Annotated in this window: 48 protein-coding genes and 2 pseudogenes (2 of these 50 running past the window's edge); 18 read left to right on the top strand and 32 right to left on the bottom strand. The window is 72.0% G+C overall.

The window, feature by feature from the left end; genetic code table 11:
- Positions 1 to 1780: the 3' portion of a tetratricopeptide repeat protein gene (locus tag ACIRP7_RS01385; RefSeq protein ID WP_403652304.1), read on the top strand. 770 nt of this gene lie to the left of the window's left edge; 1780 of the gene's 2550 nt are visible here — the last part of the coding sequence; its start codon lies beyond the left edge, outside the window; it ends in the stop codon at positions 1778 to 1780.
- A 41-nt stretch (positions 1781 to 1821) separates the two neighbouring features.
- Here the strand turns inward: ACIRP7_RS01385 and ACIRP7_RS01380 are convergent, their stop codons facing one another.
- From ACIRP7_RS01380 to ACIRP7_RS01365, 4 genes are all read right to left on the bottom strand, one after another.
- Positions 1822 to 2415, bottom strand: a complete 594-nt coding sequence (locus ACIRP7_RS01380) for a hypothetical protein (RefSeq protein WP_403652301.1) — start codon at positions 2413 to 2415, stop codon at positions 1822 to 1824.
- A complete protein-coding gene (locus tag ACIRP7_RS01375) occupies positions 2412 to 3665 on the bottom strand; it encodes a hypothetical protein (protein ID WP_403652299.1) in 1254 nt (417 codons plus the stop codon). The genes ACIRP7_RS01380 and ACIRP7_RS01375 overlap by 4 nt, the downstream gene beginning before the upstream one ends.
- A gap of 101 nt (positions 3666 to 3766) precedes the next feature.
- Entirely contained in the window at positions 3767 to 4270 is a 504-nt protein-coding gene (locus ACIRP7_RS01370; protein WP_403652296.1) for an RDD family protein, read from the bottom strand.
- Between the two features lie 190 nt (positions 4271 to 4460).
- A complete protein-coding gene (locus ACIRP7_RS01365) occupies positions 4461 to 4994 on the bottom strand; it encodes a hypothetical protein (protein ID WP_403652294.1) in 534 nt (177 codons plus the stop codon).
- A gap of 1504 nt (positions 4995 to 6498) precedes the next feature.
- Between ACIRP7_RS01365 and ettA the strand changes: the two genes are divergently transcribed.
- The 3 genes from ettA to ACIRP7_RS01350 are packed head-to-tail and all read left to right on the top strand — an operon-like array spanning position 6499 to position 9244.
- Entirely contained in the window at positions 6499 to 8163 is a 1665-nt protein-coding gene (gene ettA, locus ACIRP7_RS01360) for an energy-dependent translational throttle protein EttA (RefSeq protein ID WP_391052593.1), read from the top strand.
- 2 nt (positions 8164 to 8165) lie between these two features.
- Positions 8166 to 8579, top strand: coding sequence for a thioesterase family protein (locus tag ACIRP7_RS01355; protein WP_057609559.1), 414 nt, complete (start codon positions 8166 to 8168; stop codon positions 8577 to 8579).
- On the top strand, positions 8576 to 9244 hold the full coding sequence (locus tag ACIRP7_RS01350; protein ID WP_403652289.1) for a hypothetical protein: 669 nt from the start codon (positions 8576 to 8578) through the stop codon (positions 9242 to 9244). The genes ACIRP7_RS01355 and ACIRP7_RS01350 overlap by 4 nt, the downstream gene beginning before the upstream one ends.
- A gap of 3 nt (positions 9245 to 9247) precedes the next feature.
- Here the strand turns inward: ACIRP7_RS01350 and ACIRP7_RS01345 are convergent, their stop codons facing one another.
- The 4 genes from ACIRP7_RS01345 to ACIRP7_RS01330 all read right to left on the bottom strand — a co-directional run bounded on the left by ACIRP7_RS01345 (position 9248) and on the right by ACIRP7_RS01330 (position 17637).
- Positions 9248 to 10207 (bottom strand): ABC transporter ATP-binding protein, encoded by a 960-nt coding sequence (locus tag ACIRP7_RS01345; protein WP_403652287.1) that lies wholly within the window; start codon positions 10205 to 10207, stop codon positions 9248 to 9250.
- Between the two features lie 874 nt (positions 10208 to 11081).
- Positions 11082 to 13853, bottom strand: coding sequence for an FtsX-like permease family protein (locus tag ACIRP7_RS01340; protein WP_403652284.1), 2772 nt, complete (start codon positions 13851 to 13853; stop codon positions 11082 to 11084).
- 1 nt (position 13854) lies between these two features.
- Positions 13855 to 17049, bottom strand: coding sequence for an FtsX-like permease family protein (locus tag ACIRP7_RS01335; RefSeq protein WP_403653016.1), 3195 nt, complete (start codon positions 17047 to 17049; stop codon positions 13855 to 13857).
- 174 nt (positions 17050 to 17223) lie between these two features.
- The gene (locus ACIRP7_RS01330) at positions 17224 to 17637 is read right to left on the bottom strand and encodes a globin (protein ID WP_403652281.1); all 414 of its coding nucleotides are present in this window, start codon (positions 17635 to 17637) and stop codon (positions 17224 to 17226) included.
- 68 nt (positions 17638 to 17705) lie between these two features.
- Between ACIRP7_RS01330 and ACIRP7_RS01325 the strand changes: the two genes are divergently transcribed.
- Positions 17706 to 18686: a methyltransferase domain-containing protein gene (locus tag ACIRP7_RS01325; RefSeq protein ID WP_403652278.1), complete on the top strand. Its 981-nt coding sequence runs from the start codon at positions 17706 to 17708 to the stop codon at positions 18684 to 18686.
- A 26-nt stretch (positions 18687 to 18712) separates the two neighbouring features.
- On the opposite strand, the gene ACIRP7_RS01320 is transcribed toward ACIRP7_RS01325, so the two are convergent.
- From ACIRP7_RS01320 to ACIRP7_RS01290, 7 genes are all read right to left on the bottom strand, one after another.
- On the bottom strand, positions 18713 to 20623 hold the full coding sequence (locus tag ACIRP7_RS01320; RefSeq protein ID WP_403652275.1) for an FHA domain-containing protein: 1911 nt from the start codon (positions 20621 to 20623) through the stop codon (positions 18713 to 18715).
- Positions 20624 to 20672: 49 nt separating this feature from the next.
- Positions 20673 to 22019, bottom strand: a complete 1347-nt coding sequence (locus tag ACIRP7_RS01315; protein ID WP_403652272.1) for a VWA domain-containing protein — start codon at positions 22017 to 22019, stop codon at positions 20673 to 20675.
- 111 nt (positions 22020 to 22130) lie between these two features.
- The gene (locus ACIRP7_RS01310) at positions 22131 to 23462 is read right to left on the bottom strand and encodes a protein phosphatase 2C domain-containing protein (protein WP_403652269.1); all 1332 of its coding nucleotides are present in this window, start codon (positions 23460 to 23462) and stop codon (positions 22131 to 22133) included.
- Positions 23463 to 26000: a tetratricopeptide repeat protein gene (locus ACIRP7_RS01305; RefSeq protein ID WP_403652266.1), complete on the bottom strand. Its 2538-nt coding sequence runs from the start codon at positions 25998 to 26000 to the stop codon at positions 23463 to 23465. It abuts the gene before it with no gap.
- Positions 25997 to 27316 carry a hypothetical protein gene (locus ACIRP7_RS01300; protein ID WP_403652264.1) on the bottom strand — a complete coding sequence of 440 codons (1320 nt, stop codon included), beginning with the start codon at positions 27314 to 27316 and terminating at the stop codon, positions 25997 to 25999. Before ACIRP7_RS01300 ends, ACIRP7_RS01305 begins: the two co-directional genes overlap by 4 nt.
- A gap of 56 nt (positions 27317 to 27372) precedes the next feature.
- Entirely contained in the window at positions 27373 to 28434 is a 1062-nt protein-coding gene (locus ACIRP7_RS01295) for a glutamate ABC transporter substrate-binding protein (protein ID WP_403652262.1), read from the bottom strand.
- Between the two features lie 14 nt (positions 28435 to 28448).
- Positions 28449 to 29873: a hypothetical protein gene (locus tag ACIRP7_RS01290; protein ID WP_403652259.1), complete on the bottom strand. Its 1425-nt coding sequence runs from the start codon at positions 29871 to 29873 to the stop codon at positions 28449 to 28451.
- A gap of 271 nt (positions 29874 to 30144) precedes the next feature.
- On the opposite strand from ACIRP7_RS01290, the gene ACIRP7_RS01285 reads away from it, so the two are divergent.
- Complete coding sequence (locus tag ACIRP7_RS01285; RefSeq protein ID WP_403653014.1) at positions 30145 to 30714, top strand: hypothetical protein; 570 nt, start codon at positions 30145 to 30147, stop codon at positions 30712 to 30714.
- On the opposite strand, the gene ACIRP7_RS01280 is transcribed toward ACIRP7_RS01285, so the two are convergent.
- From ACIRP7_RS01280 to ACIRP7_RS01245, 8 genes are all read right to left on the bottom strand, one after another.
- Positions 30702 to 31673, bottom strand: coding sequence for an N-acetylglucosamine kinase (locus tag ACIRP7_RS01280; RefSeq protein WP_403652256.1), 972 nt, complete (start codon positions 31671 to 31673; stop codon positions 30702 to 30704). The genes ACIRP7_RS01285 and ACIRP7_RS01280 overlap by 13 nt on opposite strands.
- Positions 31664 to 32929: a 6-phospho-beta-glucosidase gene (locus ACIRP7_RS01275; protein ID WP_403652253.1), complete on the bottom strand. Its 1266-nt coding sequence runs from the start codon at positions 32927 to 32929 to the stop codon at positions 31664 to 31666. Before ACIRP7_RS01275 ends, ACIRP7_RS01280 begins: the two co-directional genes overlap by 10 nt.
- A gap of 6 nt (positions 32930 to 32935) precedes the next feature.
- Positions 32936 to 33829 carry a carbohydrate ABC transporter permease gene (locus ACIRP7_RS01270; protein ID WP_403652250.1) on the bottom strand — a complete coding sequence of 298 codons (894 nt, stop codon included), beginning with the start codon at positions 33827 to 33829 and terminating at the stop codon, positions 32936 to 32938.
- A gap of 2 nt (positions 33830 to 33831) precedes the next feature.
- The gene (locus ACIRP7_RS01265; RefSeq protein WP_403652247.1) at positions 33832 to 34773 is read right to left on the bottom strand and encodes a carbohydrate ABC transporter permease; all 942 of its coding nucleotides are present in this window, start codon (positions 34771 to 34773) and stop codon (positions 33832 to 33834) included.
- Positions 34774 to 34775: 2 nt separating this feature from the next.
- The gene (locus ACIRP7_RS01260; RefSeq protein WP_403652244.1) at positions 34776 to 36119 is read right to left on the bottom strand and encodes an ABC transporter substrate-binding protein; all 1344 of its coding nucleotides are present in this window, start codon (positions 36117 to 36119) and stop codon (positions 34776 to 34778) included.
- Positions 36120 to 36164: 45 nt separating this feature from the next.
- Positions 36165 to 37358: an ROK family protein gene (locus tag ACIRP7_RS01255; protein ID WP_403652241.1), complete on the bottom strand. Its 1194-nt coding sequence runs from the start codon at positions 37356 to 37358 to the stop codon at positions 36165 to 36167.
- A gap of 182 nt (positions 37359 to 37540) precedes the next feature.
- Positions 37541 to 38380 carry a hypothetical protein gene (locus tag ACIRP7_RS01250; protein WP_403652239.1) on the bottom strand — a complete coding sequence of 280 codons (840 nt, stop codon included), beginning with the start codon at positions 38378 to 38380 and terminating at the stop codon, positions 37541 to 37543.
- A gap of 164 nt (positions 38381 to 38544) precedes the next feature.
- Entirely contained in the window at positions 38545 to 39651 is a 1107-nt protein-coding gene (locus ACIRP7_RS01245) for a mechanosensitive ion channel family protein (protein WP_403652236.1), read from the bottom strand.
- 282 nt (positions 39652 to 39933) lie between these two features.
- Between ACIRP7_RS01245 and ACIRP7_RS01240 the strand changes: the two genes are divergently transcribed.
- Entirely contained in the window at positions 39934 to 40470 is a 537-nt protein-coding gene (locus ACIRP7_RS01240) for an HNH endonuclease (RefSeq protein ID WP_403652234.1), read from the top strand.
- An 86-nt stretch (positions 40471 to 40556) separates the two neighbouring features.
- Here the strand turns inward: ACIRP7_RS01240 and ACIRP7_RS01235 are convergent, their stop codons facing one another.
- The 3 genes from ACIRP7_RS01235 to ACIRP7_RS01225 are packed head-to-tail and all read right to left on the bottom strand — an operon-like array spanning position 40557 to position 43164.
- A complete protein-coding gene (locus ACIRP7_RS01235; RefSeq protein WP_403652232.1) occupies positions 40557 to 41951 on the bottom strand; it encodes an FtsX-like permease family protein in 1395 nt (464 codons plus the stop codon).
- Positions 41948 to 42634 carry an ABC transporter ATP-binding protein gene (locus ACIRP7_RS01230; RefSeq protein WP_403652229.1) on the bottom strand — a complete coding sequence of 229 codons (687 nt, stop codon included), beginning with the start codon at positions 42632 to 42634 and terminating at the stop codon, positions 41948 to 41950. The genes ACIRP7_RS01235 and ACIRP7_RS01230 overlap by 4 nt, the downstream gene beginning before the upstream one ends.
- The gene (locus ACIRP7_RS01225) at positions 42631 to 43164 is read right to left on the bottom strand and encodes a PadR family transcriptional regulator (RefSeq protein ID WP_403652226.1); all 534 of its coding nucleotides are present in this window, start codon (positions 43162 to 43164) and stop codon (positions 42631 to 42633) included. The genes ACIRP7_RS01230 and ACIRP7_RS01225 overlap by 4 nt, the downstream gene beginning before the upstream one ends.
- 196 nt (positions 43165 to 43360) lie before the next feature.
- Here ACIRP7_RS01225 and ACIRP7_RS01220 point away from each other — a divergent pair, with 196 nt between their 5' ends.
- From ACIRP7_RS01220 to ACIRP7_RS01210, 3 genes are all read left to right on the top strand, one after another.
- Positions 43361 to 43573, top strand: a complete 213-nt coding sequence (locus ACIRP7_RS01220) for a hypothetical protein (RefSeq protein ID WP_403652224.1) — start codon at positions 43361 to 43363, stop codon at positions 43571 to 43573.
- On the top strand, positions 43574 to 45628 hold the full coding sequence (gene malQ / locus ACIRP7_RS01215) for a 4-alpha-glucanotransferase (protein WP_403652222.1): 2055 nt from the start codon (positions 43574 to 43576) through the stop codon (positions 45626 to 45628). It begins immediately after the preceding gene.
- A gap of 101 nt (positions 45629 to 45729) precedes the next feature.
- Positions 45730 to 46026 (top strand): hypothetical protein, encoded by a 297-nt coding sequence (locus ACIRP7_RS01210; protein WP_403652219.1) that lies wholly within the window; start codon positions 45730 to 45732, stop codon positions 46024 to 46026.
- Between the two features lie 78 nt (positions 46027 to 46104).
- On the opposite strand, the pseudogene ACIRP7_RS01205 reads toward ACIRP7_RS01210, so the two are convergent.
- Positions 46105 to 46621 (bottom strand): annotated as a pseudogene (locus tag ACIRP7_RS01205) (TetR family transcriptional regulator).
- Between ACIRP7_RS01205 and ACIRP7_RS01200 the strand changes: the two are divergent.
- The 3 genes and pseudogenes from ACIRP7_RS01200 to ACIRP7_RS01190 all read left to right on the top strand — a co-directional run.
- A pseudogene (locus ACIRP7_RS01200) lies at positions 46604 to 47009 on the top strand (FAD-dependent oxidoreductase); the annotation flags it as partial. The pseudogenes ACIRP7_RS01205 and ACIRP7_RS01200 sit on opposite strands and share 18 nt — an antisense overlap.
- A gap of 137 nt (positions 47010 to 47146) precedes the next feature.
- Positions 47147 to 48028 carry a radical SAM protein gene (locus tag ACIRP7_RS01195; protein WP_403652217.1) on the top strand — a complete coding sequence of 294 codons (882 nt, stop codon included), beginning with the start codon at positions 47147 to 47149 and terminating at the stop codon, positions 48026 to 48028.
- Positions 48025 to 48441: an NUDIX hydrolase gene (locus ACIRP7_RS01190; RefSeq protein ID WP_403652214.1), complete on the top strand. Its 417-nt coding sequence runs from the start codon at positions 48025 to 48027 to the stop codon at positions 48439 to 48441. The genes ACIRP7_RS01195 and ACIRP7_RS01190 overlap by 4 nt, the downstream gene beginning before the upstream one ends.
- On the opposite strand, the gene ACIRP7_RS01185 is transcribed toward ACIRP7_RS01190, so the two are convergent.
- The 4 genes from ACIRP7_RS01185 to ACIRP7_RS01170 all read right to left on the bottom strand — a co-directional run bounded on the left by ACIRP7_RS01185 (position 48413) and on the right by ACIRP7_RS01170 (position 52003).
- Positions 48413 to 50131, bottom strand: a complete 1719-nt coding sequence (locus tag ACIRP7_RS01185; protein WP_403652211.1) for a hypothetical protein — start codon at positions 50129 to 50131, stop codon at positions 48413 to 48415. The genes ACIRP7_RS01190 and ACIRP7_RS01185 overlap by 29 nt on opposite strands.
- Positions 50132 to 50134: 3 nt before the next feature.
- On the bottom strand, positions 50135 to 50833 hold the full coding sequence (locus ACIRP7_RS01180) for a hypothetical protein (RefSeq protein ID WP_403652208.1): 699 nt from the start codon (positions 50831 to 50833) through the stop codon (positions 50135 to 50137).
- Positions 50834 to 50893: 60 nt separating this feature from the next.
- Positions 50894 to 51424, bottom strand: a complete 531-nt coding sequence (locus ACIRP7_RS01175) for a hypothetical protein (protein WP_403652205.1) — start codon at positions 51422 to 51424, stop codon at positions 50894 to 50896.
- Positions 51425 to 51493: 69 nt separating this feature from the next.
- The gene (locus ACIRP7_RS01170; RefSeq protein WP_403652203.1) at positions 51494 to 52003 is read right to left on the bottom strand and encodes a MarR family winged helix-turn-helix transcriptional regulator; all 510 of its coding nucleotides are present in this window, start codon (positions 52001 to 52003) and stop codon (positions 51494 to 51496) included.
- Positions 52004 to 52107: 104 nt separating this feature from the next.
- Between ACIRP7_RS01170 and ACIRP7_RS01165 the strand changes: the two genes are divergently transcribed.
- The 5 genes from ACIRP7_RS01165 (at position 52108) to ACIRP7_RS01145 (ending at position 56256) form a co-directional block, all read left to right on the top strand.
- Entirely contained in the window at positions 52108 to 53058 is a 951-nt protein-coding gene (locus ACIRP7_RS01165; protein WP_403652200.1) for an EamA family transporter, read from the top strand.
- A 221-nt stretch (positions 53059 to 53279) separates the two neighbouring features.
- On the top strand, positions 53280 to 54608 hold the full coding sequence (locus tag ACIRP7_RS01160; protein WP_403652197.1) for a sigma-70 family RNA polymerase sigma factor: 1329 nt from the start codon (positions 53280 to 53282) through the stop codon (positions 54606 to 54608).
- 113 nt (positions 54609 to 54721) lie between these two features.
- A complete protein-coding gene (locus ACIRP7_RS01155; RefSeq protein WP_403652195.1) occupies positions 54722 to 55480 on the top strand; it encodes an SDR family NAD(P)-dependent oxidoreductase in 759 nt (252 codons plus the stop codon).
- Positions 55481 to 55525: 45 nt separating this feature from the next.
- The gene (locus ACIRP7_RS01150; RefSeq protein WP_403652191.1) at positions 55526 to 55876 is read left to right on the top strand and encodes a M14 family zinc carboxypeptidase; all 351 of its coding nucleotides are present in this window, start codon (positions 55526 to 55528) and stop codon (positions 55874 to 55876) included.
- Positions 55771 to 56256: a hypothetical protein gene (locus ACIRP7_RS01145; protein WP_403652188.1), complete on the top strand. Its 486-nt coding sequence runs from the start codon at positions 55771 to 55773 to the stop codon at positions 56254 to 56256. Before ACIRP7_RS01150 ends, ACIRP7_RS01145 begins: the two co-directional genes overlap by 106 nt.
- Here the strand turns inward: ACIRP7_RS01145 and ACIRP7_RS01140 are convergent.
- Positions 56253 to 56453, bottom strand: partial view of a hypothetical protein gene (locus ACIRP7_RS01140; RefSeq protein ID WP_403652185.1) — the final stretch only. The gene runs 495 nt beyond the window's last position; 201 of the gene's 696 nt are visible here — the last part of the coding sequence; the start codon falls outside the window, past its right edge — the gene reads right to left on this strand; it ends in the stop codon at positions 56253 to 56255. The two genes, ACIRP7_RS01145 and ACIRP7_RS01140, sit on opposite strands and share 4 nt — an antisense overlap.

The following is a 56453-nucleotide window of genomic DNA, read 5'->3' as shown; positions in this document are numbered from 1 at the left end:
CCTGATCGCACTCGGCGCGTCCTCGGTGCCGAGCGGGACCGCACAGCGAAGTGCGCTGTGGCGTTCTACGACCTCGGGCCTCCGGCTTGCGGTCCTGCTGGACAGCGCGTTCACCGCCGCCCAGGTCCGCCCGCTCCTGCTCGGCACACCGACCGGCCTCACCGTGGTGACCAGCAGAAACAACCTGACCGGGCTGCGCGTCGACGGCGCGTCCGTGCACCGGCTGGAGGGGCTCCCCGCCGCCTCGGCCGTCGAACTCCTCGCCGTCGGCGGCGGGACGCGCGTGGTCCGGGAGCCCGCCGCCGCGCGTGAGGTGGTCAGACTGTGCGGCCGCCTGCCCCTGGCCGTGGCCCTGGCCTCCGCCCAACTCGCCCTGCGCCCCCACCGCTCCGTGTCCGCCCTGGCCGACAGCCTCTCCCGGGGGCGGGGCGCGGTCGACACGCTGCGGGTGGACGGGGAGGCCGTGATGCGTACGGCGCTCGACATGTCGTACGACGTCCTCCCGGGCGGGAGCCGGGCCCTGTACCGCCGGATGGGACTGCTGCCCGCCGACCGCCACGACCTCTCGCTGCTGACCGCCCTCGCAGCCGACGTGGAGGAGCCGGGCGGGGAAGGGCCGGGGGAGGAAGGGGTCGACAGCGCGGAGGCCGCCGACATCGCCGTCGGCGCGCTCGTGGAGTCGAATCTGCTGGAGGAGACGGGTCCGGGCACCTATCGCTTGCATGACCTCGTCCAGCCGCACGCCCGGCGGCTCGGCGAGGAGCTGGAGGACCCCGGCCGACGCGAGCGCACCCTGCGGCGGTTCGTCGACTGGTGTCTGTCCACCGCGGCTTCGGCGGAGGGCATCCTCACCCCCAGCCACCGGCTGGCAGGGCACGACCTCCCCGCCGGGACAACGCCCGCGACACCGCTCGACGGCCCCGAGGAGGCGCTGACCTGGCTGGACACGCACCGCAACGGACTCATGGGCGCCGTACGGCTCTCGGCCCGGCTCGGCTGGCACTCCTCCTGCTGGCGTCTGACGGACCTCATGTGGCCCCTTTTCCTGCGGTTGCGCCCCTCGGAGATGTGGATCGAGGCGCACCGCCTCGGTCTCGAAGCGGCGCGCCGGAGCGGATCGAGGCAGGGGGAGGGCCGCATGCTCACCTCCGGCGCGATCGGCCTGCGCGACGCGGGCCGCCACCGGGAGGCCGCCGACTGGTACCGGCAGGCGCTGGAGGCGGCCACGGCCGACGGCGACGTACGCCAACAGGCCCAGGCCCTGAGCGGGTTGGGACACGTCGCACTCCTGGCGCACCGGCTCGACGAGGCCCGCGGCCACTTCGAGCACGCCCTGCGGCTGCGGGAGTCGATCGGCTACCGGCGCGGCGCCGCCCTGACCCGGCGGCGCCTCGGCGAGACCGCGCTGGCCGCCGGTGACCTGGCCACGGCCGCCGAGCAGCTGCGCCGGGCGGGCACCGTACTGGACGCGCTGGGAGAGACGTACGAGGCGACCCGCGTCCTGGCTCTGCTCGGCCATGTGCAGGACCGCGCAGGGGACCCCGACGGGGACCCGGGCGGTGGCGTGCGACGGCTGCGGGAGGCGCTCGCGCGCTTCCGGGCGGGCGAGGCCCGGTCCGAGCACTGGGAGGCACGCTGCCTGGAATGGCTCGGCCAGGCCGCCGAGACGCGTGGTGATCGAGAGGAATCGGTACGCCACTACGAGGCCGCCCGCGCTCTCCTCCGCCGCCTGAGCCCCGAGGACGCACAACGCCTGGACGACCGGCTGCGGCAGCGGTGAGCGCCGCGGCCGGTCGTCCTCCGCCGGTCCGGTCGGTGCCGCTACACCGGGGCGAGGCGGCGCAGCGCGTCCGGCGGTCTCCCGGCCACCGTCCAGGCGTGCACGACCGAGGCGACCGTGTGCGGCGGGAGCAGTGCATCGGACCTGCCGCCCCGTGACGGCCGTACGAACGACACGGTGCCCGACGCGTCCCGCACCCCGACGACACACGCGGTGGACGTGTCGGGTACGGCGGCCGCAAGGCAACCGGGGTGGGCGGTCAGCAGCTCGAGCACGCGTCGGCGGGCCGCGCCGGGCGGCAGTGGGGTACGGCTCACCAGGACGTCGGCGTGTGCCGCGAGCGCCGCCCGCTCCGGGCTGTCCGCGTTTACCCACAGGTGCACATCGCAGGGCAGCGGTCCCCCGGGCGGGTGCGGGCAGGGCGAGGGGTACGGATGTCCGCGTCCCCCGGTGGGCGAGGGCAGCGGATCGGACCGCACGAGCACCGGACCGTGCGCCGAGTCCGAACGCCAGACGGCGAGGGACGACCGCTCGTGCGAGCCGCCGGCGTGGAGCGCGGACGGACCGGAGCGCGCCGCGGGAAAACACACCGTGGCCCACGCGGCATCCGGGATGGGGCGCCGGTCGCTCCTCATGCCGCCCCGCTGCCGGCGGCGATCTCCCACCGGGTCAGCGCGGGCGGCGGCGGGGGCGGTGCGACGAGGGGCGGACGGGCCGGTTCGCCCAGCCCGAGCAGGCGGTAGAGGAGCGAGCGCATCCGCCCGTGGAACTGTCCCGGCGCCGACGTCAGCGAGGCGGCGACATGGTCGTACTGGCCCAGGCGGTGCAGCTGGGCCGCGTACTCAAGCTGCTCCGCGAGCGGATATCCCGGTACGACCACGGGTGCCACGGCCGACAGCAGGGCCGCCGGGGAGCAGGCCGACACCTCGCGCCGGGGACCGGCGGTCAGCAGCAGCGTCGCGTCCGTGAGGGTGCCGTACGCGGTCAGTGATCCGTGGTCCCCGATGATCCAGTCGGCCGCGATCAGCGGCGCCTGCCAGTCGGCCTCCGGCGGCACGACCGCGAGCCCCCGGCCCCGGAAGGAGGACAGCCAGCCGTGCACCTGCCGGGTTCCGTGGCCGGCGAACACATTGGGGTGGACCAGCATCGCCACGCGGTAGCCGTCGCCCGGCAACTGGCTCAGCAGTTGCGGCAGCAGGGCGTCGAGCCGCCCGAACGTCGACGCGGGCCCCCAGGTGGACGTGACGACCACGAGCCGCTGCCCGTCCTCGATTCCGAGCGCCCGGCGGTAGGCCTCGCGGCCGGGCCGGCCCGCCATGATCCGGTCGGCACACGGATCGCCCGCCACGTGGGCCACCGGAAGCGCCTCCGGGCAGGACCGGGAGAGTTCCTCCAGGTCCCGGTCATGGGCGTAGACGATCGCCGCCGGGACCAGCCGCCCCTCGTGCAGCAGATGCCGTCGGCTCAGCATCCCGGGCGGCCTCGGCTCTCCCGGGGCCAGTGCGGTGACGTCGGTGAGCAGTTTGATCTGGCCGGCCCCGTGCGAGATGCGTACGACCGGGGCCCGCAGTTCGTGCACTCCGCGGGAGCCCGCGGCGAGCGCGAGGTCGAAGTCGGCGCGCCGGGCCTCCTCCCAGGGCACGGTGCTGATGCCCAGGCTCCGCAGGAACTCGGTGGTCCCGTTGCCGAAGGCGTGCGGGGCGACCGTGAAGACCAGTTGGATGCGCAGGTCGGTCTCCAGGAGTTCGAAGACCTCGCGCAGCCGTTGGGCGAAGGTCACGGTGTGCACGACGACCAGGACCCTCTTGCAGTCCCGTACGGTCAGCCAGTGCCCCTGCTCGATCAGTGCTGATCTCGTCGTTCCGACAGACACGCGATCCCCCATCGCTCGTCGCGACGTACCACGGACGGCAGGGGGGTTCCCGGCGCACACGGCGCTTTCCTTGCACGTCTCTTGCAGCACCCTTGCGGCGGCGAAGCGGCCACTTACCTCTGCGGTGTCCCGGCACGACTGTCCGAGAGCTGTGGCTGCGGCTGTGGCCGAAGCAGATCTCGGGGGTCGCTGACGACCAGCGTAGTGGCCATTTTGTCCCACAGCTCCTGTCGATTCTTGTCCCACAGGAGCCAGAAATAGGGAATCAGAAGGGTGAAGCTGGCAAGGAATCCGATGAGCGTCTTCGCGATGACTTCCCGGAAGAACATTCTGAGCCATCCGGCGGTTCGAGCCTGCGGAATGCAGACGACTCTCATGTGGAGCAGCTGTTTGGCGGGGGTCTGGCCATATTGGAAGACTATGAGTGCCCAGATGGCCCAGCCGATCACCAACGTGCAGATCATGAGGACGAACTCCAGCAAGTACCCGCCGAAGCGGAGTCCAGCAGTGGAGAGCGTTATTCCTTGCGGCAGGAACAGGACTTGGTTGCAGAATTGGCAGGAGAGTTCCTCGCCGGCGGGTTTTCTGCAGGCCGGGCATTCGGTGGGCGATGTCAATGCCATCGACGTTGCCGGCGGTGTTGGCTGTGGAGTTGGCTGTGGTGTGAACGGCGGCGGGGTCGTCGGGGGGTGTTGGGGTCGCTGGTCCCATTGCCGGGGCTCGCCACGAGCCTCGGGCTGCACACTCGTTCCCCTGTGCTCATCAGGGTTCTCGGTCATTGTCGTCTCCACTTGCTGATGCGTAGGCTCAGTGACCAAAGGGGTCAAGGGCCTGGGAGGTCCCGTAGTCCTCCCACTGCAGTGAGACGCGATCGCCGATCCTGGGAACGTTGTGGAATACAGCCCAGGACATGATGATCCTGTGGTTGGGGCTCAGATTGGCGTTCCACTCCGGGTGATCGCTGCATAGGTCGTGCTCGGCCTTCACGTACCCAATACTCTTGCCTTGTCTGAATATGTTTTCCCTTATCTTTCCGGTGTCCCAACCCTGGCATGTCAAGTAAACGACATGATCCGACGTGTTGTTGTAGATGACGTTCACCTGCCAGCGTGTGGGTATGCCTCCCTCCCAGGGGAAAACTTGGCTCGCTATCCAGGAGGCCTGCACCTCTCCGTCGTCCGAGATGACATTGCTCCTGCCCTGGGTTGCGTATGCACCAGCCTCGGGGAATGAGCTGGCTGCCGTGACTACGGACGGCTGCTCTGCGGGGGCGGCACTCAGTCCGATTGCTGCGACCATCATCACTGGGCTACTCGCAGCCAAAGCCCTTCGGATGTTCATGGTGACCACATCCCAAGCGGGCGGACATGCATGATGTGCAGGTGCCACGGCAGGGCGATGCGTCGGAGCGATCCGAATGGTGCTCGGTGCATCTGCGGGTGCTTGACCGCTTCGAGCGGTAGCTGTCGCCTGCCGTGGGGCGAGAGTGTCCGCCAGGCATATGGCGGGTTCGCCTGCGGTACCGGCAGTACCTATGTCCAGGGGAGCACAGGTCGGAGGCAGCTGCATGTCGATCAAGGGCGTTGCGGGTACGGCGTCCTCGCCGACGGGCCCGGCATCCGGGACGCGAGCGGCATCGGGTCCTGCCGGTGTTCCAGGGCGTCCTGTTCGTGCCGGAACATCGGGATCGGCCGGGAGCACCTGCCGCAGGAGCTCGGCTTCGATTCGGGGACGACACGCGGGCGGCGCCCGGCCGGTGGACCGAGGCTGGGCCGGGTGTGGCCCGCTGCATGAGGTGCTCGTCGCCGAACTCTGCGGCGCGGGCATCCCGGCTTCGGCGCGGGCGGTGGTCGACGGCTCCCGCATCCGTGCGTTGAACGGGGCGCCAGGACGGGAGGAAGCTGCGTCGACCGGGGTGAGGACGGGCAGGGCGGCAAGCATCACCTGATCACCCACGCCACCGGCAGCTCGCTCGCTGTCACCCTGGCCGGCGGTAACCGCAACCGCAAGCGCGGCCGACCGCGTCGCCGCGCGGACGTCGTCCTACTCGGGAACCGCGGCACCGATCACGCCTCGGCCCGGGCGCCCAACGCCGGGTCGGATCCGCTGGGAGATCCGCCTGACATCCACGAAGCCTTCCTCACGCTCGGCCAGCTCGTCCGCTGGAGGCGCCTCATCGCCCGGCAGGCCGTCACTTGCGGCTGAGAGCCTCCCGTCCGACTCTGCGCGAGGGCCACGCGGCGCGGACCTGTGTGAGGCGCAGATGCTGGGTATCGCCCCGGTCAGTGTGAGTCGCAGATGCTGGGTATCGCCCCGGTCAGCGGGCAGGCGCGCCGAGCTGTTGCCGGACGTCGGGCCTGCCCGAGGACAGCGATGTTGTCGACGGCGAGCCCGGAGATCTCGCCCTGTCGCAGGCCCATCGGCGCCGACGTCGGCCGTGGCCTGGTAGCGGGAGTGAGGGGCCAGGGTGGTGCGGCCTGAGTCATGGCGGTGAGGAGGGGCACCTTCTTGGGCCGGCCCCTGGGCCGTCACCCGCGGCCAAGCGCCTCCTGGCCGACTCTGCGCGAGGGCCACGCGGCGCGGACCTGTGTGAGTCGCAGATGCTGGGTATCGCCCCGGTCAGCGGGCAGGCGCGCCAAGTTGTTGGCGGACGCAGAGCCTGCCGAGGTCACCGATCCTGTCGTTGGGACCGATGGTGACAAGCGGTGACAGGTCGGCTACCGGGCGGTCGGTGAACGGCCAGGTCACAGCCCCCCGACCAAACGGGTTACCACCCAAGGGTGGACGTCAGGCAAGATGGGGTGTATCTGCCCACTCCAGATCTCAAGTTGCCGGACGGTTTCTCTTGGCTGAGTACATCTACACCATGCGCAAGACGCGTAAGGCGCACGGAGACAAGGTCATCCTTGACGACGTGACGCTGAGCTTCCTGCCCGGCGCGAAGATCGGTGTGGTCGGGCCCAACGGTGCCGGTAAGTCCACCGTTCTCAAGATCATGGCGGGTCTGGAGCAGCCGTCCAACGGTGACGCGTTCCTGTCGCCCGGCTTCAGCGTCGGCATCCTCATGCAGGAGCCGAAGCTCGACGAGTCCAAGACGGTCCTGGAGAACGTCCAGGACGGCGCCGCCGAGATCATGGGCAAGCTCCAGCGCTTCAACGAGGTCGCCGAGCTCATGGCGACCGACTACTCGGACGCGCTGCTGGACGAGATGGGCAAGCTCCAGGAGGACCTGGACCACGCCAACGCCTGGGACCTGGACGCGCAGCTGGAGCAGGCCATGGAGGCGCTGGGCTGCCCGCCCGGAGACTGGCCCGTCACCACCCTCTCCGGTGGCGAGAAGCGCCGCGTCGCGCTCTGCAAGCTGCTGATCGAGGCCCCGGACCTGCTCCTCCTCGACGAGCCCACCAACCACCTGGACGCCGAGTCGGTGAACTGGCTGGAGCAGCATCTCTCGAAGTACGCGGGCGCTGTCGTCGCCGTCACTCACGACCGGTACTTCCTGAACAACGTCGCCCAGTGGATCCTCGAGCTCGACCGCGGCCGCGCGATCCCCTACGAGGGCAACTACTCCACGTACCTGGAGAAGAAGGCCGCTCGCCTCAAGGTCGAGGGCCGCAAGGACGAGAAGCGCGCCAAGCGCCTCAAGGAAGAGCTGGAGTGGGTCCGCTCCAACGCCAAGGGGCGCCAGACCAAGTCCAAGGCCCGCCTGGCTCGTTACGAGGAAATGGCGGCCGAGGCCGACAAGATGCGGAAGCTGGACTTCGAGGAGATCCAGATCCCGCCGGGCCCGCGTCTGGGCTCCATCGTCGTCGAGGTCAACAACCTCTCGAAGGCGTTCGGCGACAAGGTCCTGGTCGACGACCTCTCGTTCACGCTGCCGCGCAACGGCATCGTGGGCATCATCGGCCCCAACGGCGCCGGCAAGACCACGCTGTTCAAGATGATCCAGGGTCTTGAGCCCGCGGACTCGGGCACGGTCAAGATCGGCGACACGGTCAAGATCAGCTACGTCGACCAGAGCCGCGCCAACATCGACCCCAAGAAGACCCTCTGGGCCGTGGTGTCGGACGAGCTGGACTACATCAACGTGGGCCAGGTCGAGATGCCGTCGCGGGCCTACGTCTCCGCCTTCGGCTTCAAGGGTCCGGACCAGCAGAAGCCGGCCGGCGTCCTGTCCGGTGGTGAGCGCAACCGCCTGAACCTGGCGCTCACGCTCAAGGAGGGCGGCAACCTGCTGCTCCTCGACGAGCCCACCAACGACCTCGACGTCGAGACCCTGTCCTCGCTCGAGAACGCTCTGCTCGAGTTCCCGGGCGCGGCTGTGGTCATCTCCCACGACCGCTGGTTCCTGGACCGGGTCGCGACTCACATCCTCGCCTACGAGGGTGACTCCAAGTGGTACTGGTTCGAGGGCAACTTCGAGTCGTACGAGAAGAACAAGATCGAGCGGCTCGGCCCGGATGCCGCCCGTCCGCACCGCGCCACCTACAAGAAGCTGACCCGGGGCTGATCTTGCGGCACATCTACCGCTGCCCGCTGCGCTGGGCGGACATGGACGCGTACGGCCACGTCAACAACGTGGTCTTCCTCCGCTACCTGGAGGAAGCCCGTATCGACTTCCTGTTCCGCCCGGAGAAGGACTTCAAGCAGGGGTCCGTGGTGGCACGCCATGAGATCGACTACAAGCGGCAGCTCGTCCACCGGCACGCGCCTGTGGACATCGAGCTGTGGATCACCGAGATCCGGGCCGCGTCCTTCACCATCGCCTACGAGGTGAAGGACGGCGACGACGTCTACGTCCGGGCCTCGACGGTGATCGTGCCGTTCGACTTCGAGGCCCAGCGGCCGCGCCGGATCACCGCGGAGGAACGGGAGTTCCTCGAGGAGTACCGGGACGACGACGAGGAGGAGGCCGTCGCCGCATGACGGTGCTCCACCTCGCCGACGAGGGGGAGGCCGCGGATCTCGCCGCCTTCCTCTCCCGGCTGCTCCACTACGACCGTTCGGCCGCGGTCCGGCTCCAGGGGACCGGCACCGCGCTCGCCGTCTTCGGGCGCCCGCCGTCCTTCGAGGTGCTGGCGATCCGGGCGGTGCGACTGGCCAAGCCGTACGAGAACGGGCTCGACGACACCCTCGATGTGACCGTGTCCGCCGGGGAGCTCCTCGAGTCCGTCGACGAGAGCGCGGGTACGGCTGTCGTGCCGGGAGCGGTGACCGGGCCGCCCTGGGCCGGAGTGCTGCCGCCGCGCGGCGGGTGGCAGGCGGTGACCGGGCTTCCGGGGCCGGAGGCGCTGCGGGCGCTCGTCCACGCCGGGGTCGCCGAATTCCGGGCCCGTAGCGAGGAGTTGGCATCCGAGGCCCGTACACGGGATGAACTCGACCGGATCGGGCGGGAGATCTGGTCCCGGACCGTGGGAGACACCCGGCTGCCCGTGCGGGCCGTGCACGCGGCCCAGTCGCTCGGATTCCTGCGGCCCGGCGGGGGCCTGGGGCTCTTCTCGTCGGGGGCGTGGCTGCGGCTGCGGACGCCCTACGGCTCGATCGCCGTACGGCAAGGGGGACTTGGGGCGCTCGGCGTCAGCGTGCGCTGAGGGTCATCCGTCCCGGTCGCTGTCGTCCGGCCATACGCCGATGTGGTCCGGCTCCAGTTCCAGCGCGACCCGGTCGCGCATCCCCAGCGCCTCCGTGTACTCCTTCGGGAGCTGGAGGCGGCCCGCGCGGTCCAGCATCGCGTACTCCCTGGCCACCAGGGTCTCGTGGCCCGTCGCCGCGTCCACCTCGCTTCGGCGCAGGACCTCGGTGGACGTACGGCCGTCCCTGATCGCCACCGCGCGGCGGACCTCACCCGCCACGGCCTGGTCGTGGGTGACGATGACGATCGTCGTGCCGAGCTGTTCGTTGGCCGTGCGGAACGCGGCGAAGATCTGTTCCGCGGTGTGGGAGTCCAGTTCGCCTGTCGGTTCGTCGGCCAGGAGGACCGCGGGGTTGTTGGCCAGGGCCACCGCGATCGCCACGCGTTGCTGCTGGCCGCCCGACATCTGGTGGGGGCGGCGGTTGCGGCAGTCGGCGACCTCCAGCAACTCCAGGAGTTCCAGGGCGCGTTCGGTGTGGGTGCGGCGGGGTGTCCGGGCGCCGGACAGCTGGATGGGGAGGGTGATGTTCTGGGCGGCGGTGAGGTAGGGCAGGAGGTTGCGGGAGGTCTGCTGCCAGACGAATCCGACCGTCTTGCGGCGGTAGGCCAGGCGGTCCTTCGCGGTCATGGTCAACAGGTCGTGCCCCGCGACCCTGGCGGCGCCGGCGGTGGGGGTGTCCAGGCCGGCGAGGATGTTCATGAGCGTGGACTTGCCGCTGCCGGACGCGCCCACCAGGGCGAGGAGTTCGCCCTCGCGGACGAGGAGGTCGAGGCCCTGGAGGGCCTGGACCTCCACGCCGTCCGTGGTGAAGACCCGGACGAGCCGGTCGCAGGTGATCAGGGCGTCGTGGCCGTAACCGGGGCGGGAGCGGGCCTGGGCCGCCCGCTGGGCCAGGTCGGTGAGGGTGGGATTCGTCGTCATCGGCCTTCTCCTCGACGGTGGTCCGGGACGGTGACCGGCCGGGACTGGGCCCCGCTCACCGCTGCAGAGCGGGTGCGGTCGCCCCCGGCGAGGTCGCCGCATCGGCGGCACGGCTGCGTGTGGCTGGGGCCGAGGCGGGCGCTCGTCTCGGGCGAGCGGGTGCCGTCGCGCTCACCGCCACGGCGGCACGGCTGCCCGTGGCTGGGGCCGAGGAAGGTGCTCGTGCCGCGCGGGCGGGTTGCTTCGCCCGCCGCCGGGCGGGTGCCGTCGCGCCCGGCGAGGTCGGTGGGTCCAGCGATGTCCTCGCGCTGGCCGGTGCCGCCGTGTCCACCGGGTTCGCCCCAGCAGCCCGATTGCCCGCGACCGGGGCCGGGGCCGGGGCCGAGGGAGGCGCTCGTCCCGTGGGGACGGGTTGGTCCGCCCGCCGCCGCTGAGCGGGTGCCGTCGCGCCCACAGCCACCGCCCTGGTGGCACGGCTGGCCGTGGCTGGGGCCGAGGGGGGCGCTCGTCCCGTGGGGACGGGTTGGTCCGCCCGCCGCCGCCGGGCGGGTGCCGTCGCGCCCACAGCCACCGCCCCGGTGGCACGGCTGGCCGGGGCTGGGGCCGAGGGGGGCGCTTGTCCCGTGGGGACGGGTTGGTCCGCCCGCCGCCGCCGGGCGGGTGCCGTCGCGCCCACAGCCACCGCCCCGGTGGCACGGCTGGCCGTGGCCGGGGCCGAGGTAGGTGCTTGTCCCGTGGGGACGGGTTGGTCCGCCCGCCGCCGCCGGGCGGGTGCCGTCGCGCCCAGCGATGTCCCCGTGCCCACCAACACCGCCGCGCCCCCCGTCACCGTCCCAGCCGCCCGAACTCCCGTCGCTCGGGCCGTAGTAGGTGTTCATCTACCGTCCCCCGCTCTCAGCTCCCGCACCGATCCCCGTCTCCCCGACCACCACGCCTGGCCGATCCCCATCCCCACCGCCAGCAGCAGTACGGCCGTCGCCGGTATCGCCAGGGACAGGGTGTCCGTGCGCAACTCCGACGCGGCCGAGGAGGGTTCGGCCGAGGGGAGGGCGATGGCGGTCAGGTCGATGCCCGGGGACAGGAGGCGGATGGTCGCCCAGCCCGTGAGGGTGCCTCCCAGGGCGGCCAGGATCGCCTGGGGCAGGGACTCCAGGATCAGCAGGCGGCGGCCCGCCGCTCGGGTCAGGCCCATCGTGCGGAGGCGGGCCAGCAGCGCCGTGCGTTCGGGGGCCGAGCGCAGGAGGGACAGCAGGAGGGCCAGGAGCGCGTAACCCGTGCCGGCTGCCACCGCCGTCGCGTAGACGCCTTCCGCGCCGGTCTGCAGCGGCGAGTCGACGTAGCGTTCCCGTTCCTCGGACCTCAGGTGTACGGACGCCGCCTCGGGGGCCGCCTTGCGCAGAGCGGCCCCGTCCAGGTCCTTCCCCGTCAGCAGCAGGGTCGTCGGCCGCGCCGTCTCCGGGCTCAGCGCCTCGCGGTTCACGACCAGGAAGTCCGGGCCCGTCACGGCCGACGTGCGGTCGACGACGGTGGTGATGCGGACGGTGAGCGAGCTGCCGTCCGGGAGGAGGACCGGGAAGGGGCGGGTGCCGTACGTCCGGGCCGTGGCCGTGGAGGCAAGGGCCGGGGTCGTGCCGCCGGCGGTCTCCTTCTGCAACCGGTCCGCCGGGAAGGCGCCGATGCCGGTCCGGGACGACAGTGCCGCGTAGTCCGCGGGGTCCACCCCGGCCAGCGGTACCGCCTGTGCCGCGTTCTCCGGCTTCGCTTCGTACGTGACGCTCACCGCGGACAGGCCGCTCACCCCGGGTGAACCGCGCAGCCGCTCCGGCAGCCCCGACGGGAGCGGCGTCGCCGTCTCCACGCGCGCGTCGGCGCCGACCGCGAGGAGCGACGCGTGGTCGCGGGCCTCCTGGACCCCCGCGAGGACCGAGCCGCCGAAGGCCGCCGTGGTCAGAGCGGTCAGCAGGGCGAGCAGGGGCAGGACGGCGGACGCCGAGGTGCGGCCCGCTCGGGCCAGGGACAAATGGGCGAGGACACCGCGCAATCGGGCGGCCGGGCGGGCCAGGACCCGCAGCGGAAGCGGGTACAGACGGACCAGGACCAGGGCGGCGATCACGCCCACCAGTACCGGTGCCAGCGAGACGAGGTCGTCGGACGCGCCTGACGTGCCGCGGCGGCGCAGCGACTCCACCGCCCCCGCCGCCAGCGTCAGCAGCGTCAGCTCGACGACCGTGCGGCGCCGGGACGGTCGTACGGAGGAGATGTCCTCGCGGCCGGTGTGGACGCGGACCACGCGGTGGGCGGCCACCGCGCGCAGGGGCAGGGCCGCACAGGTGACGGCGGTGACCGCCACGGCGGCCGCGATCGCGTACGGGAAGCGGCCCTCGGGGACCGTGAGGAGCGCGGCGGACAGGCCCAGGGCGCCCGCCGGGACGGCCACGACCGCCGTCTCGGCGAAGAGGCGGGCGGTGAGCCCCCGCAGGGAAGCGCCACGGGCCCGCAGCAGGGCGAGTTCGCCGCGGCGGCGGTCGGCGGTGAGGCCGCCCGCCATCAGCAGGACGACGACGGCGACCGTGCCGGTGCCGGACGCGGCGACCGCGACGAGCGGGGCGATTTCGCCGCGGAACCGGTCGTAGGCGATGAGGACTTCGTCGAGGTCGGTGAGGACATCGGTCCGGCCGGTGATCTCGGTCAGCTCGGTCACCGGACCGTCGATCTCCAGCCGCACCTTCTGCAGGGCCGGACCGGCCTCCAGGGAGGCGAGCGCGGAGCGCAGGGCCGGGGTGTCGCGGGCCCGCAGCGTCTGCTCGGAGGGCGCCAACTGCCAGTAGGGCTCCGGGCGTCCCGGGGTGGCCAGCAGGAGCGGGGCCGCCTCGGGGGCGATGAGCAGGGCGCCGAGCCAGTGCATGTCCATGGACGGCGCGGGTTCGCGGATCAGGGACGGGGAGCGCAGGATCGGGTGGGTCGACCAGTAGGCGCCCTTCGGGTCGCGCGGGGTGACGATGCCGGTGACGCGGATCGGCAGGGTACGGCCGGCGGCGGGCGCGTGGATCACCGAACCGACCTTGATGTGGAGAGACTTGGCGGTCTCGACGGTGACCGCGGCCTCCAGCTCGGGGGTGTTCGCGGTCACGTCGCCGTCCGCACGCGGCAGACGGCCCCGGGCCAGCGAGGCGTGCGCGCCGAGGCCCGCCTGGGCGACCAGGGTCACCTCCGCGGGTTTGCCGGTCGGGCGCGGCAGCCACGGGTCCGGTACCGGGAAGTCCATGGTGGTGCGCACGCCGTACGTCGACTGCCCCGGGTCGAGGACCAGCGCGCGCGGGACCTGGGCGCGGACCTTGGCGTACTGGTGGGCCAGCACGCCGGGGCGCAGGATGTCCTCGCGTCCGCGGGGCGGCAGCATCACGGACGGCTGCGGGGCGAAGACCTCGATGCTGGTCCGGTCGGGGCGGGCCTGTTCGGCGGCCCGGCGCAGTCCGGCGTCCTCGTAGCGGTCGACCGCCCGTGGGAAGGCGGCCGCGAGACACGCGGTCAGCGCGACCAGCAGCGCCAGCCAGAACGCGGTGCCGGGCGCGGTCCGCAGCCGCGTGCGCACCCAGGGCACGGACTCCCTGGAAGCCGCCGGCTCGGCCGTGTTGAAGAACCTCACCTCACTCGCCCCCCTCACGCAGCGCCCGCGCCGGATCCGCCCGCCGCAGTGCCAGCGCCGCCGTGACCAGGAGCGGGGCGAGGGCTACCGCCGCCAGCAGCGTGGCCGCCTGCGGGAGCGGGAGCTGGACCAGGACCCGCGGGACCGGTCTGGTCGCCTCGTCCGTCAGCACGATCAGTGGGACCACCGCCCGGGTCAACGCCGTGCCCAGCAGCGCGCCCACCAGCAGCGCCAGCACCACCAGGACGCCCTGTTCCACGGCGACCGCCCGGGCCAGCCGCCGCCGTGGAGCCCCCAGGGCGCGCAGTACGGCGAACTCCGCGCCGCGCTCCCGCAGCGACCCGGCCGCGCTCACCGCGAACCCGACCGCGGCCAGCGCCGCCGCCACCGCGGCCGCCGCGGCGAACGCGGCCTCGGGGCCCGCACCGAACGGGTCGTCGCGCAGCTGCCCGGCGAGTTCGTCCCGCACCACGACCTGCGCGGGGTCCATGTCGGGCCGGGCCCGCAACGCCGCCGCGACCCTGTCCGACGCGCCCGGCTGGGTCGACAGCCACCACTCGGTCGGCTCCACGCCGCTGTCGGACTGCTCCTGCAACTGCCGGTTCACGGCCCGCAGATCGACCAGCAGGGCGCCGCCGTTGTCCGAGGTGGTGGGCAACTCCCGTACCGAGCGCACGATCCGCACCGACACCGTCGAGCCGCCCAGCGGCACGTCCACTGTGTCGCCGAGGGCCGCGCCCGCCGAGGTGAGGAAGCGCTCGGTGGCGACGGCGGTGATCCCGGCCGACCTCGGCTGCGGGGCCTTCAACTGGATCGTCAGCGACCCCGAGCTCCAGGTCTCGTCGTACGGGATGAAACCGGTGCCGTAGGCCACGCTCAGCCCACCGGATCCCGAACTCAGGCGTGGCGAGGTGGGTTTGGTCTTGGGGTTCGCCGAGGAACTCGCCCCGTCGTTCTGCGAGCGGGCCGTCCAGTCGGTCGGCAACCGGAGCCGCCGCACCGCGCCTCCGGTGCCCGAGGCGGTCAACTCCGAGACGGTGAGCCTCTGTTGCTCGGCCCTGCCGCCCGGGACGGGGACGAGCAGTTCCAGGGCGGTCAGGGTCAGCGGGCCCCCGGACACATAGACGTCCAGCGCGTGGGGCCGTCCGTCGGCGGGGAGTTGGCCGGCCTGGACCCGGTAGGGGGTGTCGTAGCGGTCCACCAGGGTGACGGCGACCTGCGCCGTTGTACTCGGCACCGAGCCGCGCAGGGTCGCAGTCAGCCGCAGCCGGGTCGTGTCCGCGGGCGCCTTCACGCCCGCGGTCGCACCCTTGGGGGCGAGCCCCTGGCGGAACGGTCCGGAGTGCAGGTCGGGGCGGATCAGCATCGAGGCGTGGGCGGTGTCGAGGGCCAGCACCGTCGCCACCCGGCTGCCGGACAGGGCCAGTTCGGAGCGGGCGGCGGGGGCGGTCCGCCGTACGCCCGGGACGGCCGCGTACTGCTCGGTGCGGCCCGGACCCGCGTCCCCGGAGACCAGCACGCGCACCGGTGCCCCGGCCCGGAAGTCCGCCTGGTCGGACTGCGAACGGTCCCAGGAGGCGCCCTGTCCGATCGCCAGCATGCCCAGCGCCATCGCGAGGACCAGCAGCAGCACCGGGCCCGCCCCGCGCATCGGGCGCCGGGCGATCTGCCAGCCCGCCAGGGCCGCGGTCAGTCCGCGCCCGCCGGTCGCCCGGCGTTCGGCGAGCCGGGCCAGCGGCGGCAGCAGCCGCAGCGTCAGGACGGTACCGGCCAGCAGCGCGAGCGCGGGCGCCGCCACCAGCAGCGGATCCACGCCCAGCGTGCCGGAGGTGTCGTCGGACACGGCACCGGAGGTCTGACGGCTGAGCTGGAAGTACGCCACCGCGGCCACGGCCAGCAGCCCGAGGTCCGCCCCCGCGCGCACCGCACCGGGCAGCGTCCGGGCCCGGCCACGCGCGAACGACGAGGTCAGCGCGGGCAGGGTCACGGCCAGCGCGCACCCGAGCGCCACCGCCCCCGCCACCAGCCACACCCCGGGCCGTCCGCCCGGCGGCACCTCCAGACGCAGCCCGATCCGGGCCAGCGTTCCCCGTTCGGCCAGCGTCCGGGTCAGCGGGCCCGACAGCAGCGGCGCGCACAGCAGGGCGGGCACCGCGAGCAGCACCGCCTCCAGGGCGGCGAGGCCCGCGATCCGGGCACGGGAGGCGCCGCGCGCCAGCAGCAGCCGGCTCTCGCCGGTGCGCTCACTGCTCAGCAGCCCCGCCACCAGCAGCAGGGCGCAGCCCGCGAGGAGCACCAGTTGCAGGGCGACGATCAGCAGGGTCGAGCGGGAGACCAGCAGGGAACGGTCGGTGCGGTCGAGGACCTCGGGCAGCGAGGTCGAGGCGGTCGTGGCGCCGCCGAGCGAGGACTCCTTGCGCAGCGCCGCGTTCCCCGCGACGGCCGTCCTGCGCAGCGCGTCCGACCGGGCGGTGGTCACCGTCGCGAAGTCGGCCGACGCCAGCCACCCCGACGTCCCGACGCTCACCGTCCCGTCGGCCAGCACGCCGGGATCGGCGAGCAGGGGGCCGTACGTCGTGAAATCGAGCTTGTTGATGCCCCGCCCGTGCAGGTCGTCGAGGAGCCAGTACGGGTCGTCGGCGCGGACGGGCCGGTACAGACCGGTCACCGTGATCCGCACCGCCGGGCCGCGCAGCCGGTCGGCGAGGGTGAGGCGGGCGCCGGGGCCGAGGTGCAGGGAGCGGGCGGCGGCCTGCGGGAGCGCCACCTCGACCAGCCCCTTCGCGGCCCGCGGCAGCCGCCCCTCGACCAGTCGCACCCGACTGCGGTCCAGTGCCGCGAAGTGCGTCAGATCCGGGTCCCCGGACCGCTCCGACGCCGGCTGCAGCGACCGCGGCAGCGCGTACGGGCCCGACCGCAGAAACGTCCGCACGGTCACCGGCAGCCCGTCGAACGCCTGCCGCGCCACCTTGCGTACGGCGGTGTCGGCGGCCGTACGACGCTCCTCGGGTACGTCGGCCTTGACGACCAGGGCGGTGTCGGCGGCGTAGCGCGGGTCCTGGAGGGAGTGGCGCAGGGCCGCGTCCCCGATCGCGCCGGAGTAGGCGGTGAGGGTCGCTAGGACCGCCGTGGTGAGCAGGACCGTGAGCAGCGCGGCGGCGAGCAGCAGCCGGTGTGCCCGCCCACGCAGGAACACCAAACGCGCGATTCCCCCGAACCCCGTCACCCGGCCCCCCGCCGTGTTGTGCAGATCTCCGGCGAGGATGTCAGAGGGGACGGTCGCGGGTAAGCGCTTGTAGCCCGGGCTTGACCGGATTGTGACCGGAATCCGACACCGGACGACCGGAATCCGGCACTCAGCGAAGAGTTGTCAGTCGGCGGTGTTCACCATCGAAGCAGCCGCGTACGTCAGGTAGTTCCACAGCTGGGTCTCGTGCTCCTCGGACAGGCCGAGTTCGTCGACGGCGTCCCGCATGTGCTTGAGCCACGCGTCGTGCGCCGCGCGATTGACCACGAAGGGCGCGTGGCGCATGCGCAGCCGCGGGTGGCCGCGGTTGTCGCTGTACGTCGTGGGGCCGCCCCAGTACTGCATCAGGAACAGCACGAGGCGCTCCTCGGCCGGACCGAGGTCCTCCTCGGGGTACATGGGCCGCAGGACCGGGTCCTCGGCGACCCCCTGGTAGAAACGGTGGACGAGGCGGCGGAAGGTCTCCTCCCCACCGACCTGCTCGTAGAAGGTCTGCGTCTGAAGCGTGCCGCGCCGGATCTCTTTCACGTCAACCATGGTCTCAGACGGGGTGGACGAGGACTCAAGGCTTAGGACCTGCCGTTCCCAGGGTGCAGAGTGGAGGCATGAGCGCGCACGCTCTCGACAGGGACCTCGCCGCACTCGCCGCCTCCGCGCGGGCCGCGCTGGTGCGGGAGATCGACGCGAGCGGGGCCTGGGCCGCCGACCCGGTGTGGCGGCAGGCATTCGAGGCGGTCCCCCGGCATCTGTTCGTGCCCTACTACTACGTCGGCGTCGTGGGCGGCTACGAGCGGCGCTGGGGGGAGAGCCCGGACCCGCGGGCCCGTCAGGAGTGGGTCCGCGGGGCCTACGCCGATGCCCCGCTGGCCACCCGGCTGCGCGACGGCGAACTGGTCTCCTCCAGCAGCCAGCCCTCGCTGATGGCGATGATGCTGGCCGAGCTGCGGATACGGGACGGCGACCGGGTCCTGGAGATCGGCGCCGGCACCGGCTACAACGCGGCCCTGCTCGCCCACCGGCTCGGCGACGACCGCGTCACCACCGTCGACCTGGAACCGGAGATCACCGAGGCGGCGCGCAGACACCTGGCCGCCGCCGGGTACCACCCCGTCGTCGTCACCGGCGACGGAGCGCGCGGGGTGCCCGAACGCGCCCCCTTCGACCGGGTCATCGCCACCTGCACCCTGGCGTCGGTCCCGACCGCCTGGCTCGGCCAGTGCCGCCCCGGCGCCCGCATCCTGAGCCCGCTCGCCACCGGCCTGATCGCCCTGACCGTCCGGGACGCCGGGCACGCCGAGGGGCGCTTCCTGCACACGCCTGTCTACTTCGTGCCGCTGCGTGGCGCGGACCGGCACGACGAGGGGTCCGTCGAGTGGGGCGGGGTGCCGCGCCGGGCCCGGCAGGACGACCTGTTCCGCTTCCTGCTGGCCCTGAGCCGCGGCAGCCTCCAACCGCGGGAGGCGTACGCGCTGTGGGAGCGCGAGGGGCGGCCGAGCCGTGAGCGGTACGGCATCACGGTCGGCGCGGACCGGCAGTGGGCGTGGCTGGACGACCCGGAGGGACCTCATACGTGGCCCCTCCGGTGAAGCCCCTCCCGTGACCTGGCCGCCGGCTAGCCGCGGCGGATCGTTATCGTCGTCCAGGCGCCCACGTGCACTCGGTCGCCGTCCTGGAGCGGCACCGGCACGAACGGTGTGATGGGCTCCTCGGCCCCGTTGACCGTGGTGCCGTTCGTCGAGTTCTGGTCCACGACCGCCCAGGAGCCGTCCGGCTGCTGCACCAGCACCGCGTGCTGGTGCGAGACGCCCGGGTCCTCAGGCGGCACCGACAGATCGACGTCGGGGGTGTCACCGGTGGAGTGCCGGCGGCGGCCGATGGTGACCTGGTTGCCGGTGAGCGTGCGTTGCTGCTCGGGGGAGTACGCGGGCAGGTTCAGTCCCGCGGCCTCCGGGCCGGAGCGCTGCATCATCGCCAGGAAGTAGTCGCGGTCCGGGCCGATCGTCGCCGTCCAGGTCGCAGGCTGCTGCGGGAAGGACGGCCCGGGGGGCCCGGGCGGGGCCTGGGTGGCGCCGGGCTGCGGGTAGCCGTAGCCGCCGCCGGGACCGCCGGGGCCGCCGCCCGGACCTCCGGGGGCGGTGTTGGAGGGCGGGGAGATGACCCAGTCGTCGGCGCCGCCGCCGAAGGACGGACCGCCCTGCTGGGGCCGGTTGGTCTCCTGCGGGAAGGCGGGCGGGGCGGATGCGCCCTGCGCCGGGAAGCCCTGCGGGGCACCGCTCGTGTTACCGGGGCCGGCGGGTGGGGTCGGGCCCGGGGGCGGCGGGACCGGGCGGGAGGGGTCGGCACCGAAGTTCGGCGGACCACCGGGAGCGGAGGGGCCACCCGGGCCGGGGCGGGACGGGTCGCCGGGGAAGCCCTGCGGGCCGCCGGGGCCGCCGGGACCGCCAGGGCCGGGCTGGGTGGGAGTGCCGCCGAAGCCCTGCGGACCGCCGGGCTGGGGGTAGCCGTAACCACCGGGACCACCGGGGCCGGAGGATCCGGGCGGACCGGGGGGAGCCTGGGTGGCGCCGGGCTGCGGGTAGCCGTAGCCGCCGGGGCCGGGGTTGTTTCCGGGACCGCCAGGACCGCCGGGACCGCCAGGACCGCCGGGGCCGCCTGGGCCTCCGGGACGTGAGGGTTCGCCCGGGAAACCGGAGGAGCCCGGTGCGCCGGGTCCGCCCGGGCCGCTTGGGAAACCGGAGGGGCCGGGGGCGCCGGAGCGTCCGGGGTCGCCCGGGAAACCCTGCTGGCCACCAGGACCGGACTGGCCGGGGCCACCGGATCGGGACGGGTCGCCGGGGAAACCGGAGGGGCCGGAACCGCCGGGTGCACCGGGCCCACCCGGGAAACCGGAAGGACCGGAGGAGCCCTGACCACCGGGACCGCCGGGACCACCGGGCCGGGACGGGTTACCGGGGAAACCCTGCGGACCGCCAGGACCGCCAGGACCGCCGGGCCCAGCCGGGCCGCCGCCCGGTCCACCCGGACCCGAGCGGCCCGAAGGCTCCGAGCCGAAGGGGATCGGTTCCGCGGGGCGGTTCACCTGGGACGGGCGCGAGCCCTGGTACTCGTACGAGTCACCGCCGCCGCCGAAGGACGGACCGGGCCCGGGCGGCTGCTGCTGGAAGTGCGAGGGCGGGCCGCCGGAGCCGGCCGGCGGGCGCGGGGCGGCCGGGGTGTACGAGGTCGCCGTGTTCGTCAGGAAGTTCCACCGGCACTCCTCGCAGAAGGGCGCACCGCCCTCACGGGGCGTACGGCACTGCGGGCAGAGCTCCGGCTCGGGGTCCGGTACGGCGGACAGAGGCGGGCGTCCACCGGGCTGGCCCCCGGGGCCCCCAGGACCGCCGGACGGCGGGAAGCCGTAGCCGCCTCCACCCGGACCGGGCGGCGGCGGAGGAGGTGGAGGCACGGCACCGGCCATGCGGTGACCGCAGACCTCGCACCAGTCGTCGGAACCCGACTGGTGTCCGTTCGGGCAGGTCGGCATGTCGGCGCTTCCCCCTCTCGGATCAGGGAACTTCTACGTCGGTAACTGTCTACTTCTTTACACGAACTGTCTTTGTCGACCGTGTCTCGAGAGTCATCTCGTCGGCCTCCTCGACCTTCGCCTTCAGTCGCACAGTACCTGTCGTGGCGTCGACCACGTCGACCACCTTCGAAAGCAGTTTCGCAGTATCGGCGTTCCCCGAGTCGCTCGCGAGCTGAACGGCCCGGCCCAGTTTGGCCGTTGCTCCGTCGATATCGCCCGCTTTGCGGAGATCGAGCCCTTGTTGGATGGCCTGTGCCAGTTCGGCCTGGCCGGTGTAGTGGGCGACTTGGGGGTTGATCGACGTCGAGGCGACCATGTCGTCGGTCCACACGGCCCTGACGAGACCCTGTGCGCCCAGGTTCTGTGTGGTGCCGTCGGGCTGCGGGACGACCAGGGAGACCCGGGCGGCGAGCATCTCCTGGCCGATGTTCGCGGCCGGGACCTCGACGCAGACGTGGTAGTCACGGGACTCGTCTCCCCAGGAGCCGGTGGGGTAGTCCCCGGCGCGCGGACCGGCCTCGGTGCGGCGGTCGGTGAGCTCCTCGACGGTGGGCGCGACCTGCTTGACGAACTTGATGGTGGTGCCCACCGGGGTCCACACCCTGAGGGCGACGTCGGCGACCTCCTTGCCCATGGCCGTCTCCATCATCTGCGTGAAGTCGGCGGCGAGGGCGGCCGGGTCGGCGACGATGTCGGCGGTGCCGAGCAGGGCGGAGGCGATCCCTGTGACTTCTTTCACTTCCCAGTCGGTGCCCACGCCCCGGGCGTCGCAGGTGAAACGGCCCGCGCAGGCGTCGAGGGAGGCCTTGAGGTCCTCCGGTGACTCGTGTTCGTTGCGTCCGTCGGTGAGCAGGATGCCGTGCCGTATGGCGACGTCCGCCGAGGACAGCAGGCGGTCGGCGAGGCGCAGCCAGGTGCCGATGGCCGTGCCGCCGCCCGCGCTGAGCCTGCGCAGGGCCTGCTTGGCCTGGTCGCGGGTGGTGGCGTCGGCGACCGCGAGTCGGCCGTCGCCCGGATAGATCTCCTTGGCCACGTGGGTGCCGCCGATCACCGCGAAGTGCACCCCGTCGCGCAGGGTGTCGATCGCGGCGGCCGTGGCGTCGCGGGCGTTGCGCATCTTGGTCGGCGGGTAGTCCATGGAGCCCGAGCAGTCGACCATGACCGCGACCGCCGCCGAGGGGCCCTGTTGCGCCGACCACAGGTGCGCGGCCGCGACCGCGCTGCCGATCGTGCCGCCGCCGGTCGAGGTCACCGTGACGACCGCGTTGACCTCACGGCCGCCTTCGGGCAGGTACTCGTTCTGGTAGACGTCCATCGCGAACTGCGGCGCGTGCGACTTCGAGAAATTGGCCATGCCTGCTCACATCCCCCTCGCGAACCCCCACAGTCGTGGGGCGATGACTGATCGCGGACCGGTCCCCTCCGGTCCGGCGCTCCCGCTGCGGCGCGTTCCCCGTGTGCGGCCTCAGGCCGATCCTGCCCCCTGCGAAGGGGTCGGGAACGGCACGACGGCCACTGTTACGTTGTCGTGGCCCCCGCCGTCCAGGGCGTGGCCGACCAGCACCCGGGCGGTGTGCAGCGGGCGCGCGGCGGCGTCGGCCGGTACGGCTTCCGCCATCTCGTCGGCCGCCTCGGCGTAGTTCCACAGGCCGTCGGTGCACACCACCACGACACCAGGCCGGTCCGGCTTGAAGGAAGCGGTGTGCGGGTCGAGTTCGTAGGCGTCCGCGCCGAGCCAGCCGGTGATCGCGTGGGCGCGCTCGTCGGCGTACGCCTCGGCCTCGTTCATCAGGCCCGCAGCGACCATCTGTGCGGCCCAGGAGTCGTCCTCGGTGAGCCGGGCCGGGGGTGAACTGCGGTCCGTGGGCACCCAGTAGACGCGGCTGTCGCCGACCCAGCCGACGACCAGCAGGCTCGGGGTGACGACCGAGCCGACGATGGTGCACGCGGGGGCGTTCTGGTGGGGCTGGTGCTCGCGGGCCGTGGCGGGTTCCCCGGCGAGCGAGTTGACCGCGCGGGAGGCGGCGACGATCGCCTCGTGCATGGCCTGTTGGGGATGCGTGCCCTGCGGCAGCGCGGCCAGCAGCGCGTCGGCCGCGGCCCGGGACGCGGCCAGGGAGGCGTCGTCGGGGCGGGTCGCGGAGGACACGCCGTCGCAGACGACCGCGAAGGTGGCCGGCGAGCCGTCGGGCAGCACGCTGGTGCCGAGGGTGAAGGCGTCCTCGTTGCGGTGGTGGCGCAGCCCGCGGTCGCTGACGGCGGCCATCGGGCCCGCCTCCTGCTCCATGTGGTCGCGCTCACGCGGCTGGGCGTGCCCGCAGTTCTCGCAGTACCCGTCGTCGTCGACCCGGCCGGCGCGGCAGGCCACGCAGACCGTCGACGGTGCGGTGCCCTCGGCGGGGGTGGGCGGTCCGGCGGCCACGCGTGGGTCGGGCGCCTGCAAAAGGTACTCCTCGGGCTCCGGGGGCCGGTCGAAGCGCACACCGGAGGCGGGGGAGACCGGTGACCCGAGCACCGGCCCCGACTGGGGTGGCACCTGGGGCAGTTCGTGCTCGCCCGACGCCGCGGCCCGCAGGTCGGTCGGCAGATGCAGTTCGGCCGGGGGGTGCGGGGCCTGCGGCCAGGGGCCGGCCGCGGGCGCGCCGTTCATGGCGATGGTCGGGCTGTCGTCCGGGCGTGCCGGGACGGCGGACAGGTCGTATCCGCACGCACCGCAGAAGCGGTCGCCCGACTCGAGGGGTTCCTCGCAGCTCGGGCACCTCGACAGGGCGGTCTGCTGGGGCATCTGCGACATCAACTACACCCACGTCCGGGGGCGGTAACGGTTGGCTCGTTCCACCAGGTAGATCCTCTCCTCGCCGCCCTGCGCGAGCCGGGCCAGCGCGCGGTACGAACGCTCCAGGCCGAAGCGCAGTCCTCGCTCGTCCAGTCCACTGCCGAGCAGCGCCCGTCCCCCGGCGGCGGGGGCGACGGAGTCCTGGCCACCGGAGAGTATCCAGTCCAGGGCCGCGCCCAGCACCTCGGCCGACAACTGCTCACGGCGCGCCGGATCGAGACCGTACGCGTCCAGCGCCTCGACCTGCCCGGCGGCGGCGGTCAGGTCGTCCAGGAAGGGTACGTCGCCCGCGGTCGCGGTGCGTCCACGCAGCCGCGCGCGGACGGCGGCCACCCGGGCGGCGGTGTAGTGGATGGAGGACTCCGGCACCGACTCCAGCGTCTTCACCGCGCTACGGCGGTCCCCGCTCGCCAGTTGCACGCGCGCGAGGCCGAACGCGGCGCTCACATAGCTGGGGTCGGTCGACCAGACCAGGCCGTAGTACTCGGCGGCGTTGTCGAGCTGGCCGAGCACCTCCGCGCACAGGCCGAGGGCGAGCTTGGGGGCGGGTTCGCCGGGGAAGGCGTCGTAGATCGCGTCGAAGGCGAGCGCGGCGGCCTCGTGGTCGCCGGTCACCAGGGCGGCCACGCCCCGGTACCAGACCACCCGCCAGTCGTCGGGCCGTTCGTCCTCGAGACGCCGCAGCGCCTCGTCCGCGGTGTGCGCGTCGCCGTTCTCCAGCCAGGCGCGGATCTGCCGGAGCCGTGACTCCGCCGACGGGGCCGGCGCGGCCGCGAGGGCGCCGAGCAGTTCGGCGGGCGCGGTGGTCATGAGTCCGGCGAGGAAACCGGCGTTGGGGTCGGAGGGGTCGACGAGGGGGACGGGAAGCGCGAGGGAGGCGGTGGGAGTGTTGACCGGCTTGACGATCGAACCGCCGGCACCGATCGCACCGGCCACACCACCGGAACCGACCACACCGCCGGCACCGACGGAGGCCTTCCGGGACGGCAGCACCCGTCCCCCCAGCCGCGACACCTCTCCGTCCAGCTTCGGGAACAACTCCGTGTCTGTGAGCCGAACTTCGGGGCCGAAGAGGGTCGACAGGGAGGGCCTGGCGCGGCCCGTCTGCAGGGAGACGACCTCGCGCAGGACGCCCGTCAGCTGTTCCGACATCTCCTGCGCGGAGGAGAACCGGCGGGCCGGGTCAGGGTCGGTCGCGCGGACCAGCAGCCGGTAGAAGGACTCGTACCGGCGGAAGACCTCGATGTTGTCGGGGTCGGGGAGCGAGTCCACGAAGACGTTGGTGTAGCCCTGGAAGTCGAAGGTCAGCACCGCCAGGGTGCGGCCGACGGTGTACAGGTCGGAGGCGACCGAGGGGCCCACGTCCGCGACCTCGGGGGCCTGGTAGCCCACCGTCCCGTAGATGGCCGACTCCTCGTCGTCCATCCTGCGCACCGCGCCCATGTCGATCAGCTTGAGCTGGTCCTCGGTCTGGATGGCGTTGTCGACCTTGAAGTCGCAGTACAGGAGGTTGCGGCTGTGGAGGTGGCCGAGCGCCTCCAGGGCCTCGATGCCGTAGGCGCACGCCTGCTCCACCGGCAGCGGGTCCCGCTTGCCGTCGGCCGAACGGCGGCCGTTGGCGATCTCCTTCAGCGACTTGCCGCCGACGTACTCCATGACGATGTAGCCGTCGAGCGAGCCGGTGCGCTGGTCGAGATGCTCCACGAAGTTGTAGATCCGCACGATGTTGGAGTGCTCGATCTCCGCGAGGAAGCGCCGCTCGGAGATCGCCGCGGCCATCGCGTCCTGGTCGCCGGTGTCCAGCAGGCCTTTGAGGACCACCCAGCGGTCGGACACCGCGCGGTCCACGGCGAGATACACCCAGCCGAGACCGCCGTGCGCCAGACAGCCCGCGACCTCGTACTGGCCGTGCACGACGTCACCGGACTTCAGCTTCGGCACGAACGAGTACGGGTGGCCGCACTTCGTGCAGAAGCCCTCCGTGCGCCCGGCCCGCTCCCCGCGCGAACGCCCCACCGGGGCACCGCAGTCGGAGCGCGAGCAGAACCGCTTGCGCTCGGGCACCTCCGGGTTCTCCAGCACCATCCCGCGCGGGTCGGGCCGCGGTACCCCGGGCACCTCGACGAGCCCCGCGCCGAGCCGGCCGCGCCCGGTCGAACCGGCGGTCGAGCCGGAGCCGCGCACCGACACCGAACGGCCCGTGGACCTCCCGGAGACCGCGCGCGAGAGGCGTCCCGACACCGAGCGCCGCGACTTCGACGAGTGCGAGGACGTACGTGTGGAACCGCGGCCGGTGGCGCGCGAACCGGCGCTGCCCTGCGAGTGGCTGCCGCCGCCCGTCCCGCCGGTGGGCACCGAGCCGGCCCGGGCCGCCCGGGCCGCCCCGGCCGGGACGACCGGCGCGAGGCCGCAGGTGTCGCAGTACAGCTCGCCGCCGCCCATGTCCTCGTACGTACCGTCGCAGCCGGGCCGCTGGCAGGGCTGCTGTTCCTGGCTCATGACGTCGACTCCCCCCTACGGTCCTGCGGCACCCGCGGGGCGCCCAGCAGTTCGGCGACCGCGTGCTGGTAGCGCAGCACGGCCTGTTCGGCGACCCGCAGGTCGCAGGGCGCGCTCCACAGCATCCGCCGGGCCGCGTCGTACCGCTCGATCAGGAACGGGTCCTCGGCCAGCCCGTGCCGGGCGACCTTCGCCTTGTACGCGTCGAGCCGGCCGCGCAGCTCAGCGCGGACCGCGAGCGGTGCGGTGACCGCGGTCAGCGACTCGCGGGCGCGCAGCAGTTCGTCCTCCGCCTTCTGCTCCAGGGACTCCAGGAGCGGGGACAGACGGTGCCACTGGGCGTGTCTGCGGTACTCGGCGGCCGTCGCCAGTTGCTCCTGCAGCGCGGTCGGCGGTCCGCTGACGACCGGCACCTCCGTGGCGGCGATCTTCGCGAGCACCTCACCGCGCGCGAGACGCGCCTCGGCGAGCGTGCGGTCCGCGCGGGAGAGCACGTCCCGCAGCCTGACCAGCCGGGCCTCCGCGTCCTGCCGGACGGTGAGCACGGCGTCGATCTCCCGGCGCACGTCCTCCAGCGCGCGCGCCTCACGGTCGTACGCCGTGGTGTCCGGCCTGCCGCCGCCGGGCGCCGAACTGCCCTGCGCGCGCTGCCAGAAGGCGAGCGGGTCGGAGATCACCTGCTCGCGCAGCGAGGTGAGGGTGCGGGTGATGCGCTCCAGGTCGTCACCGGCCGGATGCTCCCCGGGCCGTACGCCGACGGAGTGCGCGAGCCGGCGGGTGCGCTGGAGCTCGGCGGACAGGAGGTCTATCCGCGCGGGCAGTGCCGACCACACCGCGTCGGCGGCGACGACCATGTCCAGGCTCGTCGCGTACAGCTCGTTCATCCGCTCCACGAGCGTCACCAGCGAGAACCGCTCACTGAGCTTGCCCGAACCACCGTGCAGGGTGGGCGCGTTGGCCGTGGCGGTGGCCGAGCCCGCGACCGTGACCGACTCGCCGCGCAGCAGCTCGGACAGCTCCACCAGGTCCTCGCGGCTGGACCAGCGGCGGCGGGATCGGATCTCGCGGGCCGAGCGCAGCGCGTCCGAGTACGCGTCGAAGTACGCCCACAGCAGGGTGATCGACGCGTCGGCGGCCTCCCAGCGCTCCTTGGTGACCCCGGTGAGGTCGGCGCCTTCGAGGAGCCTGCGGCCCGCGTGGTCCTGCAGGGCGAGGAGCGAGGTCTCGATCGCCTCGTGCTCCGCGCCGAGCCGCGCCAGCGCACGGTCCACCTCGTCCCGGTCCATCACCGGCCCGGGGGGTCCCGTGACGCCCATCGATCACCTCTCGCTGCTGAAGGGTTGCTGGGTGGTTGTTCGGTTGTGACGGTGCGTCAGTTCTTGCGCAGGTACTTCGGTGGTGGCGGCTCCGACTTCGCCGAGCTCTCGTTCAGTGTGGCCGACAGCCACCTGTCGTACGACGCCTGCCAGCCGTCGGTGGTGTCCTTGCGGTAGTCCACCAGGATCTGGTTGACCCGGCGTACCAGGTCGTCGGCGTTCCTCTTCATCGCCACGCCGTAGTACTCGGTGGTGAAGGGGGAGCCCTTCAGTTCGACCGTGGGGTCCTGGGCGGCCTGGCTGGCGGCGAGGGCGCCGTCGGTGACCACGGCGTCGACCTCGCCGAGCTGGAGCCTGACGAGGCAGTCGAGTTGGTTGGGCACGGTGGTTTTGATGTCGGCGGAGGCGACGAGATCCCCCGCCTTCTTGTCGTCCTCCAGCTTGGAGAAGGCGGTCGAACCCTCGGCCGTGCAGATCTTCTTCTTCGCCAGAGTGTCGTTGTAGCCCGTGATGTCCGATGACTTGGGGGCGAGAACCTGCTGACCTGTCTTGAAGTAGGGGGCGGAGAACGCCACTTGGCCGACACGGGTGCAGTTGATCGTCATCGTGCGGACGACCATGTCGACCCGGCCCTTCTCGATCGCCGGGATGCGCTGGTTGGTCGGGATCGCCTTGAACTGCACGGCGTTCGGGTCACCCAAAATGTCCTGCGCGATCCGGTGCACCAGATCGATGTCGAAGCCCTCCAGGTCGGCCTTCGCCCCGCCGTTGGGGTTGCGGTAGCCCCAGCGGTAGCTGTTCTGGTCGACGCCGACGATCAGCTTGCGCTTCTCGCCCTGGCGGGCCTTGATCCTGTCTATGGTCGGGCCGTCCGCGCTCGACGGGGACAGCGTCTGGTCCTCGGGGTGCGTCTTGATCGCCGGGTTCAGACAGGGGTCGTTGTCCGCCGCCTGCAGCGCGCGCGTCGCGCCCGGCCCTCCGGTGCCCGCGCTGTCCCCGTTCGGCCGGGTGTGTGGCAGCAGCAGCGCGAAGGCGAGCACCAGGACGCAGACGACCGCCATCGCCCCGACACCGCCCCAGCCCCTGAGACCGGTCCGCACACGTCCGCGCATCCGCATCGTCACGCCCCCTCTCACCGGTACTCCGACAACCTGCGCCCGATGCCCAGCACCGCGCCGGCCGCGCCGAGGACGGCCAGGACGGCGGCGCCCACCGGCAGTCCGGTCATCGCGCCCAGGCCGTCACCGGCCGACCGCGCGAACTCCTTCTCCTCGTGGGTCAGGGCCTTGGCGAGGTTCTTGTCGACGCTGTCGAAGCACTCGCCCGTGGTGCCCGTGGTGCCCTTGTCGCCTATGACCGCCTTCAGCGCCACTTCGTAGTTGCCGTAGTCGTCCTGCTCGCGGGCCGCGGAGTGACGCTGCTTCCACACCGCCATGTTGCCCTCGGCCGAGGTGACCGGCTTCTTGCCCTTGCTGTCGTCGGCGAGCCTGGACGCCTCGGTCAGGCCCTTGCCCAGGGTGTCCATGTCCTTGCCGAAGTCGTAGTCGTAGGCGTCGTAGGTGACCTTCTGCCCCTGGGCGTTCCGCACGGTGACCGTCTCGGCGCCGCGGGCCACCAGGGTGAGATTCTCGTTGCCGCGCGCCTTCAGGGAGGCGATCCGGGCGTCGTGGAGCACATTGAGCGAGCGGACCCCGTGCTCGTAGGAGTCGTCGAGGCCCGCGCGCGCGACGGTGTGGCCGACGACCAGCCACAGCAGGACCACCGTGGCCGTCGCGGTGGCCGCGACCAGACCGTGGTTGAGGACCCGGTTGGTGCGCCGGTAGTTGCGGTGCTGCGCCCAGGCGAGCCCGGCGAGCGCCAGGACGCCGAAGCCGATCGCCGCCCACGGGTAGGGCGTGGCGTCGGCGTAGTCGGCGCGCAGCCGCTGGTTCTCGCTCGTGTAGAGGTTCTGCGCCTTCGGGAGCATCTCCTCCTGCATCTTCTCGTTGGCGTACCGCAGATAGGCACCGCCGACCGGGAAGCCCTGGCGGTTGTACGTACGGGCCCGCTCCACCAGGCCCTTGTACTCCGGCAGCAGGGTGTTCAGCTCGGCCACGGTCCTCGCGGCGGGGGAGTCCGGGTCGGAGTTCGAGGCCGCCTTGACCAGACCGGTCGCCGCCAGATCGATGTCCTTCTCGTACCGGTTGCGGGAGACGGCCGTCTCCTGGCCGCCGGCGAGGAAGCCGCTGGAGGCCGTGGTGTTGGCGTCGGCCAGGTAGCGGTAGATGTCGGCGGCGGCGCTGCTGAGCGGCTGGCTCTTGTGCAGCACGTCGTCCGCGGCGGCGGCCCGGTCGTTGGTCTGCCAGGCGGTCACCGCGCCGAAGAGGACGACCAGCAGGGCGAGCGCCGCGCCGATGATGCGCAGCCGCCCCGGTTCGGTGGTGGCGGTCGCGCGCACCTGGTCGAAACCCTCGGCGAAGGCCGTACGCCGGGCGGGTGCGCGGTCCGGTGCGGGGGCGGGCGGGGGCGCCTGCGGGGCCGGGGCCGGGGGTCCCGGCTGCGGCGGAATGGCCGGCATCGTGGGCACCCCGGAACCCGGTGGTGCCGCGCTGCTCTTCGGCGGGTGTGTCACTGTTTGACCTCCCCCATGGTCATCCCTCGCCGCAAGTATCGCTGCCGGGACCGACATCCGCACCGGGCTTCACTCGATCTTGATCGGATCGCAGCGGACTGCCTGCCGCCGCTCCGCGTTCTGCACCACCCCTTGCCCATCAATACGCCGCCGGAATCGGTTCGGTTCCCCCCAAGGGGCGCGTAAGGTCACCGTCGTGCGCGGGGTAAGGGTGGTGATGATCGGCGGAACGTCGAATACCGGCAAGTCCACGGTCGCCGGGGCCGTCGCCGGCCGGCTCGGCGTCGCGCATCGCTCGACGGACCTGCTGGCGAGACACCCGGGGCGGCCCTGGCGCACGCCGGAGCGGGAGGTGCCGCCGCACGTGGCCGAGCACTACGCGACGCTCGGCGTCGACGAGTTGATCGACTCGGTCCTCGCCCACTACGAGCGGCTGTGGCCCCGCATCGAGGACCTGGTCCAGGCGCACGCCACCGGACCGGGCCTGGTCCTGGAGGGCTCGGCGCTGTGGCCGGAGCGGGTGGCCAGGCTGGACGTGCCGCACACCGCCGCCGTCTGGCTCACCGCCGGCGAGGACGTCGTACGCGCCCGGATCCGGACGGCCGGGCGCTACGACGAGGCGACGGACGAGGAACGGTTCCTGATGGACAAATTCCTTGCCCGGAGCGTGCGTTACCAGGAGCTGATGGTGGCGGCCGTCGACCGGCTGGGGCTGGCCCGCGTCGACGTCGGGAAGGACATGTCCGTCTCCGAGGTGGCCGACGCGGTACTCGCTCAGGCCTCGTAGTACGCCCGCGTCCTGGCCTGCACCTCCGGGGACGCCCCGGCCCGGTCCAGGCCGAGGAGCGCGGCGCCCAGGACCGGACGCGCCGTCACCACCCGGGGTACGGCCTTGGGGGCGCGGTCCGCCAGGAGTTCCCTTACGCCGTCGTCCAGTTGGGGGTGCCGGGCGGCCAGGACGCTGCCGCCGAGCAGGACCGGGGTCTCCTCGTCGAGGAGGTCGAGGCGGGTCAGGGCCACCGTCGCCATGGACACCACCTCGTCTGCCAGGCGGTCGACGAGGGAACGGGCCACTCGGTCGCCGGCCGCGGCCGTGGCGAAGAGCACCGGGGTCAGTTCGTGGCGGCGGGCGGGGGCGATCTCCTCCAGGTGCAGGGCCTCGATCAGGGCGTACATGGAGGGCAGCCCGAAGTGCAGCGGGAGCACGTGCGCGAGGTCGGTGTCGACGCCCCGGCCGTCCTCCGCGCGGGCCGCGTGCCACAGGGCCTCCTCCGCGAGGCCCCAGCCGCCGCCCCAGTCGCCGGAGATCCGGCCCAGCGCGGGGAAGCGGGCGGTACGGCCGTCGGGCCGCATGCCGACGCAGTTGATGCCCGCACCGCACACCACGGCGACCCCGCGCGGTTCGGTCACCCCGGCCCGCAGGATCGCGAAGGTGTCGTTGCGGACCTCCACGTCCGGGCCCCACGCGCGCGTGCGCAGCGCCGCGGCCAACTGCCGCTCCTCGACCGGGAAGTCGGCGTTGGCGAGACACGCCGAGACGTGCTCCACCGAACTCACCCCGGCCGCGGCGAGGGCCCGCCCGACCGCGTCGGCGACGGCGTCCACCGCCGCCTCGACGCCCACCACCGGCGGCCGGAACCCGCCGCCGCGGGCCGTGGCGAGGACGCTGCCGTCGGCCGCCACGACCGCGACGTCGGTCTTGCTGTTGCCCGCGTCGACGGCGAGGACACATGCGGTCAGGCCCACGCGAGATGCTCCCGGTTGTGTGCGATCAGTCGGTCGGTGAGGCCCTCGGCGTACGCGTACTGGCCGACGAGGGGATGCGCGAGCAGCGCCTTGAACACCCGGTCCCGGCCGCCCCGCAGAGCCGCCGCCAGCGCCAGGTCCTCGTACGCCGTCACGTGCGCCATCAGCCCCGCGAACAGCGGGTCCACGGTCGGCACCGCCAGCGGGGTCGGACCGTTCGGGCCCACCGCCGCCTGCACCTCGATCACCGCGTCGGCGGGCAGGAAGGGCAGCGTGCCCCGGTTGAGGGTGTTGACCACCTGGTAGGGGCTGCCGCCCCCGCCGAGCAGCCCGGCGGCGAGGTCCACCGCCGCCTCCGAGTAGTAGGCCCCGCCGCGCTTGGCGAGCAGCTCCGGCTTCTCGTCCAGGGCCGGGTCGCCGTACATCCGCAGCAACTCGCTTTCCATCGCCGCCACTTCGGCGGCACGGGACGGCTTGCTGCCCAGTTCCCGCACGACCTCGTCGTGCGCGTAGAAGTACCGCAGGTAGTACGACGGGACCACGCCGAGCCGGTCGAGGAGCGGGCGCGGCAGGTGCAGGTCGCCGGCGATCGTGTCGCCGTGCTCGGCGAGCAGCTTGGGCAGGACGTCCTCGCCCTCGGGACCGCCCAGCCGTACACCCGTCTCCCAGGTGAGGTGGTTGAGGCCCACGTGGTCGAGGTGGAGGTCGGCAGGTGTGACGCCGAGCAGCCCGGCGAACTTCCGCTGGAAGCCGATGGCCACGTTGCACAGCCCGACCGCCTTGTGCCCGGCCTGGAGCAGGGCGCGGGTGACGATCCCGACCGGGTTGGTGAAGTCGATGATCCAGGCGTCCGGGTTGGCCCGGCGGACCCGTTCGGCGATGTCGAGGACCACCGGGACCGTCCGCAGCGCCTTGGCGAGGCCGCCCGCGCCGGTCGTCTCCTGACCGACGCAGCCGCACTCCAGGGGCCACGTCTCGTCCTGTTGCCGAGCCGCCTGGCCGCCGACGCGCAGCTGCAGGAGCACCGCGTCGGCGCCGTCCACGCCCGCGTCCAGGTCGGACGTGGTGACGATACGGCCGTTGTGCCCCTGCTTGGCGAAGATGCGCCGGGCGAGACCGCCGACCAGCTCCAGGCGCTCGGCGGCCGGGTCGACGAGGACGAGTTCCTCGACGGGCAGGGTGTCGCGCAGGCGGGCGAAGCCGTCGACGAGTTCGGGGGTGTAGGTCGAGCCTCCGCCGACCACGGTGAGTTTCATGGCTTGTTAACCCTTTACTCCGGTGAGGGTGACACCTTCGACGAACGCCTTCTGGGCGAAGAAGAACACGAGGATCACGGGGGCCATGACCAGCACGGTCGCGGCCATGGTGAGGTTCCAGTCGGTGTGGTGCATGCCCTTGAAGGACTCCAGGCCGTAACTGAGCGTCCAGGCGTTCTGGTTCTCCGAGGCGTAGATCTGCGGGCCGAAGTAGTCGTTCCAGGCGTAGAAGAACTGGAACAGGGCGACGGCCGCGATGCCGGGCTTCGCCATGGGGACGACGACCTTCAGCAGGGTGCGCAGATCACCGCAGCCGTCGACCTTGGCCGCGTCCACGTACTCGTTCGGGATCGTCATCAGGAACTGCCGGAGCAGGAAGATCGAGAACGCGTCCCCGAACGCCATCGGGATGATCAGCGGCCACAGGGTGCCCGACAGTCCGAGCTGCTTCGCCCAGAACAGGTACATCGGGATGATGACCACCTGCGGCGGCAGCATCATCATCGAGATCACCAGCATCAGGGAGAGATTGCGGCCCCGGAAGCGGAACTTGGCGAGCGCGTACGCCACCGGGATCGACGACACGACCGTAAGGACTGTTCCCAGTCCCGCGTAGATCAGCGTGTTGCGCCACCAGGTCAGAAAGCCCGGGGTGTCGAAGACCCGCCGGTAGTTGCCCCACTCCCAGGTGTGCGGGATCAGATCGCGGCTGAGGGCCTGGGTGTCGCTCATCAGCGAGGTGAGGAACACGAACACGAAGGGCAGCGTGAAGAAGAGGGCGGCGGCGAGGCCGAGGGAGTGGACCGCCACCCACTCCAGCAGCGCCTTGCGCCGGGCGGTGCGCTCGGCGGGCGAGACCGGGGCCTTCAACTCCACCGGCCGGTCCAGTACTTGGGTCATGGTCAGTCACCTGCCAGGTTGAGACCGCCCCGACGCCGCATCAGGAACGCGGTGAACACCATCGACAGGGCGAAGAGGACGAGGGCGACGACACACGCGGAGCCGTAGTCGAAGCGCTGGAAGCCGAGGTTGTAGACGAGCTGGGGGAGGGTCAGCGTGGACTTCTCCGGGTAGCCGGGCTCGAACTGGGTGCCCGCGCCCTGGATCACGCCCGAGGCGACCTTCCCCGCGATCAGCGGCTGTGTGTAGTACTGCATGGTCTGGATCACGCCCGTGACGACGGCGAACATCACGATCGGCGCGATGTTGGGAAGGGTGACGAACCGGAACCGCTGCCAGGCCGACGCCCCGTCCAGCTCGGCCGCCTCGTACTGCTCCTGCGGCACGTCGAGCAGCGCGGCCATGAAGATGACCATCAGGTCGCCGATGCCCCACAGGGCGAGCAGGGTGAGGGCCGGCTTCGACCAGGTGGGGTCGTTGAACCAGCCAGGCGCGGGGATGCCGACCTTCTCCAGGATCGAGTTGACCGGTCCGGTACCGGGGTTGAGGAGGAACGCGAAGGCCATCGTGGCGGCCACCGGCGGGGCCAGGTACGGCAGGTAGAAGAGCGTCCGGAAGACCCCCGTCCCCGTCTTGATCTTCGTGATGAGCAGACCGACACCCAGGCCGAAGACGACCCGGAGGGACACCATCACCACGACCAGCCACAGGGTGTTGCGCAGGGCCGGCCAGAAGAAGGGGTAGTGCTCGAAGACGTAGGTCCAGTTCTTCGTCCCGCTCCAGGTCGGCGGCTTGAAGCCGTCGTAGTGCATGAACGAGAAGTAGACGGTCGAGAGCAGCGGGTAGGCGAAGAAGACCGTGAAGCCGATCAACCAGGGCGACATGAAGGCGAGGGTCCGAAGCGCCGACCGGCGGCGCTTCGATGCCAGGGTGACGGTGCTCATCGCTACTTCGCCTGCGCGATGTCCGTGTCGATCTGCTTGGCCGCGTCGGCGAGGCCCTTCTTGAGGTCCGTGACCTTGCCGCTCTCGTAGGCGTAGCCGAGGTCCTGGATGGTGACGAGGTAGACACCGCCGTTGATCGAGGAAGGGGCGGTCGTCGAGTTCGGGTTCGCGGCGATGTCGAGGAAGGTCTTGAAGCGCGGGTCGTACTTCAGCTTCGGGGACTTCAGGGCCGCGAGGGTCGAGGGCACGTTGTGGATGGCGTTGGAGAAGCCGACCACCGCGTCCGTGTCCGTGGTGATGTACTTCAGGAACTCCCAGGCCGCGTTCTGCTTGGTGCTGTTGGCTGCGATGCCGGCGATGGTGCCGGTGATGTAGCCCTTGCCGTACTGGTCCGCCTGGTCGTCGGGGACGGGCAGCGGGGCGACGCCGATGTCGAAGCCGGGCTTGGCGTCCACGGCCATGCCCAGGCGCCATTCACCGTCCAGCTGCATGGCGACCTGACCGGTCTGGAAGGGGTGCTTGGGGCCCCACTCGTCGCCGAGCCCCGCACGGTACTTCTCCAGCTTCTTGAAGCCGCCGAGTTCGTCGACGAGCTTCTTCTGGAGGGTGAAGGCGGCGGAGACGGCCGGGTCGGTGGCGACCGTGGACTTGCCCGACTTGTCGAAGTAGGTGGGCGAGAACTGGCCCATGTAGTGCTCGGTCGTGGTCTCCCAGCCGTGGTAGTCCGGCATGAACCCGAGCTGCTTGTACGAGTCGCCCTGGGCGATCGTCAGCTTCTTGGCGTCGGCCTCGAACTCGGTCCACGTCTTGGGCGGTGCGGTGATGCCCGCCTTCTCGAACGCCGTCTTGTTGTAGTAGAGCCCGTACGCGTCACCGAGGAGCGGCGCGGCACAGCGGTCGCCGTCGAACTGCGTGTACTGGTTCATCGCGGCCGGGAAGGTCGTGTCCGGGTCGATCGACGACTTCTTGAAGAACGGGTTGAGATCGACCAGCGCCCCCGAGGAGCAGAACTTGCCGACGTTGTTCGTGGTGAACGAGGAGATGACGTCGGGGGCCTTGCCGCCGCCCGTGCGCAGCGCCTGGTTGATCTTGTCGTCGGTCATGTTGCCGACGACGTTGACGTGGATGTTGGGATGCGCCTTCTCGAAACCGGCGACCAGCGCCTTCACTCCCGCCACCTCGGAGTCCGCGCTCCAGGCGTGCCAGAAGTTGATGGTCGTCTCCTTCGAGGCGTCGTCGTCGGCGCCGGAGGAGGACTGGCCGGTACAGGCGGTGGTGACGAGCACGGCGGACACGGTCAGGGCAAAGGCCGCTTTTCGGGCGGACGAGGGTGTGGGTGTGCGCATGACGGGGTCTCCCAGGGGACGGGAAGGGACGGTGAGGTCGGGGGCTCAGCGCGAGGTGTCGAAGACCTCGTCGCGGGTGGCCGCGAGCGCGCTCTCCAGCGCGCCGCGCAGCACGGGATGTTCGCGGACGTCGCCGACGACCAGCCGGGGCCGGGAGGCCGCCAGTTCCTCCAGCTCGGCCTGGACGAGGGCGCGCAGGGTGTCGCCGCCGGCGGTGAGCGAGGCACCGCTGAGGACGACGAGTTCGGGGTCGAGGACGGAGACGAGGGAGGCGAGACCGGTGGCCAGACGGGTGGCGTAGGTCTCCAGGAGCAGCCGGCCCAGGACGGTGTCCTCGGTGGCGGCCCGCTCGACGAGGGCGGCGGCGGCCTCGGCGTACGGCCCCGAGGGGATGTCCGTCATGCCGAGCTCGCGGGCGAGGGTCGGGATGGCCTGGGAGCCCGCGAGCTCCTGATAGCCGCCACTGTTGGCCTTGGTCACCTGCCGCACCAGCGGTGCTCCGGGAACCGGCAGGAAACCTACCTCCCCCGCGCCGCCGGTCCAGCCGCGGTGCAGCCGTCCGCCGAGGACCAGGGCGGCGCCGAGACCGCCCTCGTTCCACAGCAGTACGAAGTCCTCGTGTCCACGGGCCGCCCCGAGCCGTTGCTCGGCCACGGCGACGAGGTTGACGTCGTTCTCGTACTCGACCGGCATCGGCAGCGCCGCGGCGAGTTCGTCGAGGAGGGTCGGGCTGTGCCAGCCGGGGAGGTGGGAGGCGTAGCGCAGCCGGCCCGTGCCCGGGTCGAAGGCGCCCGGAGTGCCGATGACGAGCCGGTGGACGTCGCCCCGGGCCAGTCCCGCCGCCTTCACCGCTCCGTCGAGGGCGTCGGTGACCTGTTGTACGACGGGCTGGGCGGGTCGGCGTCCCGGCGTGGGCAGTTCGTAGGAGCCCACCGTGCGGCCGGTGATGTCGGCGACGGCGGCGAGGACACGCTCGGGGGTGACGTCGAGCCCGGCGGCGTACGCGGCGGTCGGGTCGACCTCGTACAGCTGGGCGTTGGGGCCCGGCCTGCCCTCGGTGGTACCGGTGGCGAGGACGAGGCCCGACGCCTCCAGGCGGGCCAGGAGCTGGGACGCGGTCGGCTTGGACAGGCCGGTGAGCTTGCCGATCCGCGTACGGGAGAGGGGGCCGTGCTCCAGCAGGAGGTCGAGCGCGGCACGGTCGTTCATGGCGCGCAGCGTGCGTGGTGTGCCTGCCATGGGTGCCCCTCTCCGTGACTGCCGGACGACTTTACTGTCCAGCGACTGTTAGGAAGGTTTCCTATCGGATGCACGGGAACTTAGGTCTGGACCACCTGTCCGTCAAGGGGGGAACGGCAAACCGCCCCCGCAGGAAACGGAGTCGTTACCTGCGGGGGCGGTCGAGAAGCGGGGGAAAGCCTCTACCGGACGTCGATGAAGTCGCCGGGGGCCTTCGCCGAGCCGGTGGTGGCCGTACCCGCGAAGACGTAGCGGTAGTAGCCGTCCTTGGTGGCCTTCGTCGTCGTCTTCAGGGCGCCGCCGGTCCCGGAGGTCACCGTCTTGACGGTGGTGTAGCTGTTGGTGCCCTTGGCGCGGAACTGGAGGGTCGCCTTCTGGGAGGTGTAACCCGTGTACCTCCCGGCCTCCCAGTCGGCCCGGGTCAGCTTGCCGGTGACCGTGATGGTCCCGCCCTTCTTCACCGGCTCGGGCGCCGCGTCGGCGGTGAGCCTCGCCGCGCGCTTGACCTGGACGCCGCTGCCGAGGGGACCCCAGGCGTCGAAGTCGTAGCCGAGGTGGATGTGGCCGTCGGAACCGTCGTTGTCCTGCTCCATCGTGCTGTAGAGGCCGGCCGCCTTCCAGGTGGTGGCGTCCGAGGCCGAGTACAGGGTGTCCTCAGGGGCGATCACCAGGGTCTCCTTGCACGACTCGGTGACGGTGGTGTCCGTCGTCGCGGTCGTCGTGCAGGTGGGGAGGTCCTCGGGCTCGACCTCGTTCGACATCCTGCTGAGCGTGCCCCGGTAGAGCAGGACGCCCGCGAAGGTGGTCTTGTAGTCGATCGTCAGATCGGAGGGGCGGGTGAGGGTGTACGTCACCGGCACCTTCACGGCGGCGGTGGTGCCGACGGTGACCGCCTTGCCGTTGTTGACCGTGACGGCGGAGAAGACCAGGTCGGGCGAGGTGCCCGCGGACGCGACGGGCGCGACCAGACCGGTCAGTGCCAGGGCGCCGGACGCGGCGATGCCTATGGCGAGCTTTCTCATGCGTTTCCCCACATTCGAAGCGGGCCCCTGGGCGTTGCGCTCCAGAACAAGGGCCCGCTGTGGGGGTGACCCTAGACGATCACATCCGTGACCGGAACGTGGGGTTCACGTGAAGAAGGTGAGTTCACCGCCGCCGCACCGCTCAACCGCCGTCCCGCCGGCCGCTACTTCGCCGCCGGACGCTGCGCCGGTGTCGACACGAGCGGGGAGGCCGCCGCGGCCTGCGGGGAATCGGAGTTGGAGAAGACCGACGGGGCCGCGACCGCCGCCGTCGGGTCGGCGGCCTCCTCGTCGGTGACGACGACGGCGGCGCCGCCGACGATGCGGATGTCTGCCGCGTCGAAGGCGCGCTTGATGCGCCAGCGCAGCTCACGCTCGACGGTGAGGGACTTGCCGGGCATGGTCTTGGCGGAGACCCGCACGATCATCGAGTCCAGCAGGACGCTGTCCAGGCCGAGGACCTCGATCGGGCTCCACAGGAGCTCGTTCCAGGGCTCCTCCTTGCTCATCTTCTCGGCGACCTCGCCCAGCACCCGCTTGACCTTGTCCAGGTCCTCGGAGGCCCGCACGGTCACGTCCACGCCGGCCGTCGCCCAGCCCTGGGAGAGATTGCCGATGCGCTTGACCTCGCCGTTGCGGACGTACCAGATCTCGCCGCTGTCGCCGCGCAGCTTGGTCACCCTCAGGCCGACCTCGATGACCTCGCCGGAGGCCACGCCCGCGTCGATGGTGTCGCCGACGCCGTACTGGTCCTCCAGGATCATGAAGACCCCGGAGAGGAAGTCCGTGACGAGGTTGCGGGCGCCGAAACCGATCGCGACACCCGCGACACCGGCCGACGCGAGCAGCGGGGCCAGGTTGATCTCGAAGGCGCCCAGGACCATCAGGGCGGCGGTGCCCATGATGATGAAGCTCGCCACCGAGCGCAGCACCGACCCGATGGCCTGCGAGCGCTGCCGGCGGCGCTCGTTGTTGACGAGCAGACCGCCGATCGCCGTGCCGTCGACCGCCTGCGCGGTGCGGTTCATCCGGTCGATCAGCTTGGTGATGGCCCGCCGCACGAACATTCTCAGCACCGCGGCAATCACCAGGATCAGCAGGACCCGCAGACCGATCGCCAGCCAGGTCGACCAGTTCTGCTCGACCCAGCTCGCGGCGTTCGTCGCGCTCTCCTGGGCGTCCTGGAGACTCGGCACGGCCGGCGTCGAGCTGTCCGAGGGGGACGGCGACGGCGACGGACTCGCGGCCAGTAGGACGGCGGACAAGGACACGGCAGGTACCTCCAGGTGCTGCGTCTGCCTTCCGGTACGGCGGTCAAGGTCACGAAATGGTCACCGGTAAAGCAGGCTCACCACACTAACGGTGCATCGTGTGTGGATCGTTGCAATGCCGAGGGGAGAGACGGCTCTCACCTGGGGATGAAGAATGGTGTGGTCGAAAACACTCCCAGCCCGTTACCGGGACATGGTGGCGTTTCTCCCGGCTGAGAGGGGAGACTGACTGCAGTTCGTCCCGGCGCGAGCCACGCGCCGCCGACGCCCAAGGAGGCATCCGTGCCGCATGTCCTGGTACTCAACGCGTCGTACGAGCCCCTCGGCGTCGTACCGCTCCGCCGCGCGCTCGTCCTCGTCCTGGAGAACAAAGCGGTCTCCCTCGAGGAATCCGGCGCCTACATGCACAGCGCGACCGTCACAGTCCCCGCACCCAGCGTGGTCCGGCTCAAGCGATTCGTGCGGGTTCCCTATCGGGGGCCCGTTCCTCTCACCCGCAGAGCGCTCTTCGCGCGCGACGGGGGCCGGTGCATGTACTGCGGTGGCGTCGCAACCAGCGTCGACCACGTCATCCCGCGCAGCCGCGGGGGCAAGCACGTCTGGGACAACGTGGTGGCGTCCTGCCGACGCTGCAACCATGTGAAGGCCGACCGACACCTGTTCGAAATCGGCTGGCGGCTGCGCCACAAACCCGCCCCGCCCACCGGTCTGGCCTGGCGCATCATCGGCACCGGGCACAGGGACCCACGCTGGCTGCCGTACTTGCAACCGTACGGCGCGGAGGCCGCCATGGCCCGGATCGACGGCATCTCTGCCTGACGACGATCCGGGCCTTTGTGTTGCCGCACGCGGCTCCTTCCGGCCCCGGAGGCCCCCCGTACCTCCGGGACCGGAAGATCGGCTGCTCAGGTGTACCTGAGCTCCGCCGGGCGCAGCGAGCGGCGCAGCAGCGGCAGCGAGGTGGCGGCGGCCAGGAGGCAGGCCGCGTAGACCCCGAGCGGAACCAGGAGCGCGGCGTACGGCAGTCCGGTCACCGTGTCCTGCGAGGCCAGCGAGGCGTACCAGACGCCGATCGCCGTACCGCCCACGCCGGCCACCGCGACCGCGGGAGCCAGCGGCAGAGCGGTCTCCAGGAGCAGCGCCCTGGCCAGCACCCGGTACGGCACCCCGGCGGCGACCTGGGCGGCCAGACCCCGGCGACGGGTCGCGAGGGACTCGACGGTACCCACGGCCAGTCCCGTCACGGTCAGGACGAGCGCGACGAGGATCGCGGCAGCCGTCAGGTCGATACCGGTCGTGTAATAGCTCATGTCCGTCGCCGGCGTGCCCTCGCCGCGCATGGTGTGCAGGGTCGAGAGCAGCACCTGCCGTACGCCCACGAACCCCGCGCCGACCACCGTCACCAGCAGCACCGAGGCATGGGTGCGGGCCGACGCCCAGGGGTCGTCCCGCAGCCGTTCCGCCGAGATCAGCACCGCCGGGCTCTGCGCGCGGGCGGCCAGGGCCCCGCCCAGCCGCCGGGCCGCCGTACCGGCCAGGGACACCGTCGCGGCCCCGACGACCAGGACGACGGCGAACAGCGCCGGCGGGCCGAGGGCGACCTCGACGGGCCCGCCGAGGAACGACGACACACCGACGAACAGCGCTGCGGCCCCGAGCAGCCCGATCACCACGCGCAGCACCCGCCCTGGACCCCACACCGGCCGCGCTCGTCGCACCCAGCCCAACGGGGAGGCCACCACCCGACGCAGCGCCAGCATGCTCACGGCCGCGGCCAGCAGCGGTACCGCCACCGGAACCAGGACGACACCGGCCCAGGCGAGGGCGCCGGGCCGCTCCCACAGGTGCAGCAGCAGCGGTACGAACACGGCGGTGGCCGCCACCGAGCCCGCCAGACAGGCCGGCCCCGACTCCAGCGCCGCGATCCGCCGTACCTGCCACGCCCCGGCACCCGCCAGCCGCAGCGCGGCCAGCCGCCGGTCCCGGTGCACCGCACCGATCCGCGCGCACTGCCCGAGGAACCCCAGCACCGGGACGAGCAGCATCAGCAGCACGAGTCCGACGTTGCGCCGGTCGCTCGCCGAGTCGAGGAGCCCGGAGCCGAAGGACACAGAGTGGTACCCGTCCAGCGAGTTCAGCGCGACGACGGACATCACGATGCCGGCCGCGAGCGCCGCCCCGACGGCCGTCAGCCCCACCCGCCACCACTCCCGCCGGTCGGAACCGCGGGTGAGCAGCCAGGCCATCCGGAGGTCCGCGGCCGGGGAGCCGCCGGTACGTGCCTCGAGATCGGTCGTCATGCCGTCACCCCCGCCGGAGTCACGGCCCCGTCGGCGATCCGCACCTCACGGTCGGCGTACGCCGCCACCTGGGCGTCATGGGTGATCAGCAGGACCGCAGTGCCGGACTCGCGGGCCGTGCGGACCAAAGCCGTCATGACCTGCTCGCTCGCCAGGGAGTCCAGAGCGCCGGTCGGCTCGTCCGCGAAGACGACCTTCGGTCCGGTGATCAGGGCGCGGGCCAGCGCGGTCCGCTGGGCCTGCCCGCCGCTCATCTCACCGGGCCGCAGCGGGGCCTGGCCGCGCACTCCGAACCGCTCCAGCCACTCACCGGCCCGCGTGTGGGCGTCGGCGCGGGAGACGCCCGCGAGCAGCAGCGGCAGCGCCACGTTGTCGAGCGCCGTCAGCTCGGGGATCAGCTGCCCGAACTGGAAGACCACCCCGAACTCCGTACGGCGCAGCTCGCTCAGCCGCTTCTCGGGCAGCTCGTCGAGGCGCTCACCGCCGTAGGACACCGAACCGGCGTCCGGCCGCACGATCCCGGCCAGGCAGTGCAGCAGCGTCGACTTCCCGCTGCCGCTGGTGCCGGTGACGGCGAGGATCTCACCGGCGTCCAGCTCGACCGAGGCGCCGCGCAGGGCCTCGGACCTGCCGTACGCCTTGGCGAGGTCGCTGGCCGCGAGCAGCGGCTCTGGGTTGCTCATGCTGAGTCGACCTCCGCGGTCAAAGTGGTCAGCCGGGCCGCCGTGGTGGTCATCCAGCGGAGGTCGGCGTCGAGGTGGTTGAGGGCGTAGTCCGCCGAGAGCACGGTCGCGAGGTCGGCGCCCTGGGCGGTCTTGACCGCCGTGAGCTCCCGCATCCGCGCCATGTGGGCGGCGCGCTGGGCCCGGAGATAGGCGTCCGGGTCGCCGCCGGACAGGATCGAGACGACGACCTTGGCGAAGATCTCGTTGGTCACGAAGGGCGCGGGCGGGGCGATCCGCCCGGCCCACTCGGCCAGTTCACGCGCGCCCGCCTCGGTCGAGCGGTATTTGGTGCGCTCCGGCCCGCCGTCGGAGTCCGTGCCGTCGATCTCGGCGAGACCGTCGCGGACCAGCCGCTGGAGGGTTGTGTAGACCTGCCCGTAGGCCAGCGGACGGGCCTCGGGGAAACGCTCGTCGTGGCGTCGCTTGAGGTCGTAGCCATGGCTCGGCCCTCCGGCGAGCAGCCCCAGCAGGATGTGGCGGATGCTCATGGCGATCAGTATGCACCATGTACATGTACTGAGTGAATAGTGATCAGGATCAGTAATGATCGGCGACCGGTGGACGGGAACCACGGAGCCACGGAACATGACGAAGAGCACGTTCTCCCCTCCGGTACGTCTGTCGTCGCGTCCTGTGGGTAGGGCTGCGGTAACCCCCGTCGTCGTACTCGACAAGGAGGCCCCCGTGGCCGCACCGGCACCCCTTCTGCTCCCGGCCCCGTCCAAACCCGAGGCGCGCGCTGAGCACTTCTGTGTCTTCAGCGCCGAGAGCGCCTGCACCGAGACCCCGCTCACCAGCGAACCACCGCTGCCCGACGCCGAACCCCTCACCAGCGAACCCCCGCTCGCCGAGGCCGCCCACCTGATCAGCGAGTCCGACGCCCACCTGGAGCCATAGATGGTGGCGCCCCCCGGTCCGGAACTGTCCCGGCTCGCCGAGTCGTACGGCATCGCCACCGCGTACCAGCCCTCCCCGGACCGTACGGTCGCCGCCTCCGCCACGGCCGTCACCCTGGCCCTGGCCGCCCTCGGCGTCGACGCGAGTGACCCGGCCGCCGCCCTCGCGGCCCGGGACCGCGAGCTGCGCGAGCGCCTGCTGCCGCCGACCGTGGTGTGCTGGAGCGGCAGCCCGCCCGCCTTCGTCGCCGACCTGCCCGCGGGCACCCGGCTGCGCATCGCCACCGAACAGGGCGAGGTGCGCGCCGCCGCCGACCAACTCCCGCCCGGCGTGCACCGGTTGACCGCCACCGCCCCCGACGGCCGCACCGCCGACGCCCACCTGATCGTCGCCCCGCCGCGACTGCCGGCTCCGCCCGGGCGGTCGTACGGCCTCCTCGTCCAGCTCTACTCCCTGCTCTCGCACCGCTCCTGGGGCATGGGCGACCTCGGCGACCTCGCCGAACTGACCTCCTGGGCGGGGCGTGCCCTCGGCGCCGGTTTCGTCCAGGTCAACCCGCTGCACGCGGCCGTGCCCGGCGCCCCCACCGACCCGTCCCCCTACCGGCCGTCCTCGCGCCGCTTCCCCGACCCGGTGCACCTGCGCATCGAGGACATCCCCGAGTACGCCCAGGTCGCGGACCGCGACCGGCTGCGGACCCTGCTCGAGCGGGCCGAGCGGCTGCGGGCATCCGTGCTCGACAAGGGCGCGCTGATCGACCGGGACGCGGTGTGGGACCTGAAGCGGCAAGCGCTCGAACTCCTCCACGAGGTCCCCCTCGGGCCCGGTCGCCGCGCCGCCTACGCCGACTATCTCGCCGAGGGCGGCGAGGCGCTGGAGGACCACGCGACCTGGTACGCGCTGGCCGAGGCGCACGGCTCGGACTGGCGCGGCTGGCCCGTCGGCCTCCGCGACCCGCGATCCGCCGAGACGGCCCGCGCGCGCGGTGAGCTGATGGACCGCGTCGACTTCTACTGCCGCCTCGCCTGGCTCACCGAGAGCCAGCTCGGCGCCGCGCAGCGGACCGCACGGGAGGCGGGGATGCCGGTGGGCGTCGTCCACGACCTCGCGGTGGGCGTGCACCCCGAGGGCGCGGACGCGTGGGCCCAGCAGGCGTACTTCGCGGCCGGGATGTCCGTGGGAGCCCCTCCGGACGCCTTCAACGCCCGCGGCCAGGACTGGGGGCTGCCACCGTGGCGCCCGGACCGGCTCGCGGAGTCGGGGTACGCGCCCTACCGGCAGCTGCTGCGGGCCCTGTTCCGGTACACCGGCGCGCTGCGCATCGACCACGTCATGGGCCTGTTCCGGCTGTGGTGGGTCCCGCACGGGCAGCCGCCGACGGAGGGCACGTACGTCCGCTACGACGCGGAGGCGATGCTCGCCGTGCTGGTCCTGGAGGCGTCGCGGGCCGGGGCGCTGGTGATCGGCGAGGACCTCGGCACCGTCGAACCCGGGGTGCGGGAGGCGCTGCGCGAGCGCGGGGTGCTGGGGACGTCGGTGCTCTGGTTCGAGCGGGACTGGGAGGGCGACGGGCGTCCGCTGCCGCCCGAGCGGTGGCGCGCGGACTGCCTCGCGACCGCGACCACGCACGACCTGCCGCCCACCGCCTCACGTCTGACCGGGGAGCACGTCGAGCTGCGGGACAGCCTCGGACTGCTGACCCGGCCGCTGGACGAGGAGCGCGCCGAGGCCGCGGCGGACACGGGGGAGTGGCTGGAGCTGCTGGCCCGTCTCGGACTGCTGCACGGCACGGGGGGCGGCGCCGACCCCTCTTCGGAGGAGGCGCAGATCCAGGCCGTCCACCGGTACCTGCTGAACACGCCCGCCCGCATGGTGGGGGTCTGGCTGCCGGACGCGGTGGGGGACCGCCGACCGCAGAACCTGCCGGGGACCTGGGACCAGTACCCGAACTGGCGCCTGCCGATCGCGGACGGGGAGGGCCGGGTGATGACGCTGGAGGACCTGGCGGCGTCGGCTCGCCTGCACGCGCTGGTGGACGTCCTGCGGGCGCCGTAACGGCCGCGGCCGCGGGCGCCGCGGGGATGCGCGCACGGCCGGGGCGCCTCATACGGCACCCCGGACGCGCGGCCCGAACCGCCGTTGGATACTTTGGCTCCGTGGACAAGAAGAACGCCCTGCGCGCCGGCGCCCTGGTGGCCGGTACGACGCTGATGATGCTGCTCATGTCGTCCCCCGCCTCCGCGCTGTCCCGCGACGACGGTGACGACCCCGGCACGGGCCTGAGCGTCATCGAGACGCTGGGTCTCTTCGTCGTGGCCCCGCTCGTGCTGTTCGGGGTCATCGCCGCCCTGGTGCTGGTCCTGGACAAGTCCAAGGAAGAGCACCGGGTGACCAGCCGCAACATCAGGACCAAGCCCGCCGAGGCCGAGGCAAAGGCCGGATCGAAGGCCTGACCCCGCCTTTCCCGGGGCGCCGACCCCGCCGTATGTACGCGCGTCGTACGTGGGCGAGGCCGGCGCCCTCGTGCGTTCTCAGGGGCTGGGCGCCGTGAGATACCGCTGCAGAGTCGGGGCCGGCCACGCGACGACCTCCTCGCGGGTCAGTGCGACGACCGGCGGGAAGCGCAGGACGTACCGGGTGAGCCCCAGCCCGAGCAGCTGCGTCGCTCTGGGTGCGCTCGGTGCCCGCCTGATTGGTCACCCCGACCCGGAGCAGGGCGGTGAGCACCTCGTTCTCCTCCCACATGGTGAGGAAGTGCGACACCAGCACCCGCCCGACGTCGTGCCGGGGCAGCGCGGCGAGGTCCGGCAGCTTCAGGCCGACGGCCACGACCGCCGCGAACAGGCCCTCCATGCTGCCGTAGTAGCGCATCACCATCGACGAATCGATGCGCGAATGCTTGGCGATGGCGCGGATGGTGGCCCGCTCGTAGCCGTCGGCGGCGAAGCGCTCGCGGGCCGCGGCGAGGATCGCGGTGCGGGTGGCGTCGGAGCGGTGACGCACGCCGGTGGAACCGGAGTCTGAGCTGTTGTCCTGGACACCTACCAACTGGAACGGCACCCGGTCGGCAGGGCCGTCCTGCGCAGCAGCGGCGGCATCGTCCGCCTTGCGATGGCCAAGCGCCCCTGGGAACTGGCCCTGCGCGCCATACCCGGCCGCCCGCGGCGCCCACCCCCTGACCGGCATCCGCGCCCCCGACGTCACCCTCGCGGACGGCGGCCGCCTCTACGAGTCCCTGCGCGGCGGCAGGTTCGTCCTGATCACCCCGGACGGCCACGACGCCCAGGACCCCCGCAAGGAACGGCTCACGGTGGAGCACTGGGCGAGCGGACGGCGTACGACTGTGCTGGTGGGGCCCGACGGGTATGTGGGGTGGGCGGCGGAGGGGGCGACGCCGCGGGAGATCGAGGCGGCCCTCACCGCTCACGTCGGCTGACGCGGACACCGGTGCGCGCGGCGAGAGTGATGTTTTCGTCCCCGGGGCAGTGTTCGAAAGGGAGCGGCTCGGCTGCACTCGGGTGACAGTTTGAGCGTCCGGCGGCGGGCTGCTTCGCGCGCTGTTAGATTCGGCCGGTGCTCCCCCCGTACGTGGATCTTCGCCCGATCGGCAGATGCAATCTGAGCTGCCCTTTTTGTTTCGGACCTCGCCACGAAATGCCCACCATGCGTCGTGCGGAGGCATTCCGGATCGCCGCGACGCTGCGGCAGGAAGGGGTGCAAGGAGTGGTGATCTCGGGAGGCGAGCCCACGCTTCTGCCGTATCTCGGGGACCTCGTCCAGGAGTTGAGCAGTCCGCTGCCGGACGGCGGAGCACCTCCCAGGGTGGTGCTCAGTACCAACGGGCTCGCACCGCTCAAGGTGATGCAGCGCGTGCTGCCGGGGTTGTGGTCGATCGCCCTGCCGCTGGAATCGGCGGACGAGAAGGAGCACCGGGAACTGCGCAAAGGTGTCGCGCCGCACCGGGGAAAGGTCCTCGGTCTGCTGCAGGAGGTACGGAAGAACCACCAGCAGGTCGGGGTGAAACTGGGGACCGTCGTCACCCGGCGCAATGTCGCCGGAGCTCCGCGCGTGCTCGAGCTCATCGAGGACTCCTGCCTTCCCGACGTGTGGAAGGTCTACCAGATGTCGGAGACCAACTACGGCGCCGACAACGCCGGTTGGCTCTCCGTCGGCGACGAGGAGTTCGAAGACGTGGTGGCCCGCTGCCAGGAGTCCGCCGACGCCCGCGACGTTCCCCTTCGGGTCTACCGGAACGCCGACAGGGCGGGCACCTACTTCTTCATCGACCCCGACTGCGAGGTCGTCGTCGTCGACGCGGGCGAGGAACGGCGGCTCGGCAACTTCTTCGACCTCGGGCGGGACGACGGCATGCCCCATGCCGGTCTGGTCCAGGCGTTCAGCAATGCCGCGAATTTCGTCGGAACATATCCGGAAGAACGGAGAGGTCAGCGATGACGGCGGCACACGTGCGCGTGGGAGTGCAGGCCATCGTCCGCTCCGGCGGGAGTGTCCTGCTGGGGCTGCGGGTCAACACCTTCGGCGCCGGCAGCTGGGGGCTGCCCGGCGGGCACCTGGAGATCGGCGAGACCCTGACCGGCGCCGCGTGCCGGGAGCTGGAGGAGGAGACCGGCGTCCGTGCCCGGGGGGAGGCGCGGGTGGTCTGTGTCACCGACCCGGACCCGGCCGCCAACCATCACATGCAGGTCGGTGTGGAGATCCCCGACTACACGGGCCAGATCCGGGTGCGCGAGCCGGACCGGTGCGAACGCTGGCAGTTCTGGCCACTGGACGCGCTGCCCACGCCGTTGTTCGTGGGCTCGGTGGAAGTGCTGCACAAGGTCAGGGACGGGGCACTTCTCCCCTCCTGACACTGGCCCTCATCCGCACGGAGGCGAGCGCCCCCATCTCCGACCGCAGCGCCGCCTTGTGCTGTTCCTGGTTGGTCTCGAACTCCTTCCAGGTGCTGGAGAGTTCCCACTGGGCCCGGAACTCCTCCAGGCTGTCCGCGTAATACCGGCTGTCCTTGCGGAACTCCACCTCGAAGACGCTCATGCCGCGTCGCGTCCGGCGCTGCGGATTCGACGTGATGTACGGCTCGAAGAACCCGGCGTTCGAGGTGAGCAGGGTGGAGCCGCTGACGTCCATGGAGGTGATCCGCAGCTCGATCAGGTCCGGGTACATCGACTTGAGCAGCCGGTACGAGTCGATCACGGGCAGGAAGGTGTTGTTGTACGAAGGGCTGCTCTCCACCAGCTCCACGATGTTCTGGTAGTTGCCCGGTTCGGCCGCGGTGTCGTGCGGCATGAACGCGGCGAGGCTGTTCCAGGGGCTGCTGATGACGACGTGGAAACGGACCCCGCGCTCCAGCGCGTCCTTGACCCGGCCGTAGAAGAGCCGTGTCTCCTTCAGGAAGTAGGAGGCCCCGGCGTGGGCGATGAGGCGGATGATGTCCGTCTCCTCCTCCAGCGCCTTGCGTTTCGCGTCGTTGCGCTCGGTGTTCTCGTGGGGCTTGTACACCCTCTCGATGTGGTACGGGAGCTTGTCGTCCGGGGTGATGGCCGCCCGCATCTCCGCGAGTTCGTCCTGCAGGATGTGCGTCTGGGGATGCTCCTGGCCGAGGTCGGGAGAGGTGACGGCACGGGCGGCGGCGGTGACGAAGGCCTGTACGGCGGCCTCGGTGCGCTCGTTGGCCTGTCCGTCCCAGCCGCCCGCCGCCGCGAACTCCGTGGCCGCGAGGGTGGCTTGGGCGATGATCGTCTCGCGGTGCTCAAGGCCCAGGGTCACCTGCGCGGTGACGTACAGGAGTTCCAGTGCGGCCAGGTTCTCGAGGCTCGGCTCCGCGTCGTGGCGGGCCGCGGCCAGGGCGACACGGGCGCCGAGGGCCCGGGCGTGGTCGCCGCCCTCGCTCTCGACGAACCGGGTCACCGACTGGTCGAAGCTCTCCAATGCGTTGTGCAGCTCCTGCTCGTCGCCGGACGCCCTGGCGAGGTCGAGGCGGACCCGGTCGGCGGTCAGCCGGGTCTCCAGGTCCTTGTCCTGTTCGTACTTGAGCGAGTCGAGCGCCTTGTTGGCCCAGATCGCGGCCGCCTCCGGATCGCCCAGCTGAAGGCTGACGACGCTCAGATTGGCGAGGATGGCCGGGACCTCGTAGGTCTCGTACTCGTGGGCGCGGGTGAGCGCGCAGTCCAGTACGGCCATGGCCCGCACCAGGTCGCCCTGTTCGGCGAGCAGGGAGCCGAGGTGGTTCCACAGTTCCGGCTCCCGGTAGACGACCTGGTCGATCTCGGAGAGCCGCATGGCGCGCAGTGTCGTGTCGGTCAGGTCCGCCGCGGCCTTGTCGAGGCCGAGCGCCAGCAGCAGTTCGACCAGGTGGGCGTACCGGGCGATCCGCTCCGGTTCGTCCTCCCACACGGCCTGGCCGCTGCGCAGCCGGTCCACGTAGCCGATGAGCGCCGCCTCGGATTCCCGCGCGGGCCGCGTCTGTGTGCCGCCGTCCTCGTGTTCCGCCTTTTCCTCGGCGACGGATATCGCTTCGTCGAGGTCACTGATTTCGATCATCGATCAGTTTCCTTCTGACGGACGCCGTGCACGCCGGTTCGGATCGGTCCTCGTCCAGCGCGGGCGCACGCTTCCGTATCCCCGGTCGTGGAGCACCTGATTGGCCCGGGTGCGTTTCTCCGCTCTCTTGCCGCCGGTGACGTCGTTGAACAGCCTGAGCGCCTCCGCCACCGAGATGGCGAACGCCTCGTCGCTCTCGCGGGGCGAGGTGTCCCGGGGCCTCACCAGCAGACCCAGGACGACGGGAGGGTCCTGGCGGGTCTCCTCGATCGGGCTGCCGGCGTAGGCCGCCGGGTCGCGCAGGATGCGCTCGCAGCGCAGCCGCAGGGCCGTCACCGTGAGGTGGGGACTGTCGTGGTAGACGGCTTCGGGTTCGACGACGCTGCCCGTCAGGGGCTTGGGGTCGACGGAGACGGTCGCCCGCCAGGACTGCCCCCGGTGTGCCTCGCCGAAGGCGGTCGTCGCCAACGGGCCCGTGGTGCCGTTCAGTTCGAGTCTGAGCAGGGCCAGGTCCGACGGTGTGTTGCCCCAGAGGATGTGCGCGGGTGTGCCGTCCCGCAGATGCAGGAGCGGCTTCGTCGTGAGGACGTCCGGCCCGAGTGCGTGGGCGGTCGTCAGCGCGAAGGGGCGTGCGATACGCAGGCCGGACGCGATGCGCTTTCCGGCGAGATATAACTCGATCAGATGCTCGTCCCGCGCCATGGCCCGGCCCCCCGTCTGTTCCGCTGCGCGTTCCAGAAGTCTCACCCGGAACGAAGAACGTTAACCGTTGTCGGGTTTCCTTCCCTTCCCGCTTTTGCCGTGGACGTCGGCCAGCAGCAGTTCGAGGAGTTCGCTGTCGGCCTCCTCCGCCTCCTCGACGCGTTTCAGGAATTTCTTCCACAGGCCGTCCGCCTGGCTGGGGAGCCGGACGTCGGCGCCCTGCTGGTGCCACTCCTCCCATGCCTCCAGCCACCGCTGCACACAGTCGAACGACCTCTCGCAGGCCTCGCGCAGCCGCTCGGAACTGTAGAGCTCGATACGTGCCGCCAACGTGGCCGCGGAGTGCAGGGCCTCGCTGCGCACGCCTTCCAGCTCGGGGAGGTCGAAGCTGCGCCGGGTGTGGGCGCGGAGCTGGGCGTAGGTGTGCACCGTGCTCATGAGATCGTCGTACGTGGCCACCCGGCGGTCCCAGAGCCGCCGCTCCCGTTCGCGTCTCGACGTCGACCGTTGGGTGAGCCAGGCGGCGCTGAGGGTGGCCGTCGCGCCCAGGGACGTACCGATGAGAGCGGCCTCTGTCGGTGAGATGTGCACGCCGTCATGATGCGGGGGTGGTGGGGCGGACGGAACGCCTCCGTCGGGGTGGGGCTCGCGGAACCCGGGTCACTCCGCTGAGTTCTGAGTCCCTTCCAGCAACGCTCGCAACAGGTCGGCCAGTTGGTCGGCCTGTTCGTCGTCGAGGGTGGACAGGGCCTCCGTCTGGGCGGTCAGGCCCGCTCCCACCGCCTCGTCGATGACGGCCAACCCCTTTTCGGTCAGGGTCACTTGGAGTCCGCGGCGGTCGTGGGGGTCGGGGGAGCGGCGGAGCAGGTCGGCGCGTTCCAGCTTGTCGAGGCGGCCCGTCATGCCGCCCGTGGTGAGCATCAGCGTCGAGGAGAGCCGGCGGGGGGAGAGGGTGTACGGCTCACCGGCGCGGCGGAGGGTGGCGAGGACGTCGAACTCGCCGCGGGAGATGCCGTAGGGGGCGTACGCCTTCTCCACGCGGTCGCCCATGGCGCGGGAGAGGCGGTAGATGCGCCCGAAGACCTCCATGGCCCGGGTGTCGAGGTCGGGCCGCACGGCCGCCCACTGCTCGATGATCGCGTCGACGGCGTCCTTGCGCTGTGCACTCATGTGCCGAGTATCCGCGGGGCTCGGCTCGGCCGCAAAAAAGTGGCTTGCAGGAAAGTAGCTTAGTGGTAAGCTACTTTCCTGCAAGCTAATGAGGAGAGGGAGTCATGAGGAAGCCGACCACGAACCGCCCCGCCACGATCCTTCTCACCGCCCTCGCCCCCGTCTCCTGGGGCACCACCTACGCGGTGACCACCGAGTTCCTCCCCGCCGACCGGCCCCTGTTCACCGGCATGATGCGCGCGCTGCCCGCGGGACTCGTGCTGCTCGCCCTCGCTCGGGTGCTGCCGCGTGGGATCTGGTGGGGGAAGGCGGCGGTGCTCGGGGCGCTGAACATCGGGGCGTTCTTCCCGCTGCTGTTCCTGTCGGCGTACCGGCTGCCGGGCGGGATGGCCGCGGTGGTCGGGTCGGTGGGGCCGCTGATCGTCGTCGGACTGTCGGCCGTGCTGCTGGGGCAGCGGCCCACCGCCCGGAGCGTGCTCACCGGGCTCGTGGCCGCGTTCGGCGTCAGTCTGGTCGTCCTCAAGGCGGCCGGGGCCCTGGACGCCGTCGGTGTGGCGGCGGCCTTCGCCTCCACCGCCTCGATGTCCGCCGGGACCGTGCTGACCAAGCGCTGGGGCCGCCCCGACGGCGTCGGCCCGCTCGCGCTCACCGCCTGGCAGCTCACCGCCGGCGGCCTGCTCATCGCGCCCCTCGCCCTCCTCGTCGAGGGTGCTCCGCCCGCCCTCGACGGCCGTGCGGTCGGCGGCTACCTCTACCTCGCGCTGGCGAACACGGCGGTGGCGTACTGGCTCTGGTTCCGCGGCATCGGCCGTCTCACCGCCACCCAGGTCACCTTCCTCGGCCCGCTGTCCCCGCTGACCGCCGCGGTCGTCGGCTGGGCGGCGCTCGGGCAGACGCTGACCCCGCTCCAGCTGACGGGCATGGCGCTGGCCTTCGGGGCGACGGTGGCGGGGCAGCTGGGGGTACGGCCGTCCGCCCGGCGGTCGTTCGGTTCTGTTGAGCGGGATCACCGCAGGGCCCCGGCGGACCTGGCGCTTCCGACCGTCCGCCGGTAGGGGGCACACCCGGCGGGGGCGTTGTAACGTCACGGGCAGAGGCTGCGCTTCAGTTGACGGGCAGGGCGCCGGCCTTCGGGGCGACGGTGGCGGGGCAGCTGGGGGCATAGCCGTCCGTTCGGTCGTCGTTCGGTTCTGTTGAGCGGGATCACCGCCAGGCTCTGGCATGGGGCGTTGTAACGTCACTCCGGCATCGCGTTACGAAACTCCCGGAGGCGCACGTGGCCACAGACGTCTGCGCGGTGTGCGGGAAGCCGCTCGCCGCGCGAGCCGGCCGTACCGGACGCGGCTCCGTCTACTGTTCCGCCGCCTGCCGCCAGAAGGCCTACCGGGAACGGCGGCAGCCGCCGAGCCTCACCGTGCAGGGGCTCATCGACGACATCGGGCGCCAGGCGGGCCGGCTGGCGCCCCGGCCCACGGACGCCCTCTACTCGACCGTCACCGAACTGTCGGAGTCCGTCGCACGGTTGAGGCGGGTGGCCCGGACGGTACGCGAGACCACCCAGGACACCCAGGGCCCCCAGGACACCGGGGATTCCGTCACGCCCACCCCCGTTACGCAACTCACCGAAACCGACTTCGGCGCCCTCACCGAGCAGTACCGTCGTGAGATCCAGGTGCACTGCTACCGCATGACGGGGTCCTACGACGAGGCCGAGGACCTCGTGCAGGAGACCTTCCTGCGGGCCTGGCGGGCCCGGGACGGCTTCCGGGGGCGGGCGAGTGCGCGGACCTGGCTGTACCGGATCGCCACCAACGCCTGTCTGGATCTGCTGCGCCGGACCGCGCGCCGCCCGCAGCGCTACGAGCCGGTGCCGGGGATGAACCACGGCGAGGGAGAGCCGCCCGCCCGGATCACCTGGCTGCAGCCCTACCCCGACGACGAACTCCCCGTCGCCGACAGCGAGTTGCCGGAGACGGCCACCGTCTCCCGGGAAACCCTGGAGCTCGTCCTGCTGGCCGCGATCCAGCATCTGCCCGCCCGGCAGCGGGCCGCCCTCATCCTGCGGGACGCCCTCGGACTGACCGCCGCGGAGACCGCCGAGGCCATGGAGACGAGCGTGGCCTCGGTCAACAGCGCGCTCCAACGGGCCCGGCCGACCTTGCGCGCGCACCTGCCCCGGGAGCGTTCCGACTGGCGGCCCGCGGAGCCGACAGAAGCGCAACAGGCCGTACTGGAGCGGTACATGGCCGCGGTCGAGCGTCTCGACCTCGACGCGATGACCGCGCTGCTCGCCGAGGACGTGGTCCTCACCATGCCGCCGAACCCGTTCTGGTTCACCGGCCGGGACGCGCTCGTCGACTTCGTGCGGGTCAGCCTCGACCCCGCCTCACCGGCCTTCCTCGGCCACTGGCGCAGCCTGCCCGCCCGCGCCAACGGGCAGCTCGCGGTGGGGAACTACGTCCGCAGACCGGGTACGAGCGTCTACCGCGCCCAGGTGCTGGACGTCCTGCGCTTCGACACGCGGGGCCGGGGCGACCGGATCGTGGAGATCACCTCCTTCGAGCCGCACCTCTTCCCGGCGTTCGGGCTGCCCCTGCGCCTGTGACGCTGTGCGCCTGCGACCTCGCGACCTCGCGACCGATGAGCATCCGGGGAGTCGTACGTCTGCATGGATGTCACCCGGTACACCCGGTACACACCACTTCCCAGGAGTTCACCATGCTGCTCACCGACAAGACCGCGATCGTCTACGGCGCCGGCGGTTCCATCGGCGGTGCCGTCGCCCGTGCCTTCGCGGAGCAGGGCGCGAGGGTCCACCTCGTCGGCCGCACCCGTGCCTCCCTGGAGGCGGTGGCCGCCGACATCAAGGACGCCGAGATCGCCGTCGTGGACGCGCTCGACGAGGTGGCCGTGGAGGCGCACGCCGAACAGGTCGGGGACATCGACATCTCCATCAACCTGGTCACGCGCGGCGACGTGCAGGGCGCGCCGCTGGTCGACATGGCCGCCGAGGACTTCCTGCGGCCGGTCACCAACGGTCTGCGCGCCAACTTCCTCACCGCCCGGGCCGCGGGACGCCGGATGGCCGCACGCGGATCCGGAGTGATCCTCGCCCTCAACAGCGGCTCCGCGCACGGCAGTCCGATGATGGGCGGCACCGGCCCCGCGGACGGGGCGATCGACACGCTCGTGCGCAACCTGGCGATCGAGCTGGGGCCGCGCGGGGTGCGGGCGGTGGGACTGTGGGTGGCCGGGGTGCCCGAGACGTTCACCGTCGAGAAGCTCGCCGCCGTCAATCCCGCCATCGACGAGGGGGCCGTGCGGGGCATCATCGACCAACTCGCCGGGATGCGCATGACCCGCCGCAACCCCACCCTCGCCGAGGTCGCCGCCACCGCGGTGTTCCTCGCCTCCGACCACGCGGGCGGCATCACCGGCACGTTCGTCAACGCGACGGGCGGGATGGTGTCCGTCTGAGCCCGCGGCCCCGGCACCGCGGCAGGCGCCCGCTGGACAAGAAGCGTGCGGACTTCGCTCTATCCGGCAGTCGACGAACTGGAGCGAACGGCCCGCACGCTCGTCCGCGCCGCCCCCGCCCTGCTGCGGCTCAGTCAGGTCGGGCAGAGCCGGGAGGGGCGCCCGCTGTGGCTGCTGTCCGCCGGACACGGCGACCGTCACATCCTGACCGTGTCCGGCGCCCACGCCAACGAACCGGTCGGCGGGGACTCGGCGTTGCGGCTCGCCGCCCTGTTCTCCCGCCGCCCCGCGTGCTCGAACTCCTTGACGGCACCTGGCACTTCCTGCTCTGCCGGGTCCCCGACGGGGCGCACCTCGCGCACGGCTGGCAGCCGGAGAAGCCGGAGCCGTCACTGACGGAGTGTCACCGACACTTCTACCGGCCCGCGTTCGCCCGCCAGCCGGAGTCCCTGCCCGTGCCTCCCGGTGAGCCGCTGCCCGAGTCGGCCGCGCTCGTCCGGCTCCTCGACGAGCTGCGGCCGGTCGCCCAGTTCACCCTGCACGGCATCGAGTTCGGCGGTGCCTTCGTGATGACGACACGGGAGGCGCCCGGCGCCGCGGACGCCTTCCGCGGGACGGCGGCGCACCTGCGCGTCCCCGTCGACCGGCACCCCGTCGACGGCCCAGGCTGGCGGCTCGACCCGCCCGGTGTCCTGGTGCTGCCCGACGGCCACGGCGAGGGCGAACGCGACCCGAGCGGATTCGTCGCCGACAGCACCTGGCTCCACCGTTCCTAGAGACTGAGCGGGAGTGAGTCCTGTTGCCAGGATTCATGCTCAGCCGAACGCTCCGAACGGTGTTGGGCGTTCTGGTTGCCCGCGTTCGCTCCGCGGTCCGGCGGCACGCATCTGGTGCGTGGTTCGGGAACGGGAGGGCGGGGTCCCTCACCCCCAGGGACACGCCGGTCGGCCTGGACGGTCCGATGCCCCGCACG

This window comes from Streptomyces sp. NPDC102270 (assembly GCF_044766405.1).
GTDB lineage: Bacteria > Actinomycetota > Actinomycetes > Streptomycetales > Streptomycetaceae > Streptomyces.
Note: the sequence above shows the minus strand (reverse complement) of the source record. Positions and strands in the feature narration are given on the sequence as shown.

Bases quoted from the DNA above. Each gene is read 5' to 3' on its own strand.
- ACIRP7_RS01380 (WP_403652301.1), bottom strand. From the start codon at position 2,415: ATGAGGAGCGACCGGCGCCCCATCCCGGATGCCGCGTGGGCCACGGTG.
- ACIRP7_RS01375 (WP_403652299.1), bottom strand. From the start codon at position 3,665: ATGGGGGATCGCGTGTCTGTCGGAACGACGAGATCAGCACTGATCGAG.
- ACIRP7_RS01365 (WP_403652294.1), bottom strand. From the start codon at position 4,994: ATGAACATCCGAAGGGCTTTGGCTGCGAGTAGCCCAGTGATGATGGTC.
- ACIRP7_RS01350 (WP_403652289.1), top strand. From the start codon at position 8,576: ATGACGGTGCTCCACCTCGCCGACGAGGGGGAGGCCGCGGATCTCGCC.
- ACIRP7_RS01345 (WP_403652287.1), bottom strand. From the start codon at position 10,207: ATGACGACGAATCCCACCCTCACCGACCTGGCCCAGCGGGCGGCCCAG.
- ACIRP7_RS01330 (WP_403652281.1), bottom strand. From the start codon at position 17,637: ATGGTTGACGTGAAAGAGATCCGGCGCGGCACGCTTCAGACGCAGACC.
- ACIRP7_RS01325 (WP_403652278.1), top strand. From the start codon at position 17,706: ATGAGCGCGCACGCTCTCGACAGGGACCTCGCCGCACTCGCCGCCTCC.
- ACIRP7_RS01320 (WP_403652275.1), bottom strand. From the start codon at position 20,623: ATGCCGACCTGCCCGAACGGACACCAGTCGGGTTCCGACGACTGGTGC.
- ACIRP7_RS01315 (WP_403652272.1), bottom strand. From the start codon at position 22,019: ATGGCCAATTTCTCGAAGTCGCACGCGCCGCAGTTCGCGATGGACGTC.
- ACIRP7_RS01305 (WP_403652266.1), bottom strand. From the start codon at position 26,000: ATGAGCCAGGAACAGCAGCCCTGCCAGCGGCCCGGCTGCGACGGTACG.
- ACIRP7_RS01300 (WP_403652264.1), bottom strand. From the start codon at position 27,316: ATGGGCGTCACGGGACCCCCCGGGCCGGTGATGGACCGGGACGAGGTG.
- ACIRP7_RS01295 (WP_403652262.1), bottom strand. From the start codon at position 28,434: ATGCGGATGCGCGGACGTGTGCGGACCGGTCTCAGGGGCTGGGGCGGT.
- ACIRP7_RS01290 (WP_403652259.1), bottom strand. From the start codon at position 29,873: ATGCCGGCCATTCCGCCGCAGCCGGGACCCCCGGCCCCGGCCCCGCAG.
- ACIRP7_RS01285 (WP_403653014.1), top strand. From the start codon at position 30,145: ATGATCGGCGGAACGTCGAATACCGGCAAGTCCACGGTCGCCGGGGCC.
- ACIRP7_RS01275 (WP_403652253.1), bottom strand. From the start codon at position 32,929: ATGAAACTCACCGTGGTCGGCGGAGGCTCGACCTACACCCCCGAACTC.
- ACIRP7_RS01270 (WP_403652250.1), bottom strand. From the start codon at position 33,829: ATGACCCAAGTACTGGACCGGCCGGTGGAGTTGAAGGCCCCGGTCTCG.
- ACIRP7_RS01265 (WP_403652247.1), bottom strand. From the start codon at position 34,773: ATGAGCACCGTCACCCTGGCATCGAAGCGCCGCCGGTCGGCGCTTCGG.
- ACIRP7_RS01260 (WP_403652244.1), bottom strand. From the start codon at position 36,119: ATGCGCACACCCACACCCTCGTCCGCCCGAAAAGCGGCCTTTGCCCTG.
- ACIRP7_RS01255 (WP_403652241.1), bottom strand. From the start codon at position 37,358: ATGGCAGGCACACCACGCACGCTGCGCGCCATGAACGACCGTGCCGCG.
- ACIRP7_RS01250 (WP_403652239.1), bottom strand. From the start codon at position 38,380: ATGAGAAAGCTCGCCATAGGCATCGCCGCGTCCGGCGCCCTGGCACTG.
- ACIRP7_RS01235 (WP_403652232.1), bottom strand. From the start codon at position 41,951: ATGACGACCGATCTCGAGGCACGTACCGGCGGCTCCCCGGCCGCGGAC.
- ACIRP7_RS01230 (WP_403652229.1), bottom strand. From the start codon at position 42,634: ATGAGCAACCCAGAGCCGCTGCTCGCGGCCAGCGACCTCGCCAAGGCG.
- ACIRP7_RS01225 (WP_403652226.1), bottom strand. From the start codon at position 43,164: ATGAGCATCCGCCACATCCTGCTGGGGCTGCTCGCCGGAGGGCCGAGC.
- malQ (WP_403652222.1), top strand. From the start codon at position 43,574: ATGGTGGCGCCCCCCGGTCCGGAACTGTCCCGGCTCGCCGAGTCGTAC.
- ACIRP7_RS01190 (WP_403652214.1), top strand. From the start codon at position 48,025: ATGACGGCGGCACACGTGCGCGTGGGAGTGCAGGCCATCGTCCGCTCC.
- ACIRP7_RS01185 (WP_403652211.1), bottom strand. From the start codon at position 50,131: ATGATCGAAATCAGTGACCTCGACGAAGCGATATCCGTCGCCGAGGAA.
- ACIRP7_RS01180 (WP_403652208.1), bottom strand. From the start codon at position 50,833: ATGGCGCGGGACGAGCATCTGATCGAGTTATATCTCGCCGGAAAGCGC.
- ACIRP7_RS01170 (WP_403652203.1), bottom strand. From the start codon at position 52,003: ATGAGTGCACAGCGCAAGGACGCCGTCGACGCGATCATCGAGCAGTGG.
- ACIRP7_RS01165 (WP_403652200.1), top strand. From the start codon at position 52,108: ATGAGGAAGCCGACCACGAACCGCCCCGCCACGATCCTTCTCACCGCC.
- ACIRP7_RS01155 (WP_403652195.1), top strand. From the start codon at position 54,722: ATGCTGCTCACCGACAAGACCGCGATCGTCTACGGCGCCGGCGGTTCC.